The 56,252-nt window shown below is 66.7% G+C and carries 56 protein-coding genes, 2 tRNA genes and 1 pseudogene (2 of these 59 only partly in view); 43 read left to right on the top strand and 16 right to left on the bottom strand.

What is annotated here, in order from left to right; all coding sequences use genetic code 11:
* The 4 genes from PBT88_RS08705 to PBT88_RS08720 form a co-directional block, all read left to right on the top strand.
* Positions 1–675: the 3' end of a hybrid sensor histidine kinase/response regulator gene (locus PBT88_RS08705; RefSeq protein WP_270078796.1), read on the top strand. The gene continues 1,818 nt to the left of window position 1, outside the view; only the last 675 of its 2,493 coding nucleotides appear in the window; its start codon lies beyond the left edge, outside the window; its stop codon occupies positions 673–675.
* A 39-nt stretch (positions 676–714) separates the two neighbouring features.
* The gene (locus PBT88_RS08710; protein ID WP_270078797.1) at positions 715–1,062 is read left to right on the top strand and encodes a response regulator; all 348 of its coding nucleotides are present in this window, start codon (positions 715–717) and stop codon (positions 1,060–1,062) included.
* Between the two features lie 122 nt (positions 1,063–1,184).
* Positions 1,185–2,270, top strand: a complete 1,086-nt coding sequence (gene recA / locus PBT88_RS08715; protein WP_270078798.1) for a recombinase RecA — start codon at positions 1,185–1,187, stop codon at positions 2,268–2,270.
* Positions 2,271–2,452: 182 nt separating this feature from the next.
* On the top strand, positions 2,453–3,073 hold the full coding sequence (locus tag PBT88_RS08720) for a glutathione S-transferase family protein (protein ID WP_270078799.1): 621 nt from the start codon (positions 2,453–2,455) through the stop codon (positions 3,071–3,073).
* Positions 3,074–3,236: 163 nt separating this feature from the next.
* On the opposite strand, the gene PBT88_RS08725 is transcribed toward PBT88_RS08720, so the two are convergent.
* Both PBT88_RS08725 and bla read right to left on the bottom strand, forming a co-directional pair.
* Complete coding sequence (locus PBT88_RS08725) at positions 3,237–3,554, bottom strand: hypothetical protein (protein ID WP_270078800.1); 318 nt, start codon at positions 3,552–3,554, stop codon at positions 3,237–3,239.
* 184 nt (positions 3,555–3,738) lie between these two features.
* A complete protein-coding gene (gene bla, locus PBT88_RS08730; RefSeq protein WP_270078801.1) occupies positions 3,739–4,635 on the bottom strand; it encodes a class A beta-lactamase in 897 nt (298 codons plus the stop codon).
* Positions 4,636–4,801: 166 nt separating this feature from the next.
* Here bla and PBT88_RS08735 point away from each other — a divergent pair.
* From PBT88_RS08735 to PBT88_RS08750, 4 genes and pseudogenes are all read left to right on the top strand, one after another.
* Positions 4,802–4,954 (top strand): annotated as a pseudogene (locus tag PBT88_RS08735) (IS5/IS1182 family transposase); the annotation flags it as partial.
* A 292-nt stretch (positions 4,955–5,246) separates the two neighbouring features.
* Positions 5,247–7,889, top strand: a complete 2,643-nt coding sequence (alaS, locus tag PBT88_RS08740; protein ID WP_270078802.1) for an alanine--tRNA ligase — start codon at positions 5,247–5,249, stop codon at positions 7,887–7,889.
* A gap of 16 nt (positions 7,890–7,905) precedes the next feature.
* Positions 7,906–8,379: a Cys-tRNA(Pro) deacylase gene (gene ybaK, locus PBT88_RS08745; RefSeq protein ID WP_270078803.1), complete on the top strand. Its 474-nt coding sequence runs from the start codon at positions 7,906–7,908 to the stop codon at positions 8,377–8,379.
* 129 nt (positions 8,380–8,508) lie between these two features.
* Positions 8,509–9,042 carry a hypothetical protein gene (locus tag PBT88_RS08750; protein WP_270078804.1) on the top strand — a complete coding sequence of 178 codons (534 nt, stop codon included), beginning with the start codon at positions 8,509–8,511 and terminating at the stop codon, positions 9,040–9,042.
* 103 nt (positions 9,043–9,145) lie between these two features.
* On the opposite strand, the gene PBT88_RS08755 is transcribed toward PBT88_RS08750, so the two are convergent.
* Positions 9,146–10,918, bottom strand: coding sequence for a cation:proton antiporter domain-containing protein (locus PBT88_RS08755; protein WP_270078805.1), 1,773 nt, complete (start codon positions 10,916–10,918; stop codon positions 9,146–9,148).
* Between the two features lie 248 nt (positions 10,919–11,166).
* Between PBT88_RS08755 and PBT88_RS08760 the strand changes: the two genes are divergently transcribed.
* A complete protein-coding gene (locus PBT88_RS08760) occupies positions 11,167–11,544 on the top strand; it encodes a hypothetical protein (protein WP_270078806.1) in 378 nt (125 codons plus the stop codon).
* Between the two features lie 407 nt (positions 11,545–11,951).
* Here PBT88_RS08760 and PBT88_RS08765 read toward each other — a convergent pair whose 3' ends face one another.
* Positions 11,952–13,172, bottom strand: a complete 1,221-nt coding sequence (locus PBT88_RS08765) for an NADP-dependent isocitrate dehydrogenase (RefSeq protein WP_270078807.1) — start codon at positions 13,170–13,172, stop codon at positions 11,952–11,954.
* A gap of 118 nt (positions 13,173–13,290) precedes the next feature.
* Here PBT88_RS08765 and PBT88_RS08770 point away from each other — a divergent pair, with 118 nt between their 5' ends.
* From PBT88_RS08770 to fabZ, 14 genes are all read left to right on the top strand, one after another.
* Entirely contained in the window at positions 13,291–14,025 is a 735-nt protein-coding gene (locus PBT88_RS08770) for a phosphatidylserine decarboxylase (RefSeq protein ID WP_270078808.1), read from the top strand.
* A 132-nt stretch (positions 14,026–14,157) separates the two neighbouring features.
* The gene (locus tag PBT88_RS08775; RefSeq protein WP_270078809.1) at positions 14,158–15,018 is read left to right on the top strand and encodes a CDP-alcohol phosphatidyltransferase family protein; all 861 of its coding nucleotides are present in this window, start codon (positions 14,158–14,160) and stop codon (positions 15,016–15,018) included.
* Between the two features lie 10 nt (positions 15,019–15,028).
* Positions 15,029–15,190 carry a hypothetical protein gene (locus PBT88_RS08780; protein ID WP_270078810.1) on the top strand — a complete coding sequence of 54 codons (162 nt, stop codon included), beginning with the start codon at positions 15,029–15,031 and terminating at the stop codon, positions 15,188–15,190.
* Positions 15,191–15,476: 286 nt separating this feature from the next.
* Positions 15,477–16,229 carry a 30S ribosomal protein S2 gene (gene rpsB, locus PBT88_RS08785; protein ID WP_270078811.1) on the top strand — a complete coding sequence of 251 codons (753 nt, stop codon included), beginning with the start codon at positions 15,477–15,479 and terminating at the stop codon, positions 16,227–16,229.
* A 110-nt stretch (positions 16,230–16,339) separates the two neighbouring features.
* Entirely contained in the window at positions 16,340–17,272 is a 933-nt protein-coding gene (tsf, locus tag PBT88_RS08790) for a translation elongation factor Ts (protein WP_270078812.1), read from the top strand.
* A gap of 174 nt (positions 17,273–17,446) precedes the next feature.
* Positions 17,447–18,169, top strand: coding sequence for a UMP kinase (gene pyrH, locus PBT88_RS08795; RefSeq protein ID WP_270078813.1), 723 nt, complete (start codon positions 17,447–17,449; stop codon positions 18,167–18,169).
* Between the two features lie 4 nt (positions 18,170–18,173).
* Positions 18,174–18,737, top strand: coding sequence for a ribosome recycling factor (gene frr, locus PBT88_RS08800; protein ID WP_270078814.1), 564 nt, complete (start codon positions 18,174–18,176; stop codon positions 18,735–18,737).
* A 23-nt stretch (positions 18,738–18,760) separates the two neighbouring features.
* Positions 18,761–19,477, top strand: a complete 717-nt coding sequence (locus PBT88_RS08805) for an isoprenyl transferase (RefSeq protein WP_270079214.1) — start codon at positions 18,761–18,763, stop codon at positions 19,475–19,477.
* Between the two features lie 53 nt (positions 19,478–19,530).
* Positions 19,531–20,268, top strand: coding sequence for a phosphatidate cytidylyltransferase (locus PBT88_RS08810; protein ID WP_270078815.1), 738 nt, complete (start codon positions 19,531–19,533; stop codon positions 20,266–20,268).
* Positions 20,269–20,273: 5 nt separating this feature from the next.
* Positions 20,274–21,428, top strand: coding sequence for a 1-deoxy-D-xylulose-5-phosphate reductoisomerase (locus PBT88_RS08815; RefSeq protein WP_270078816.1), 1,155 nt, complete (start codon positions 20,274–20,276; stop codon positions 21,426–21,428).
* Positions 21,425–22,558 carry a M50 family metallopeptidase gene (locus PBT88_RS08820; RefSeq protein WP_270078817.1) on the top strand — a complete coding sequence of 378 codons (1,134 nt, stop codon included), beginning with the start codon at positions 21,425–21,427 and terminating at the stop codon, positions 22,556–22,558. Before PBT88_RS08815 ends, PBT88_RS08820 begins: the two co-directional genes overlap by 4 nt.
* A 124-nt stretch (positions 22,559–22,682) precedes the next feature.
* Positions 22,683–25,406 carry an outer membrane protein assembly factor BamA gene (bamA, locus tag PBT88_RS08825; RefSeq protein ID WP_270079215.1) on the top strand — a complete coding sequence of 908 codons (2,724 nt, stop codon included), beginning with the start codon at positions 22,683–22,685 and terminating at the stop codon, positions 25,404–25,406.
* Entirely contained in the window at positions 25,406–26,023 is a 618-nt protein-coding gene (locus tag PBT88_RS08830; RefSeq protein ID WP_270078818.1) for an OmpH family outer membrane protein, read from the top strand. The genes bamA and PBT88_RS08830 overlap by 1 nt, the downstream gene beginning before the upstream one ends.
* Positions 26,024–26,076: 53 nt before the next feature.
* Positions 26,077–26,499, top strand: coding sequence for a 3-hydroxyacyl-ACP dehydratase FabZ (fabZ, locus tag PBT88_RS08835; protein WP_407696558.1), 423 nt, complete (start codon positions 26,077–26,079; stop codon positions 26,497–26,499).
* Between the two features lie 89 nt (positions 26,500–26,588).
* Here fabZ and mobA read toward each other — a convergent pair whose 3' ends face one another.
* On the bottom strand, positions 26,589–27,113 hold the full coding sequence (gene mobA, locus PBT88_RS08840; protein ID WP_270078820.1) for a molybdenum cofactor guanylyltransferase: 525 nt from the start codon (positions 27,111–27,113) through the stop codon (positions 26,589–26,591).
* 83 nt (positions 27,114–27,196) lie between these two features.
* On the opposite strand from mobA, the gene rpmE reads away from it, so the two are divergent.
* Positions 27,197–27,430 (top strand): 50S ribosomal protein L31, encoded by a 234-nt coding sequence (gene rpmE / locus PBT88_RS08845; protein WP_270078821.1) that lies wholly within the window; start codon positions 27,197–27,199, stop codon positions 27,428–27,430.
* A gap of 14 nt (positions 27,431–27,444) precedes the next feature.
* On the opposite strand, the gene PBT88_RS08850 is transcribed toward rpmE, so the two are convergent.
* From PBT88_RS08850 to PBT88_RS08870, 5 genes are all read right to left on the bottom strand, one after another.
* Positions 27,445–28,629, bottom strand: a complete 1,185-nt coding sequence (locus PBT88_RS08850; RefSeq protein ID WP_270078822.1) for a CaiB/BaiF CoA transferase family protein — start codon at positions 28,627–28,629, stop codon at positions 27,445–27,447.
* A 4-nt stretch (positions 28,630–28,633) separates the two neighbouring features.
* A complete protein-coding gene (locus tag PBT88_RS08855; RefSeq protein WP_270078823.1) occupies positions 28,634–29,824 on the bottom strand; it encodes an acyl-CoA dehydrogenase in 1,191 nt (396 codons plus the stop codon).
* Positions 29,825–29,895: 71 nt separating this feature from the next.
* Entirely contained in the window at positions 29,896–30,207 is a 312-nt protein-coding gene (locus tag PBT88_RS08860; protein WP_270078824.1) for a PilZ domain-containing protein, read from the bottom strand.
* Between the two features lie 207 nt (positions 30,208–30,414).
* A complete protein-coding gene (locus tag PBT88_RS08865; RefSeq protein WP_270078825.1) occupies positions 30,415–30,621 on the bottom strand; it encodes a hypothetical protein in 207 nt (68 codons plus the stop codon).
* Between the two features lie 260 nt (positions 30,622–30,881).
* Positions 30,882–30,969: transfer RNA gene (locus tag PBT88_RS08870), tRNA-Ser, on the bottom strand.
* A gap of 198 nt (positions 30,970–31,167) precedes the next feature.
* Between PBT88_RS08870 and PBT88_RS08875 the strand changes: the two genes are divergently transcribed.
* The 8 genes from PBT88_RS08875 to PBT88_RS08910 all read left to right on the top strand — a co-directional run bounded on the left by PBT88_RS08875 (position 31,168) and on the right by PBT88_RS08910 (position 39,197).
* A complete protein-coding gene (locus PBT88_RS08875) occupies positions 31,168–32,184 on the top strand; it encodes a lytic murein transglycosylase (RefSeq protein ID WP_270079216.1) in 1,017 nt (338 codons plus the stop codon).
* Positions 32,168–33,079: a septal ring lytic transglycosylase RlpA family protein gene (locus PBT88_RS08880; RefSeq protein ID WP_270078826.1), complete on the top strand. Its 912-nt coding sequence runs from the start codon at positions 32,168–32,170 to the stop codon at positions 33,077–33,079. Before PBT88_RS08875 ends, PBT88_RS08880 begins: the two co-directional genes overlap by 17 nt.
* Positions 33,076–34,275 (top strand): D-alanyl-D-alanine carboxypeptidase family protein, encoded by a 1,200-nt coding sequence (locus tag PBT88_RS08885; RefSeq protein WP_270078827.1) that lies wholly within the window; start codon positions 33,076–33,078, stop codon positions 34,273–34,275. The genes PBT88_RS08880 and PBT88_RS08885 overlap by 4 nt, the downstream gene beginning before the upstream one ends.
* A gap of 2 nt (positions 34,276–34,277) precedes the next feature.
* Entirely contained in the window at positions 34,278–34,901 is a 624-nt protein-coding gene (tmk, locus tag PBT88_RS08890; RefSeq protein WP_270078828.1) for a dTMP kinase, read from the top strand.
* A gap of 76 nt (positions 34,902–34,977) precedes the next feature.
* Positions 34,978–35,964, top strand: a complete 987-nt coding sequence (locus PBT88_RS08895) for a DNA polymerase III subunit delta' (protein WP_270078829.1) — start codon at positions 34,978–34,980, stop codon at positions 35,962–35,964.
* Complete coding sequence (metG, locus tag PBT88_RS08900) at positions 35,961–37,472, top strand: methionine--tRNA ligase (RefSeq protein ID WP_270078830.1); 1,512 nt, start codon at positions 35,961–35,963, stop codon at positions 37,470–37,472. Before PBT88_RS08895 ends, metG begins: the two co-directional genes overlap by 4 nt.
* A gap of 184 nt (positions 37,473–37,656) precedes the next feature.
* Positions 37,657–38,433, top strand: coding sequence for a TatD family hydrolase (locus PBT88_RS08905; protein WP_270078831.1), 777 nt, complete (start codon positions 37,657–37,659; stop codon positions 38,431–38,433).
* Entirely contained in the window at positions 38,430–39,197 is a 768-nt protein-coding gene (locus PBT88_RS08910; RefSeq protein WP_270078832.1) for an MBL fold metallo-hydrolase, read from the top strand. Before PBT88_RS08905 ends, PBT88_RS08910 begins: the two co-directional genes overlap by 4 nt.
* A 738-nt stretch (positions 39,198–39,935) precedes the next feature.
* On the opposite strand, the gene PBT88_RS08915 is transcribed toward PBT88_RS08910, so the two are convergent.
* Positions 39,936–40,009, bottom strand: a tRNA-Cys gene (locus PBT88_RS08915).
* A 464-nt stretch (positions 40,010–40,473) separates the two neighbouring features.
* Between PBT88_RS08915 and PBT88_RS08920 the strand changes: the two genes are divergently transcribed.
* From PBT88_RS08920 to PBT88_RS08945, 6 genes are all read left to right on the top strand, one after another.
* A complete protein-coding gene (locus PBT88_RS08920; RefSeq protein ID WP_270078833.1) occupies positions 40,474–41,067 on the top strand; it encodes a protein-L-isoaspartate O-methyltransferase family protein in 594 nt (197 codons plus the stop codon).
* A 51-nt stretch (positions 41,068–41,118) separates the two neighbouring features.
* The gene (locus PBT88_RS08925; RefSeq protein ID WP_270078834.1) at positions 41,119–42,552 is read left to right on the top strand and encodes a TolC family outer membrane protein; all 1,434 of its coding nucleotides are present in this window, start codon (positions 41,119–41,121) and stop codon (positions 42,550–42,552) included.
* Between the two features lie 43 nt (positions 42,553–42,595).
* Positions 42,596–43,198 carry a DUF2497 domain-containing protein gene (locus tag PBT88_RS08930; protein ID WP_270078835.1) on the top strand — a complete coding sequence of 201 codons (603 nt, stop codon included), beginning with the start codon at positions 42,596–42,598 and terminating at the stop codon, positions 43,196–43,198.
* A gap of 82 nt (positions 43,199–43,280) precedes the next feature.
* Positions 43,281–45,941, top strand: coding sequence for a valine--tRNA ligase (locus PBT88_RS08935; RefSeq protein ID WP_270078836.1), 2,661 nt, complete (start codon positions 43,281–43,283; stop codon positions 45,939–45,941).
* Complete coding sequence (locus PBT88_RS08940) at positions 45,938–46,348, top strand: GNAT family acetyltransferase (protein WP_270078837.1); 411 nt, start codon at positions 45,938–45,940, stop codon at positions 46,346–46,348. The genes PBT88_RS08935 and PBT88_RS08940 overlap by 4 nt, the downstream gene beginning before the upstream one ends.
* Positions 46,349–46,454: 106 nt before the next feature.
* Positions 46,455–47,891: an MATE family efflux transporter gene (locus PBT88_RS08945; protein ID WP_270078838.1), complete on the top strand. Its 1,437-nt coding sequence runs from the start codon at positions 46,455–46,457 to the stop codon at positions 47,889–47,891.
* Here the strand turns inward: PBT88_RS08945 and PBT88_RS08950 are convergent.
* Complete coding sequence (locus tag PBT88_RS08950) at positions 47,863–48,798, bottom strand: diacylglycerol/lipid kinase family protein (RefSeq protein ID WP_270078839.1); 936 nt, start codon at positions 48,796–48,798, stop codon at positions 47,863–47,865. The two genes, PBT88_RS08945 and PBT88_RS08950, sit on opposite strands and share 29 nt — an antisense overlap.
* A gap of 186 nt (positions 48,799–48,984) precedes the next feature.
* Between PBT88_RS08950 and fdhD the strand changes: the two genes are divergently transcribed.
* The 3 genes from fdhD to PBT88_RS08965 are packed head-to-tail and all read left to right on the top strand — an operon-like array spanning position 48,985 to position 51,325.
* Positions 48,985–49,776, top strand: coding sequence for a formate dehydrogenase accessory sulfurtransferase FdhD (fdhD, locus tag PBT88_RS08955; protein ID WP_270078840.1), 792 nt, complete (start codon positions 48,985–48,987; stop codon positions 49,774–49,776).
* A 9-nt stretch (positions 49,777–49,785) separates the two neighbouring features.
* The gene (gene hemB / locus PBT88_RS08960) at positions 49,786–50,778 is read left to right on the top strand and encodes a porphobilinogen synthase (protein ID WP_270078841.1); all 993 of its coding nucleotides are present in this window, start codon (positions 49,786–49,788) and stop codon (positions 50,776–50,778) included.
* Between the two features lie 13 nt (positions 50,779–50,791).
* A complete protein-coding gene (locus PBT88_RS08965) occupies positions 50,792–51,325 on the top strand; it encodes a GNAT family N-acetyltransferase (RefSeq protein ID WP_270078842.1) in 534 nt (177 codons plus the stop codon).
* Positions 51,326–51,333: 8 nt separating this feature from the next.
* On the opposite strand, the gene PBT88_RS08970 is transcribed toward PBT88_RS08965, so the two are convergent.
* The 3 genes from PBT88_RS08970 to PBT88_RS08980 form a co-directional block, all read right to left on the bottom strand.
* A complete protein-coding gene (locus PBT88_RS08970; RefSeq protein ID WP_270078843.1) occupies positions 51,334–51,753 on the bottom strand; it encodes a secondary thiamine-phosphate synthase enzyme YjbQ in 420 nt (139 codons plus the stop codon).
* On the bottom strand, positions 51,750–53,594 hold the full coding sequence (locus tag PBT88_RS08975) for a DUF885 domain-containing protein (RefSeq protein ID WP_270078844.1): 1,845 nt from the start codon (positions 53,592–53,594) through the stop codon (positions 51,750–51,752). Before PBT88_RS08975 ends, PBT88_RS08970 begins: the two co-directional genes overlap by 4 nt.
* 134 nt (positions 53,595–53,728) lie before the next feature.
* Positions 53,729–54,202: a phage regulatory CII family protein gene (locus PBT88_RS08980; RefSeq protein ID WP_270078845.1), complete on the bottom strand. Its 474-nt coding sequence runs from the start codon at positions 54,200–54,202 to the stop codon at positions 53,729–53,731.
* A gap of 190 nt (positions 54,203–54,392) precedes the next feature.
* On the opposite strand from PBT88_RS08980, the gene PBT88_RS08985 reads away from it, so the two are divergent.
* Both PBT88_RS08985 and PBT88_RS08990 read left to right on the top strand, forming a co-directional pair.
* Positions 54,393–55,481, top strand: coding sequence for a mechanosensitive ion channel family protein (locus tag PBT88_RS08985; protein WP_270078846.1), 1,089 nt, complete (start codon positions 54,393–54,395; stop codon positions 55,479–55,481).
* A 44-nt stretch (positions 55,482–55,525) separates the two neighbouring features.
* Positions 55,526–55,876, top strand: a complete 351-nt coding sequence (locus PBT88_RS08990; protein ID WP_270078847.1) for a hypothetical protein — start codon at positions 55,526–55,528, stop codon at positions 55,874–55,876.
* 24 nt (positions 55,877–55,900) lie between these two features.
* Here PBT88_RS08990 and otsA read toward each other — a convergent pair whose 3' ends face one another.
* Positions 55,901–56,252: the 3' end of an alpha,alpha-trehalose-phosphate synthase (UDP-forming) gene (gene otsA / locus PBT88_RS08995; RefSeq protein WP_270078848.1), read on the bottom strand. Its footprint extends 1,073 nt past the window's final position; the window shows 352 of its 1,425 coding nt (coding positions 1,074–1,425); its start codon lies off the right edge, out of view; it ends in the stop codon at positions 55,901–55,903.

The following is a 56,252-nucleotide window of genomic DNA, read 5'->3' on the forward strand; positions in this document are numbered from 1 at the left end:
GCGTTCAGCGTCACCGATACCGGCACCGGCATACCGCCGGAGGTGCTGCCCAAGATCTTCGAGCCCTTCTTCACCACCAAGGAGGTCGGCAAGGGCACCGGCCTCGGCCTCTCGACCGTCTACGGCATCGTCAAGCAGTCGGGCGGCTTCATCTTCGCCGATTCGGAACTGGGGCGCGGCACCAGCTTCGTCGTCTACCTGCCGGTCTTCCACGGCGAGACGGCGGCGCCCGAGAAGGAGGTGCCCAAGCCACCCGCCCAGGAATTGTGGGGCACCGGATCGATCCTGGTGGTGGAGGACGAGGATATGGTCCGCTCGGTCGCCGAGCGCGCGCTCACCCGGCAGGGCTATCAGGTGCGGACGGCCGCCAATGGCGAGGAGGCGCTCGAGATCCTGATGCAGATGCCGGTGGGCGAGGGCCATGGCGGCTTCGACCTGCTGATTTCGGACGTGATGATGCCGACGATGGATGGCCCCACCATGGTCCGCCATGCCCGCGAGCGCTTCCCGAACCTGCCGATCCTGTTCATGTCGGGCTATGCCGAGGAGCAGTTGCGCAAGTCGATCCACCTCGACAATGTCTCCTTCCTCGCCAAACCCTTTTCGGTGCAGCAGCTGGCCGAGGCGGCGCGCGATACGCTGGCGCGCCACGCCAAGCCCGATAAGGCAAGATAAATCTTGTCGCGCAACGGCTTCGGCGGGTAGTCGGGCGCTATGAACGCACGCTCCATCCTCATCGTCGAAGACGAATCGCTGATCGCGATGATGCTCGAGGATTTCATCGACAGCCTCGGCCATGTCGTGGCCGGCACCGAAGACACCGTGGCCGGCGCGCTGGTGCAGGCGCAGAACGGGACGTTCGATCTCGCCATCCTCGATGTCCATCTGCATGGCCAGTCCTGCTGGCCGGTGGCGGATGCGCTGGCCGATCGCGACATTCCCTTCATTCTCGCCACCGGCGGCCATACCGAGCCGCCGCCCGCGCGCCATGCCGCGGCCCCCGTGCTCTCCAAGCCGTTCACACTGAGCGGCATCGAACAGGCGATCGATTCCACCGTCTGATTTTTTGCGGCGAGTCTTTGTTCTCTTCTTGTTCTGTTGGAACGAAGCTGGTACATGCCGCTTCGTCGATGGCGCGCATTGAAGCCCGCGCTGCCACGTTCTAACATCGGAGGAGACCGGCAATGGCCGCATCACTCAAGGTTATCGGGGCAAACGCGGATATGATCGACAAGCTGGCGGTTTCGGACAGGCAGAAGGCGCTCGACGCCGCGCTTGCGCAGATCGACCGCGCCTTCGGCAAGGGCTCGGCGATGCGGCTCGGCTCCAAGGAGACGATGCAGGTCGAGGCGATCTCAACCGGATCGCTCGGGCTCGACATCGCGCTCGGCGTCGGCGGCCTGCCGCGCGGCCGCGTGATCGAGGTCTATGGCCCGGAAAGCTCGGGCAAGACCACCCTCGCCCTCCATGTCATCGCCGAGGCCCAGAAGGGCGGCGGCACCGCGGCCTTCGTGGACGCCGAACATGCGCTCGATCCGGTCTATGCCAAGAAGCTCGGCGTCAACATCGATGAGCTGATCGTCTCGCAGCCCGATACCGGCGAGCAGGCGCTGGAGATCGTGGACACGCTGGTGCGCTCCAACGCGATCGACGTGCTGGTGGTCGATTCGGTGGCGGCGCTGGTGCCGCGTGCGGAGATCGAGGGCGAGATGGGCGACAGCCATGTCGGTCTCCAGGCCCGGCTGATGTCGCAGTCGCTGCGCAAGCTGACCGGCTCGATCAGCCGCTCGCGCTGCATGGTGATCTTCATCAACCAGCTGCGCATGAAGATCGGCGTGATGTACGGCAATCCCGAGACCACGACCGGCGGCAACGCGCTCAAATTCTACGCCTCGGTTCGCCTCGACATCCGCCGCACCGGCCAGATCAAGGATCGCGACGATATCGTCGGCAACGCGACCCGCGTGAAGGTGGTCAAGAACAAGGTCGCGCCGCCGTTCAAGCAGGTCGAGTTCGACATCATGTATGGCGAGGGCATCTCCAAGATCGGCGAGATCCTCGATCTCGGCGTCAAGGCCGGCATCGTCGAAAAGTCGGGCGCCTGGTTCAGCTATGATTCGGTGCGCATCGGCCAGGGCCGCGAGAATTCGAAGAATTTCCTGCGCGAGCATCCCGAGCTGGCCGACAAGCTGGAGAAAGCGATCCGCACCAAGACCGAGGCGGTCGCCGAAGCGATGATGACCGGCCCGGAAGAAAGCGACGACCTGTAAGACCGGGCGCGGCGCCTCTCGCCCCTGCGCGGGCGCGGCGCCGCCTGCGGGGCTTCGGCTGACCGTCCCCGATATCGCGCGGCGGCCAGGGCGGAAGGCCGGGGCGCTCGGGGCGGGGCGGGGTAGCAAGGCTCGTTCCTGTCTGCGGGGCGTTGATCGGGTGTCACCGGCAGGAGGGGCTCATGATCGTCGTCCATCATCTCGAGAATAGTCGCTCGCAGCGCATCCTCTGGCTGCTCGAGGAACTCGGGCTGCCCTACGAGATCCGCCACTATCGGCGCGATCCCAAGACCATGCTGGCGCCGCCGGAACTCCGGAAGGTGCATCCGCTCGGCAAGTCGCCGGTGATCGAGGACGAGGGCATCGTGCTGGCCGAGACCGGCGCGATCGTCGAGCATCTGGTGTTGAAGGGCGGCGGGTTCGGGCCGCCTTCCGATCTGCCGGGCGCGCTGCTCTGGCGCCAGTTCCTCCATTATGCGGAAGGCTCGATGATGCCGCCGCTGCTGGCGTTGCTCGTCGTCGGGCGGCTCGGCCTGCTCGGCCGACCCGCACGCAAGCCGTTGCTGAAGATGTTCGCGGTGCATCTGCGCTGGCTCGAGGCCGAATTGGCCACGCGCGACTGGTTCGCGGGGCCGCAGATCACCGCCGCCGACGTGATGATGAGCTTCCCGCTCGAAGCCGCGCAGGCCCGCGCCGGGCTGGACGATCGCTATCCCCGGCTTCAGGCATGGATCGCGCGCATCCACGCCCGCCCCGCCTATCAGGCGGCGCTCGCGAAGGGTGGGCCTTATGCCTATGCGTGAGGCTGGCGCGCTCGCTGAGATGGTGGCGAGATTGCTGATGACGGCGCCCGCTATGGAGGCAGGCGCCGAGAAGGAGCCCCTTTCCATATCTCGTCGCCCCGGACTTGATCGGGGGCCCGGCTTCCTGAATTTTGGCGGAATGGGGAAGAAGCGGGATCCTGGATCAAGTCCCGGATGACGGAGAAAATGGAATGGCTGCTCCCTGCCCCAGTTCGCGTCGTAGACCCGCATCGATTGCATGCCTAGAAGCGGACATCCCAGAGAATGGAACGGAAGCCTCATGCAATGGGTTGTCGATGGTGCAGTAGGCCTTCTTATATTGCTCGGCCTGCCGTTCGTAATTGCTAAACTGAAAACCAACGGCCGACGCAAGAGGCGCGCTCGTGGTGTCGTGGCAGGTATAGACGCCGGGATGGGTGTTTTCGATCCTGCTCGGGCGCGGGCCCGCCAAATCATCGAGATACGGCAAGAAATTGGTCATGAGGATGAGGGCGACGGCGACGACCTACTCAATAAACTGCCTCGGCGCTGAGGGCTGCTTCCGCCCAGAGTCGGTCATTAAGGGCGGGTGGCGCGGCGTTAGAAAGCATTCATTCGTTCATTCCTGCTGATTGCGCCCCTCAGTGCGCGAGCACGCCGAAATGACGTTAGTGGGAACTCGCTCGTCAGCTTCCCCAAGCTGCCGCAACCTCGCCAAGCGTCTTTAGGACGGCTTCGTCCTGCGGCCGCGTATCTTCCGAGAACGAGGGGTTTTCGAAGTAGCCGACTACGACGAGCGGTGGCCGGCCCCCGGGAGGAACCAGAACGGCGAGATCATTGGTTTTGTTACCGATCCCGGGACGCATGCCGGTGCCCGTTTTGTCCAAGCCCTGCCAATTCGCAGGAATACCGGCCCGTATGCGATCTAGGCCGCTTTCGGTTGCGGCCATCCAGCCACGTAGCCGGTTGCGGCTGACTTCGCTGAGCACATCGCTGAGGACGATCCGCCGCACCGTCTCGGCCATTGCCCTTGGCGTCGTGCTGTTTTTTTCGGTGCCGGGCGGGATCACGTTGACGGCCGGTTCGTAGTCATCGAGCCTGCTCTTATCGTCGCCGATCTCCCGCCAGAACTGTGTCACTGCGTCGGGTCCGCCGAGCCGGCGCGTGAGCAAGTTGGCCGCTGCATTGTCGCTGATGATCTGTACCGCCTCGGCAAGCGCCAGAATCCGCAAGCGGCCCTTGGCAAAATTCTCTTCTACGACAGGCGAGTGATCGACGAGATCGGCCCTGCTGAAAGCCAGTGTCTCGGCTAGGTCGAGGCGCCCGGCATCGGTTTCGCGAAGCACCATGGCGACAAGCGATAATTTGAACGTCGAGCAGTGACAGAAGCGTTCGTCAACGCGCCAACCGAAGTTTCGGCCACTGGCGGTATCAAGAATGAACGCTCCCAACCTGCCGCCTGCGTTGCGTTCAATGTCACGAAGACGTGCAATGGGATCGGAGTTCGGTACTCGCGCACCGGTGCAGCCGGACAGGAGCACGCTTGTGCCAATCCCGAAGATGAAATCGCGACGGCCAACCATAGGGTGTCACTACGGCTCGTCTGTTCAACGCGCCATCGTTTTTGGGACGCCAGCTACAACTGCTCGCCGCGCAGCAAGCGGACGATCCGGAGTCCACCGAGACTGTGAGGAAACGTCGTGATGTGTTAGTGTTTTCGACGTCATCGGGAGGCGTCGGATGGGTCGCACCCTCAAGGACTGGATGGGACGAAGTTATTTCAAGATGCGAAGGCTCAAGAACGTTGGAACCGAGATCGGCCTCCACATCCTCGCATATAATATCAAACGCGCCATCGCTCTCCGCGGTGTGCCGAGACTCATGGCAGCAATGCACGCCTGAACGGTCGCGCCTCCCCGCTGCGATGCCCAATCACCAAGACGCCGTTTTCGCACGGCCTCCACCACTTCCCGTCATCCTGACGAAAGTCAGGATCCCGGGCCTCGGGCGCCGGCGATGATAGCTCTGGATCCCGGATCAAGTCCGGGATGACGGCCAGAGGGGGACGGGTTTCTCCACCCGAGGCCTTTCCCATGCCGCCGAAGGATAGCGTCAGCGAGCCCCGCCCGTGCCTTCACCCGCAATCGCAACCGCTCGCTTGCCCGCCGCGCCGCGCTCGCCTAAATCCCCGCGCATGACATCGACCAACGACATCCGCCGCTCCTTCCTCGATTATTTCGGGCGCCAGGGGCATCAGATCGTACCGTCCGCGCCGCTGGTGCCGCACAACGATCCGACGCTGATGTTCGTCAATGCGGGCATGGTGCCGTTCAAGAACGTGTTCACCGGGCTGGAAACGCGGCCCTACAGCACCGCCACCTCGTCGCAGAAGTGCGTGCGCGCCGGCGGCAAGCATAATGATCTCGACAATGTCGGCTATACCGCGCGCCACCACACCTTTTTCGAGATGCTCGGCAATTTCTCGTTCGGCGATTATTTCAAGGAACAGGCGATCCACCACGCCTGGACGCTGATCACCAAGGAATGGGGGATCAACCCCGACCGGCTGACCGCGACCGTCTATCACACCGACGACGAGGCCTTCGCTCTCTGGAAGACGATCGCCGGCCTGCCCGATCACCGCATCATCCGCATCCCGACCAAGGATAATTTCTGGGCGATGGGCGACAATGGCCCGTGCGGCCCGTGCTCGGAGATTTTCTACGATCATGGCGACCACATCTTCGGCGGCCCGCCCGGCAGCCCGGACGAGGATGGCGACCGCTTCGTCGAGATCTGGAACCTGGTGTTCATGCAATATGAGCAGCAGGCCAACGAGATCGTCGGCGAACTGCCCAAGAAGTCGATCGACACCGGCATGGGGCTGGAGCGCATCGCCGCGGTGATGCAGGGCGTCACCGACAATTACGACACCGACACCTTCAAGGCGCTGATCGCCGCGTCGACGGCGCTGACTCGGACGGACGCCGAGGGCGATCGCCGCGCCAGCCATCGCGTGATCGCCGATCATCTCCGCTCGTCCTGCTTCCTGGTCGCGGACGGCGTGCTGCCCGCCAATGAGGGCCGCGGCTATGTGCTGCGCCGGATCATGCGCCGCGCGATGCGCCACGCCCATCTGCTGGGCGCCGCCGAGCCGCTGATGTACCGGCTGGTGCCGAGCCTCGTCGCCGAGATGGGCGCCGCCTTCCCCGAGCTGGCGCGCGCGCAGCCGCTGATCGAGGAGACGCTGAAGCTGGAGGAGACCCGCTTCCGCCAGACGCTGGCCAACGGGCTGCGCCTGCTCGACGAGGCGACCGCGACGATGGGCGAGGGCGATACGCTGGCCGGCGCCACCGCGTTCAAGCTCTACGACACCTTCGGCTTCCCCTATGATCTCACCGAGGATGCGCTGCGCACCCACGGCATGGCGGTCGATCGCGCCGGCTTCGATGCCGCGATGGCCGAGCAGAAGGCCGCCGCGCGCGCCGCCTGGAAGGGCTCGGGCGAAAAGGCCTCGGAAGAGCTGTGGTATGATCTCGCCGAGGAGCTCGGCAGCACGGAGTTCATCGGCTACGCCGCCACCGAGGGCGAGGCCACCGTCGTCGCGTTGATCCGCGACGGCGTGCGTGTCGATGCCGCGATCACCGGTGACGAGGTGGTGATCCTCACCAACCAGACGCCCTTTTATGCCGAGAGCGGTGGTCAGGTCGGCGACGTCGGCATCATCACCAGCGAGGACGGGTTCGAGGCCGAGGTGACCGATACGTCCAAGCCGCTCGGCCGCCTCCACGCGCACAAGGCGGTGATCGAGGGCGGCGAGGTCAAGGTCGGCGACGCGGTGTCGCTCAAGGTCGATGTCGAGCATCGCAACGAGGTGCGTGCCAACCATTCGGCGACCCACTTGCTGCACGCAGCGCTGCGCAACCATCTCGGCAAGCATGTCAGCCAGAAGGGCAGCATGGTCGCGGCCGAGCGGCTGCGCTTCGATTTCTCGCACCAGAAGGCGATGAGCGCGCAGGAGATCGCGGCGGTGGAGGCCGAGGTCAACCGCCATGTCCGCGAGAATGGCGCGGTCGGCACCCGGCTGATGACCCCGGAGGATGCCATCGAAGCCGGCGCGATGGCGCTGTTCGGCGAGAAATATGGCGACGAGGTGCGGGTGCTGTCGATGGGCAAGGTGGCCGACAACAGCTATTCGGTCGAGCTGTGCGGCGGCACCCATGTCAATGCGACCGGCGACATCGCGCTGTTCAAGATCGTCGCCGAGAGCGCGGTGTCGAGCGGCGTGCGCCGCATCGAGGCGCTGACCGGCGAGGCCGCGCGCGTCTGGCTGACCGGGCGCGACGACAGCCTCAAGGAGGTCGCCGCGACGCTCAAGGCCTCGCCCGAGGAGGTGCCGGCGCGCGTGGCCAGCCTGGTCGAGGAGCGCAAGCGGCTCGAGCGTGAACTGGCCGAGGCGAAGAAGGCGCTGGCGCTCGGCGGCGGCGGGGCCGGCAAGGCGGAGGCCGCGATCGAGCAGGTCGGCGGTCATGGCTTCATCGGGCAGGTGATCGAGGGTCTCGATCCCAAGAGCCTGCGCGGGCTGGTCGACGAGGCCAAGCAGAAGTTGGGCTCCGGCGTCGCGGTGCTGGTCGCGGTCAACGAAGGGCGCGGCTCGGTCGCGGTCGGCGTGACGGCCGATGTCGGCGCGAGCGCGGTCGATCTGGTCAAGGCGGCGGTGGCGGCGCTCGGCGGGCAGGGCGGCGGCGGCCGGCCCGATATGGCGCAGGGCGGCGGCCCGGATGGCGACAAGGCGGCCGACGCTGTTGCGGCGGTGAAGGCGGCGCTGGCGGGATAAGCTGGCGGCCTGAACCATGGCGAACGCGACGCGCGCGACGCTGGCGTTGCAGAAAGCCGGCGTCGCCTTCACCCTGCACCCCCATGCCTATGATCCGGATGCCGAGCGCAAGGGGTTGCAGGCGGCAGAGGCGCTGGGCGAACCGCCGGAATGCGTGCTGAAGACGCTGATGGTGATCGCCGACGGCGAGAAGGTCTGCGCGGTCGTGCCATCGAACCGTAGCGTCTCGATGAAGAAGCTGGCGGCGGCCTTCGGTGCCAAGCACGCCCAGATGATGGCGCCGGCCGATGCGGAGCGGGCGACCGGGTACAAGGTGGGCGGCATCAGTCCGTTCGGGCAGATGCGCCGCGTGCGCACCGCGATCGACGCCGATGCGCTGGCCCAGCCCCATGTCTATGTGAACGGCGGGCAGCGCGGCCTGCAGGTGCGGCTGGAACCGGCGCACCTCGTCGATGCGCTGGGCGCAGTGGTGGCGCCGATCACGACCTGAGCGCTTGGTGCGGCCCGATCCGAGGAGCAGGGATCGCCGCTCTGATTATGCCCGGCCCTTCGCGCGGGACGAATGGATGAATGGGACGACGCTTGAATCTCGATCCGTCCTCGTGTCACCTGTGTCGCGATGCTGTCGGGAGAGGGCGCGATGCTGTCGATCTTGTTGTCGTTGACGACCGTGGCCGTCGCTCCGGCTCCGCCACCACCGCCGCCGATGGTCCTGCCGTCGCCGGTCTCGCCACGATTTTCGGCGATGTCGCGCGATCCGGGGCCGAGCATTCTGTTCGATGTCGAGGTGCGGGCCGGCGGCGACCTACTGTGGAACGGCCCGATGCGGGTCAACGGCATCACCGGCTCCAGCGTCAACCGCAGCAAGAGCGATGCGCCCAGCGTCACCTGCCCTACGGTCGCGGGTTACGATCAGGGCGTGCGATCCAGCCTGTCGGTCAATCTCAGCGAGGTGCGGTTCGGCGATCCCGATGCCGATCGCTTCCAGTTGCGCGTGGCGCTCGACCGGCCCGGCGGAACAGCGGACGGTTGCGTGGACGGCGAGCGCAGTTCACGCTCGGTCGGCATGACCGAAAATCTGCACATGACGGCCGGCGAAACCCGCACGCTGGAGGGCGACGGCGGCCTTCAGATCAAACTGCATCGCCACTGAGCGGGTGTCTAGGCAACTTGCGCCCCACGCGCGACCGGCCGCGATCATCGATGGCGACCATCAATAGCGACGGGGCTGGGAGGCCGCAGAGCGCGAGACGCTCTCACCCCTCGCGCAGCCTGCGTCCGCGTTCCTTGGGGGCCTCGCTCATGCCGCCCATCTCCATGATCTCGGCGCGCTGTTCCGAGCGCTTCTCGTGGATCGAGGCGATCACCGGGCCGACCGCGACGCCGATCTCGGTCAGCACCGCCTCGGACAGCTGGAACGAGGATTCGAGCTGCTCGGGCACCGCATCGGTCGCGCCGGCGCGGTAGAGTTGCGCCGCGTGCGCGGCATCGCGGGCGCGCACGATGATCGGCAGCGCGGGATGCTCGGCACGGATGCGGCGGGTCAGCCGCAGCTGCGCCACCGGATCGTCCATCGTCAGCACCACTGCGGAGGCGGTATCGACGCTGAGCTTTTCCAGCATCTCCGGCCGCCCGGCGTCTCCATAGAGGACGGCATAGCCCTCGGCACGGGCATGGGCCACGCTATCGACGTCGGCGTCGATCGCCAGATAGAGGCGATCGTGGCGCGCCAGCATGTCGGCGACCAGCCGGCCGACCCGGCCGAAGCCGATCACCAGCACGCGGCCCTGGCCGTCCGGCACGGCCTCCGGCTCGATCTCGCGCGCCTGCCGCCGCTCGACGCGGTGGGCGACATCGCTGCCCAGCCGCGCCAGCAGGGGGGTGATGGTCAGGCCGATCGCGGTCACCGTCTGCCAGAAGGCGGCGGTGCCGGGCAGCACCAGCCCGGCGCCCTGCGCGGTGCCGAGCACGATCAGCGTGGTTTCGGACGGGCTCGCCATCAGCAGCCCGGTTTCGGCCGCGACACCGCGCGTCGCACCGGACAGACGGAGCAGCAGCGCGGTGACGATCGACTTGGCGGCGACGACGCCGACCACCGCCAGCACCAGCGACCCCCAATTGTGGCTGATCGCAGCGAGATCGATGCTCATGCCCACGGTGATCAGGAACACGCCGAGCGCCAGGCCGCGGAACGGCGCGGTGATGACCTCGACCTCGGTATGATAGTCGGTCTCGGCGATCAGCAGCCCGGCGAGCAGCGCGCCGACGATCGGCGACAGGCCGACCGCGCTGGTCGCGATCGAGGCGAGGATGACGACGAGCAGACTGACCGCGAGGAACAGCTCCGGGCTCTTGGTGCGGGCCGCCTGGGCGAACAGGGGTGGCAGCGCGAAGCGGCCGGCGACCAGCAGCACCACGACGGTGACCACGCCGGACAGCAGGGTCGTGCCGAATTCGGTCCAGCCGCCGCTGGCATTGGGGCCGATAGCGGCGAGCGCGAACAGGATCGGCACCAGCGCCAGATCCTCGAACAGCAGCATCGCGAAGGCGCCGCTGCCCACCGCGCCGGTCGTCCCCACCATCGGCAGCACCAGCGCCGTGGAGGAGAGGGCGAGGGCGAGGCCAAGACCGACCGCACCGGCCCATCCTTCGCCGAACAGGGCCAGCGCGCCGCCGATCACCGCCGCGCTCAGCAGCAGTTCGGCGGCACCGATGCCGAACACCCTGGCCCGCATCGCCCACAGCCGCTTGAACGACAGCTCCAGCCCGATCGCGAACAGCAGCAGGATGATGCCGAACTCGGCAAAGGGTTCGATCGAATGCGGATCGGTGATCGTGACGTGGTAGAGCCAGGGCCAGGACGGCACCCACAGGCCGAGGCCATGCGGCCCGAGTGCCACGCCGACGAGGATGAAGCCGATCACCGGGTTCACCTTGAAGCGGGCGAAGGCGGGGATGACGATCCCGGCCGCGCCGAGGATCACGAGCGCATCGGAAAAAGCGGTGGTCTGTGTGGGAAGGCCTGCCATGATGCCATCATGGCGGGGGCGGGGGGCTTAGACCAGCCCGGAAAGGGCCGGTGCGCCGCTGATCGTCAGCCGGCTTGTCACGGCTATTGGCCCCGTCGAAAAGACGGGGTGTCGACAGGGCGGAACGTCGAAAAGGCCAGGTGAGGGTCGCCTCGTGGCAGCCATTCTTTCCCCGCCCACTCAGGGAAGGGTTTTCTGGCGGCTATCGCCCAGTTTCAGCCATTCACAGGATCGGCTACACGCTCGTTATGCGACTGCTTTGGCCCCTCGAACGAGAAGTCCTTGAAATCACAGCAGCGGACTATCCGGCCTCTGCCGAGGCCTTTCGTCGCCAGATCGACACGGCGCGGGTCGTTAGCTTCGAGAACAGCGGAGCGGGCTTCTTTTCTAATCTTTCGGTAGCCGATGACGCCCCTGTGTTGTCCGAAACGTCACCTTTAACAGGAGCTTATGGAAGCGTGCTGGGTATCGAACATGGTATGGGCTTCATCGTGTTCCTGAAAGACGGCCGCCTCTCCATGATCGAAGGCTACTGCAACGACAGCGAGCCAACGACGGACATGGATTTCTCCCGAGCGGTATATGGGTTGATGCCGTGGGGCGCGAAACCGGACGTAGAGCCGTAGGACCGCTTTCCACCCATTCCGTCATCCTGACGAAAGTCAGGATCCAGAGCCTCGGGCGTCGGCGATGGCGGCTCTGGATCCCGGATCAGGTCCGGGATGACGATGGAAGAGCGGCGGCGTCCCACCACTTCCCGTCATCCTGACGAAAGTCAGGATCCAGAGCCTCGGGTGTCCGCGATGGCGGCTCGGAATCCCGGATCAAGTCCGGGATGACGACCAGAGGGCGTGACAGCTTCCCACCCAAAGAAGAGCCCCACCCGCCCTGTCACGCAAGCGGAAGAAGGCGGAAAGGCCTCGACGGGGCGGGGTGCGTGGCAGCGGCGCGTGCGATCCCATCCCCTCAAACGCATCGCGCCCGCGCAGACCGGAGCCTGCGCGGGCGCGACCGCCATTCTATCCGAAGAGGATCAGGCCCAGTTGGCCATTTCCTTCTCGAGGTTCAGGCGGATCGCGTCGAAGAACTGCTCGGTGGTCATCCAGTTCTGATCCGGCCCGACGAGGATCGCGAGATCCTTGGTCATCGCGCCGCCCTCGACGGTGTCGATGCAGACCTTTTCCAGCGTCTCGGCGAAGCGGGTGACGTCCGGCGTGCCGTCGAACTTGCCGCGGAAGGCGAGGCCCTGGGTCCAGGCGAAGATCGAGGCGATCGGGTTGGTCGAGGTCGCCTTGCCCTGCTGGTGCATGCGATAGTGGCGCGTGACGGTGCCGTGCGCCGCTTCGGCCTCGATCGTCTTGCCGTCCGGCGACATCAGCACCGAGGTCATCAGGCCGAGCGAGCCGAAGCCCTGCGCCACCTGGTCCGACTGCACGTCGCCGTCGTAATTCTTGCAGGCCCAGACGAACTTGCCGCTCCACTTGAGCGCGGAGGCGACCATGTCGTCGATCAGGCGATGCTCGTAGACGATGCCGGCGGCGGCGAACTGGTCCTTGAACTCGGCCTCGAACACCTCGGCGAACAGATCCTTGAAGCGGCCGTCATAGGCCTTGAGGATGGTGTTCTTGGTGCTGAGGTACAGCGGCCAGTTGCGGCCGAGCGCATAGTTCATCGAGGCGCGGCCGAAATCGCGGATCGAATCGTCGAGATTGTACATGCCCATGGCAACGCCGGCCGACGGGAAGTCGAACACGTCATATTCCTGGACATCGCCATTCTCGCCTTCCCACTTCATCGTGAGCTTGCCCTTGCCGGGCACGCGGAAGTCGGTGGCGCGATACTGGTCGCCATAGGCATGGCGGCCGACGACGATGGGATCGGTCCAGCCCGGGATCAGGCGGGGGACGTTCTTCATCACGATCGGCTCGCGGAAGATGGTGCCGCCGAGAATGTTGCGGATCGTGCCGTTGGGCGAGCGCCACATCTTCTTGAGGCCGAATTCCTCGACGCGGGCTTCGTCCGGCGTGATCGTGGCGCATTTCACGCCGACGCCATATTTCTGGATCGCGTGGGCGGAATCGATCGTCACCTGGTCGTCGGTGGCATCGCGGTGCTCGACGCCGAGATCATAATAATCGAGATCGATGTCGAGATAGGGCTTGATCAGCCGCTCGCGGATCCACTCCCAGATGATCCGCGTCATTTCGTCGCCGTCGATTTCGACGACGGGCGTCTTCACCTTGATCTTGGCCATGGGGTGCTCCGTAGCTGGGCCGGCAGAAGGCCGGCGGAAGGGGTGGTTTGCCGCTTAGGACGTGCGCGGCGCAGGATCAACCGTGACAGCGGATCGCAGACGCCTTAGACCGTGCGCCATGGCATCTCTCGAAAAACCCGATATCGGCACCACCACCGTGCGCTGGCGCTGGCCCTCCGTTCACCCGGAAGGGTATAAGTTCGCCGCGATCGCGGCGGTGATCACGCTCGTCTTCTTCCTCTTCGTGGCGGAATGGCTGGGCTGGATCGGCGTGATCATCACCATCTGGATCCTGGCCTTCTTCCGCGATCCGATCCGCACCACCCCCAGGGATGCGCGGATGATCGTCGCGCCCGCCGACGGGCTGGTGACGATGATCGCCACCGTGGCGCCGCCGCGCGAACTGATCGGGGAGGGCGCGCTCACCGCCGATCCGGTGATGCGCGTGTCGATCTTCATGTCGGTGTTCGATGTCCACATCAACCGCTCGCCGATCGCCGGCTCGATCAGCCGGGTCGTCTATATCTCGGGCAAGTTCCTCAGCGCCGATCTCGACAAGGCGAGCGAGGAGAATGAGCGCCAGCACATCCTCGTCGAGGGCAAGGATGGCCTGAAGATCGGCTTCACCCAGATCGCCGGCATGGTCGCGCGCCGAATCGTGCCGTTCGTGAAGCCCGGCGACATCATCGCCGCCGGCCAGCGTGTCGGCCTGATCCGATTCGGCAGTCGGGTGGACGTCTATCTGCCGGCCGGCACCTCGCCGTCGGTGCTGCTCGGCCAGCGCACCATCGCCGGCGAGACGGTGCTGGGCGTCGTCGGTCGCGACGAGCGGATCGAAGGCATCGCGCAATGATCGCCGGATCGACGTCGCGCGCGTTTCTCCGCCTGTGATCTCCGGCCGTGATCCTCGAGCGATGATCGTCATTTTTGTCGAAGTGCCGCTATTCGCATCGATGTCCCCGGCGAACCGGCAGGCAGGCGCGCCATGGCGGGCCTGAACCGTCGGGTCCGCGAAAATCGCCGGCTGCGCGATCGTCCGCGCCGGGGGATTCCGCTGCGCACCGTCGCGCCCAATGCGGTGACCGCGCTGGCGCTGTGCTTCGGCCTCTCCGCGGTGCGCTTCGCGATCGGCGAGAAATGGGAGTTGGCCGTCGCGGCGACGATCCTCGCCGGCGTGCTCGACGGGCTCGACGGTCGGATCGCCCGTCTGCTCAAGGGTGAGAGCCGCTTCGGGGCCGAACTCGATTCGCTGTCCGACGTGATCGCCTTCGGCGTCTCGCCGGCGGTGGTGATCTATCTCTGGTCGCTGCAATATATGCCGCAATTCGGCTGGACGATCGCGCTCAGCCTCGCGGTCTGCTGTGCGCTCCGCCTGGCGCGCTTCAACGCCCAGATCGATGCTGCCGAGGAGCCGCGCAAGGCGGCGGGCTTCCTCACCGGCATTCCCGCACCCGCCGGCGCCTATGCTGCCTTCGTGCCGATCTATCTGTGGCTGGCCGCCCAGGAGGCCGGGCTGACCCAGGTCGCGACGATCCTGCGATCGACCTATCTGATGGTGCCGTGGACGATCCTGATCGCGATCCTGATGGTCTCGAGCGTATCGACCTATAGCTGGTATTCGCTGCGCCTTCGCAGCCACATCCGCTTCGAGGCGATCGCGGTGATCGCCCTGGTCGGCGCGGCGCTGATCAGTGCGCCCTGGCCGACCCTGTCGATCGTGATCATCGGCTATCTGCTGACGATCCCGTTCAGCGCCAACGCTTACGCCCGGATCAGGCGGCAGCGCGCCGCGGCTGCGCCTGACCAGCCTGTGCCGGCGCCGCCTGCCAGCGACCCGCGGTCCTGACCCGAACCGGGTGACGGGCGATGCGATCGATCTTGCCGTGGCGGAGGCCGAGGGCCGTCATGATCTTGTCTTGCTCGGCGAGCAGCATGAAGGCGGTCAACGCGACAGCGGCGAACGCAACAAGGGTGAAAGCGATCGAAGCAAGAACATGGACCATGACGTGATCTCCTGAGCCGGTTCCACCCGTTTTCCTGTGGGGTGAACGGTTTGCCGCATGACCAGTTCCCTATGTTCCCTCTTTGTTCCTTTGTCAACTGTCCCATAGCGGGGCAGGCACCAAGTCTGTCGCCCCGCGCGAGCGTTCAAGCAGGTGCGAATCGCGCTTTGCTTCGCGGCACGGTTGCAATCGTCGCCGCTGCCCGCTAAGGGGCCGGCATCCCACACGCAGGGCGCCATAAACCGGTGCTGACAGGTGTCAGTCACTGCCCTGCGGAGGTTCAACCGGAAGGAGATATCCTATGGCGGCACCGTCCGTCTCGATGCATCAGCTGCTCGACGTTGGCGCGCATTTCGGCCACCAGACCCACCGCTGGAACCCGAAGATGAAGCCCTACATCTTTGGCGACCGCAACGGCGTCCACATCATCGATCTCTCGCAGACCGTGCCGCTGTTCGCGCGCGCGCTCGATTTCGTGAACGACACCGTCGCGCGCGGCGGCAAGGTTCTGTTCGTCGGCACCAAGCGCCAGGCGCAGGAGCCGATCGCGGAAGCTGCTCGCCAGTCGGGCCAGCATTTCGTCAACCATCGCTGGCTGGGCGGCATGCTCACCAACTGGAAGACCATCTCGGGCTCGATCAAGCGCTTCAAGGCGCTCGAGGAGCAGCTCTCGGGCGACACCCAGGGCCTCACCAAGAAGGAAGTCCTCCAGCTCACCCGCGAGCGCGACAAGTTCGAGCTGTCGCTCGGCGGCATCCGCGACATGGGTGGCATCCCGGACGTGATGTTCGTGATCGACGCCAACAAGGAAGAGCTGGCGATCAAGGAAGCCAACACGCTGGGCATCCCGGTCGTCGCGATCCTCGATTCGAACGTCTCGCCCGATGGCATCGCCTTCCCGATCCCGGCGAACGACGACGCCTCGCGCGCGATCCGCCTGTACTGCGATCTCATCGCCGAAGCCGCGACCCGCGGCAACCAGGGCGCCCGCGCCAGCAGCGGCCTCGACCTGGGGGCGATGGACGAGCCGCCGGCGGAAGCCGCGCTCGCCTGACAGGCTGTCACGCGATCGTAAGATCGCGGCCCTAGCGGCGGGGCAACCCGCTTTTCCGTCACCCCGGTGCTGAGCCGGGGTGACGTTGCACATTGAAAGGATTTTTGGACATGGCGGAAATCACCGCTGCGACCGTCAAGGAACTGCGTGAGCGCTCGGGCGCCGGCATGATGGATTGCAAGAAGGCGCTGTCCGAGAATGGCGGCGACATGGAAGCCGCCGTCGATTGGCTGCGCTCCAAGGGTCTTGCGGCCGCTGCCAAGAAGTCCAGCCGGACCGCCGCTGAAGGCCTGGTCGGCGTGGCCGTCGCCGGCACCAAGGGCGCTGCCGTCGAAGTCAATTCCGAGACCGACTTCGTCGCCAAGAACGACCAGTTCCAGGCGTTCGTCCGCACCGTCACCGGCATCGTGCTGGAGAGCGGCAACGACGATATCGAGGCGCTGAAGAATGCGCCCTATCCGGGCGGCGCCACGGTGGGTGATGCGCTCACCGCCAATGTCGCGACGATCGGCGAGAACCAGACGCTGCGTCGCGCCAAGGTGCTGACCGTGTCGCAGGGCGCGGTCGTGCCCTACGTCCACAACCAGACCGTGCCGGGCATGGGCAAGATCGGCGTGCTCGTCGCGCTCGAATCGGATGCCGGCATCGACGTGCTGGAGCCGCTCGGCAAGCAGCTGGCGATGCACATCGCCGCCGCCTTCCCGCAGGCGCTCCATGCCGATCACCTCGACCAGGACATGATCGAGCGCGAGCGCGGCGTGGCCCGTGAAAAGGCCGCCGAGAGCGGCAAGCCCGAGAACATCATCGAGAAGATGGTCGAAGGCGCGGTCCAGAAGTTCAAGAAGGAGGCCGCGCTGCTGTCGCAGCTCTTCGTCATGGACAACAAGACCTCGATCGAGGACGTCGTTGCCAAGGCGGGCAAGGAAGCCGGCACCAAGATCGTGCTGAAGGACTATGTCCGCTTCCAGCTCGGCGAAGGCATCGAGAAGGAAACGAGCGACTTTGCAGCGGAGGTGGCTGCGGCCGCCGGCGTCAAGGCCTAACACTTCCTTTCGCAAAGAGTGGCGCCCGTCGGCCTGTTGGTCGGCGGGCGCTTCTTTTTTGGCGCAATTGCACGGCGTCTGGACGAATTCTCCTCGTTCCCGATGCTTGGCAGGGGCGGGGGCCTTCCCTAAGGTGCGCGCCACTTCCCAGCCCGGCAGGATTCTATTCCCGACATGACGCGCCCGACCTTCCGACGAATCCTCCTCAAACTTTCGGGCGAGGTGCTGATGGGCCCGAGCCCGTTCGGCATCGATCCGGATACGGTGATGCGCGTCGCCAAGGAGATCGTGCAGGTCAAGCAGGCGGGCTACGAGCTGTGCATCGTGGTCGGCGGGGGCAATATCTTCCGCGGCATCGCCGGCGCCGCCAAGGGCTTCGAGCGGGCGAGCGCCGACTATATGGGAATGCTCGCCACCGTGATGAACGCGATCGCGGTGCAGAATGTGCTGGAGCAGCTCGGCGTCGAGACCCGCGTGCAGTCGGCGATCCCGATGGCATCGGTGTGCGAGCCGTTCATCCGCCGCCGTGCGGAACGGCATCTCGAAAAGGGCCGGGTGGTGATCTTCGCCGCCGGCGTCGGCTCGCCCTTCTTCACCACCGACAGCGGCGCCGCGCTGCGCGCCGCCGAGATGAAGTGCGAGGCACTGTTCAAGGGCACGTCGGTGGACGGCGTCTACGATGCCGATCCCAAGGTGGTGCCGGATGCGCACCGCTATGACGAGATCGGCTTCTCGACGGTGCTCGCACAGGATCTCAAGATCATGGACGCCAGCGCGATCGCGCTGTGCCGAGACAACAACATCCCGATCGTCGTCTTCAATATCCGCGAGCAGGGCAATCTCGTCCGTGTGCTCGCCGGCGAGGGCGTCGCGACGATCGTTCGCAACGGAGTATAAGATTATGGCTGGACCAGCCTATGACAAAGCCGATCTCGAACGCCGCATGGCCGGTGCCGTCGAGAGCCTGAAGCATGATCTCCAGGGCCTGCGAACCGGGCGCGCCTCCACCGCGCTGCTCGATCCGGTCAACGTCACCGTCTATGGCGCGCAGATGCCGCTGAACCAGGTGGCGACCGTCTCGGTGCCCGAGCCGCGCCTGATCTCGGTGCAGGTGTGGGACAAGTCGAACGTCGGCCCGGTCGACAAGGCGATCCGCTCCGCCGGCCTCGGCCTCAACCCGATCGTCGACGGCACCACGCTGCGCCTGCCGATCCCCGACCTCACCGAGGAGCGCCGCAAGGAGCTCGCCAAGCTGTGCGGCGGCTATGCCGAGAAGGCCAAGATCGCGGTGCGCAACGTCCGCCGCGACGGCATGGAGAATCTCAAGACCGACGAGAAGAAGAACGGTCTCTCGGAAGACGAGCGCAAGCGCCACGAGACCGAGGTGCAGAAATTGACGGACGCCACGATCACCGACATCGATGCGGCGGCGGCGGCGAAGGAGAAGGAAATCCTGGGCAAGTGATACCTGCATCCGCCAGTCCTGCCATGGGGGGCAGCGCCGGTCTGGCCGTTCCACGCCATGTCGCCATCATCATGGATGGCAATGGGCGTTGGGCGAAGGCGCGGCGTCTGCCGCGCGTCGCGGGGCACAAACAGGGGGTCGAGGCGGTCAAGCGCACGGTGCGCGCCGCCGGCGATCTCGGGCTCGAAGCGTTGACGCTTTACGCCTTTTCGTCGGAAAACTGGCGGCGGCCGGCGACGGAGATCGCCGATCTGATGGGGCTGCTGCGGCGTTTCGTGAAATCCGAACTGGCCGAGATCGTCCGCGAGGGCGTGAAGCTGCGGATCATCGGCGATTATCGCAAGCTCGAGCCCGATCTGGTCGATCTGCTCGAGGACGCCGTCACCAAGACCGCCTCCAATACGCGGCTCACCCTGTCGATCGCGCTCAACTATGGCGCGCAGGACGAATTGCTGCGGGCCGCCCGTCGGCTGATGCGCGAAGCGCGCGCCGGCGAGATCGACCCCGACATGCTGGACGATGCGGCGTTCGAGAAGCGGCTCGATACCTATGGGCTGCCGCGGCTCGATCTGCTGATCCGGACCTCCGGCGAGCAGCGCCTCTCCAATTTTCTGCTGTGGCAGGCGGCCTATGCGGAGCTGGTCTTCACCGATACGCTGTGGCCGGATTTCGATCGTGCCCATCTCGCCGCCGCGATCGAGGTTTTCGGCCAGCGCGAGCGGCGCTACGGCGGGCTATGAGCGCGGATATTCCCGTTTCGCCGAAGAAACGCTCCGATCTCCTGTTGCGGAGCGTGACCGGGATCGTCCTGATCGTCGTCGCGGTCGGCTGTCTGGTCTATGGGGGCGAGCCGTTCTGGATGCTCCTCTCGCTCGCCGCGCTGATCATGATGGCGGAGTGGGCCGGCCTGATCCGCGCGCCGCGCTGGCAGGCGTGGCTGGCGATCGGCGGCCTGCTGCTGCCGGTCGTCCTGGCCGAGCCGCATGTCGATCTGCCGGCCAAGGCGGCCTGGTACGCGCTGCTGGCCGTCACCCTCGTCGTCGGGATCGCCTCGCGCAATCTGCGGCTGGCGGCAGGGATGCTCTATGCCGGGCTGCCGGTGCTATCGCTGTTCTACATCCACGACCAGTATGACGGGATCGACCTCAGTTTCTGGTCGCTGGCGATCGTGTGGGCGACCGATATCGGCGCCTATTTCTCGGGCCGCACCTTCGGCGGCCCGAAGCTGGCGCCGATATGGAGCCCGAACAAGACATGGTCGGGCCTGATCGGCGGCATGGCCTGCGCCACCATCGTCGGCTTCGCGCTGACGACGGTGCTGCACGTCCAGCTGCGGCTGGCGGCGCTGTCGGCGCTGCTGGCGGTGGCGGCGCAGATGGGGGATCTGTTCGAGAGCCAGATGAAACGGCGCGCAGGCGTCAAGGATTCGGGCAAGTTGCTGCCAGGGCATGGCGGCGTGATGGATCGCCTCGACGGCGCGGTTCCGGTGCTGTGCATCGTGGCGCTGATCGTGGCATCCGGTCTATTGTGAGCGACATGCGTAGCATCACCATCCTCGGCGCGACCGGTTCGGTCGGCACTTCCACCCTTGATCTGGTCGAACGCGAGCCGGATCGCTTCGCGGTCGAGGCACTGACCGCCTACAGCAATGTCGAAGGCCTCGCCGCCGCCGCCAGGCGGACCCGCGCGAAGATCGCCGTGATCGGCGATGCTGCCCGCTATCAGGCGCTGAAGGAGGCGCTGGCCGGCAGCGACGTCGAGGTCGCGGCGGGTGCGCCCGCGATCATCGAGGCGGCGGCGCGGGGAGCGGACTGGACGATGGCCGCGATCGTCGGCCTCGCCGGGCTGGAGCCGGTGATGGCCGCGCTCGGGCAGGGCAAGGCGCTGGCGCTCGCCAACAAGGAATCGCTGGTCTCGGCCGGATCGATCATGATTCGCGCGGCGGAAAGCTCGGGCGCGCGGCTGCTGCCGGTCGATTCGGAGCATAATGCGGTGTTCCAATGCTATGAGCCGGAGCCGGGCCGGGTCAGCCGGATCATCCTCACCGCCTCGGGCGGCCCGTTCCGCACCTGGACGAGCGAGCAGATGCGGGCGGTGACGCCGGCGCAGGCGGTGAAGCATCCCAACTGGTCGATGGGCGCCAAGATCTCGGTCGATTCGGCGACGATGATGAACAAGGGCCTCGAACTGATCGAGGCGCATCATCTGTTCCCGGTCGGCGCCGACAGGCTCGAAGTGCTGGTCCACCCGCAGTCGGTGGTGCATTCGATGGTCGAATATATCGATGGCTCGGTGCTGGCGCAGCTCGGCTCGCCCGACATGCGCGTGCCGATCGCCCACGCGCTGGCCTGGCCCGATCGGATGGCGACTCCGTGCCAGCGGCTCGATCTCGCCGCCGTCGGCAAGCTCGAATTCGAGGCGCCGGACTTCGATCGCTTCCCGGCACTGGCGCTGGCCAAGGCGGCGCTGGCCGCAGGCGGGGCACGGCCCGCCGTGCTCAACGCGGCGAACGAGACCGCGGTGGCGGCATTTCTCGCCGGCGAGATCGGCTTCCTCGATATTGCCGCAATCGTCGCCGAAGTTCTGGCACAATATGAACCACTCGCTCCCCAAACCCTGTCCGACGTCGTGGCGATCGATGTCGAAGCACGCCACAAGGCCGCATCGGTGATGCGGAGGATGGCGGCGTGAATGCAGTCGGTGGACTGATCTGGGCGATAGCCTGTTTCCTGGTCGTGATCGGGCCGCTGATCTTCATCCATGAGATGGGGCATTATCTCGTCGGCCGCTGGTTCGGGGTGAAGGCGGAGGCGTTCTCGATCGGCTTCGGCAACGAAGTGGTCGGCTGGACCGACAAGCGCGGCACCCGCTGGAAGATCGCGACGCTGCCGCTCGGCGGCTATGTCCGCTTCGCCGGGGACATGAACCCGGCCAGCCAGCCCAGCCCCGAATGGCTTTCGCTGCCGGCCGAGGAGCGCCGCCAGACCTTCCAGGCCAAGCCGGTATGGCAGCGCTTCCTGATCGTGTTCGCCGGACCCGCGGTGAATTTCCTGTTCGCCTTCGTCGTGATCGCCGGCGTGCTGGTCGCCTATGGCGAGCCGGTGACGCCGCCGGTGATTTCCGCGGTGCTGCCGCATTCGGCGGCGGCCAGCGCCGGCCTCCAGGTCGGAGACCGGATCGTCAGCCTGGATGGCGGCGCGGTGCGGCGGTTCGAGGATGTCGGTTTCTACACCGCGCTCCATCCCGACATGACGGTGCAGATCGGCCTGATCCGGGCCGGTCGCGCCCTGACCGTCCCGGCCCATATGCAGGCCGAAACCCTGGCCGACAAATTCGGCAACAAGGCGCGCATCGGGCGGCTCGGCATCTATCCGATCCGCGGTGCGATGCGCCCGGTGCCGCTGATCGAGGTGCCGCGCCGCTCCGCCGATCTGGTCGTCCAGTCGGTCGGCACCACGCTGACCGCGATCGGCCAGATCATCGGTGGTGAGCGTTCGGCCAAGGAATTGTCCGGCCCGGTCGGCATGGCGAGGGTGGCCGGCGAGCAGGCGACGCTGGGCTGGTTCGCGATGGTTCTGTTGATGGTCGGTATCTCGATCAATCTCGGGTTCATCAATCTCCTGCCAATTCCGATGCTGGATGGCGGACATCTTCTCTTCTACATCGTCGAGGCGGTGCGCCGGAGGCCGGTGCAGCCGCAGGTTCAGGAATGGGCATTCCGATCGGGGCTTGCGCTTCTGCTCGGTCTCATGCTGTTCGTGACATTCAACGATCTCGGGTCGACCGGGTTGTGGCAGAAGCTGGCTGGGCTGATGGGCTGAGGGGTTCTGACGCTTGGCGGGTTGATCGACCGCCCCCGATCGGGCAGGGGGCGTAATTCTGGGAGCAGCGGGCGTCTCATATGAGGCGTCGCGCAAGCGCGAGGGCGGGTACACAAGCGTGAAAATGGAAGTCAAGCACAGGCGGATCGCTTCCGTGCTGCTGATCGGGACGATCCTCGGCGCAGGCTATGCCGTTCCGGCGGATGCCGCCAAGAAGGCGCCCAAGCCGCATGGCGTGCCGGTGCCGATGGAAGCTGTCACGCCCACCACCCCGGCGCCCGACGCCGCGTCGCCGTCCGAGACGATCCGTTCGATCAAGGTGACGGGCAATCAGCGCCTCGAATCCGAGACGGTGCTGTCCTACGTGAAGCTCGCCGTCGGTGGCACCTACACCCGTGAGGCAGGCGATACGGCCCTGAAGGCGCTCTACGCGACCGAGCTGTTCGCCGACGTCACCATCAAGGACAATAATGGCGGCGATCTGGTGATCGCCGTGCGTGAGAACCCGGTCGTCAACCGTATCGTGCTCGAGGGCAACAAGCGGCTGAAGAACGACAAGATCATGCCGGAGATCAAGCTCTCCGCCCGGGAGATCTTCACCCGTTCGAAGGTGCGCGCCGACGTCGGCCGGATCATCGAGCTGTATCGCCGCCAGGGCCGCTATGCCGCCACCGTCGATCCGCAGATGGTGCTGCTCGATCAGAACCGCGTCGACGTCGTGTTCGAGATCCACGAGGGCGACAAGTCCAAGGTCCAGCGGATCAACATCATCGGCAACGACCATTTCTCGGACAGCCAGCTGAAAGGCCAGATGGCGACCAAGGAAGCGACGCTGCTCCACTTCCTGTCGTCGGGCACCAGCTACGATCCCGATCGTATGGCCTATGACCAGCAGAAGATGCGTCAGTTCTACCTGACCAACGGCTATGCCGACTTCCGCGTCACCTCGGCCGTCGCGGAGCTGACCCCCGACAAGAAGGACTTCACCATCACCTATGTGGTGGAGGAGGGTAAGCGCTACAAGTTCGGCGACGTGAAGGTCGAGAGCGACATTCGCGATCTCAAGCCGGAAGCGCTGCAGCCGCTGGTCAAGATGAAGCCGGGCGATTGGTACAACGCCAAGGCGGTGGAAGACACGGTCGATTCGATGACCGAGACGGCCGGTCTGCTCGGCTATGCCTTCGCCAACATCGATCCCAATTTCGACCGCAACGCCGACAAGCTGACGATGGGCGTCACCTACAAGGTGAACCAGAGCCCGCGCGTCTATATCGAGCGTGTGGACATCAACGGCAACACGCTGACCCAGGACAAGGTCGTGCGCCGCGAGTTCCGCGTCGCCGAGGGCGATGCCTTCAACGGCTATCAGGTCAAGCGCTCGCGCGATCGCATCCGCTCGCTCGGCTATTTCCAGGACAAGCTGGAGATCGACCAGAAGCCCGGATCGGCACCGGACAAGGTGATCCTGGAGGCCAACGTCCAGGAGAAGTCGACCGGCCAGCTCCAGATATCGGCGGGTTATTCGAGCCTCGAGAAGTTCATCATCAACCTCTCGATCGAGCAGTCGAACTTCCGCGGCAAGGGCCAGACGGTCCGGGCATCGGCCGATTGGTCGGCCTATTCGAAGTCGGTCAGCCTCGGCTTCACCGAGCCCTATCTGTTCGACAAGAACGTAGCGCTCGGCTTCGATATCTTCCGCCGCGATTATCGCTCGTTCGACTACACGACCGACAACAACCGGAACACCACCTACAACCAGACGACGACGGGCTTCCAGGTCCGCCTCGGCATCCCGCTGACCGAATATTGGTCGCTGGCGACCCGCTACGGGCTCAGCCAGGACAAGGTGTCGCTGGACAAGGACACCTATTACAGCACGGACAATGCCGCCAACATCCTGGCCTGCGATCCGATCATCGCGGGTCGTTACCTCTGCGATGCCGTCGGCAATCGCACCACGTCGTCGGTCGGCTACAGCATCGTCTATGATAATCTGAACAACCGCATCCTGCCGACGGCGGGCAACCGCTTCGTCTTCGGCCAGGATTTCGCGGGCCTCGGCGGCAGCGTGAAATATGTCCGCGTCACCGCGCAGGACGACAAATATGTCAATGTCGGCAGCGGCTTCGTGCTGAACGTCCATGGCGAGGGCGGCTATATCATGCCCTATGGATCGAAGCGCTACGACGATATCGGGGACGAGGTCGATCGTATCCGCCTCACCGATCGTTTCTATCTCGGCGAGCCGCAGCTGCGTGGTTTCGACATTCGCGGCATCGGCCCGCGGGTGGTCCGCTATTCGATCGCGTCGGGCACTACGACCCCGGAATACACCAAGGACGGCAGGTTGCAGGATGATGCGCTGGGTGGCCGCGCCTATTATCTCGGCCATCTGGAAATGCAGGTTCCGCTTGGTGCGGGTGCCAAGGAAGCTGGCTTCAAGCCGTCGATCTTCATGGACGCCGGCTCCGTATTTGGAACCAAGGCGCCGGCGCTGACCAATGGCGACGGCACCGTGCTGCCGACCGATCCGACGCTGACCCGCCCGGTCAAGAGTTCGAGCGGCGGGCTGCAGTGCATCAGCACCGACGGCAATTCCACGGTCACGGCCAAAACGGGCAAAACCTGTGCGGCGAACAGCATCGACTATGTGTCGCAGATCTATGGCGGTAATGGCTTCCAGGAAGTCTATTATGGTGGCAGCTGGAAGCCGCGCCTGTCGGTCGGTTTCGGTGTGTCCTGGAATTCGCCTTTTGGTCCGTTGCGGATTGACATCGCCAAGGCGCTGGTCAAGCAAAAGGGCGACGAAACCAAACTCTTCTCCTTCAACGTGGGAACCCAGTTCTGATGACCAAGATGTTCAAGTCGGCCATGCTGGCCGCCACCGCCGCCGTTTCGTTCACGGCTGTGCCTGCGTTCGCGGCCGACACCGCCGGCGGCACGCTGGTGGTGGATTTCGATCAGGTTTTCCAGAATTCGGCCGCCGGCAAGAGCGCCAGCTCGCAGATCAGCGCGAAGTATCAGCCGATCGGCACGCAGCGTAAGGCCGCGTTCGACAGCGCCGTCGCCGCCTATAACGCGCAGGTCGAAGCGGTGAAGAAGGCCACCAAGCCGGGCACCCAGCCGCAGGGCACCCCCGCGCTCCAGGCCGCCGGCCAGCGCGTGCAGCAGGCGCAGGATTCGGCCGAGCAGCTCAACCAGGAAGTCAACCAGGTCGTCAGCTACGTCCGCTCGCAGATCGTCGATCATGCCCGTCCGGTGGCTGAGCAGATCCGCGGCGAGAAGAAGGCTGCCGTCGTGATCAGCAAGGATTCGGCGCTCGCATCCGATCCGGCGAACGACATCACCGCGACGCTGATCCAGCGCCTCGACACGTCCTTCCCGACCGCGAGCATCGTGCTGCCGCAGCAGTCCGCCGGCCAGGCGCCGGCCGCGTCGAACCCGCAGGCCCCGCAGGGCCGGTGAGCGACGCAGTGACGGATGGCGCCACCATCGGCCCGCTGGATATTCGGCGGGTGATGGCGGCGCTGCCGCACCGTTATCCGATGCTGCTGGTCGATCGGGTCGAGGAAATCGTCCCGAACAGGTCGATCCGCGCCATCAAGGCGGTGTCGTTCAACGAAGGCTTCTTCCAGGGGCATTTCCCGGGCCGTCCGATCATGCCGGGCGTGCTGATCGTCGAGGCGCTGGCGCAGGCCGCCGGTGTCCTCGCGGTCGAAAGCTTCGGGCTCTCGGGGACGGGCAAGCTCGTCTATTTCATGGCGATCGAGGGCGCGAAGTTCCGCACCCCGGTCGAGCCCGGCGTGCTGCTGACGCTGGAGGTCGAGGTCGTCCAATTGCGCGGCAAGATCTGCAAGTTCGCCGGCAAGGCCTCGATCGCGGGCAAGCTGGCGGCCGAAGCGCAATTCACCGCGATGATCGCCGACCCGCCAAGCGAATAGGCCGTCTTCGCAAACAACCCGCCCCCGAGATTGTCCGGGGCCAGAGCGCCCGCTTCGATCCGTCGGAGCGGGCGTTTGCGTAGGCCGCTTTATCTGGGGCGGAAGGCGGTCAGATCGCCCGGCGTGTTGATATTGGCGATGTCGTTCTCATAGGCGATGCTGCGGGCGCCGATCCTGTCGGCCCATGCCCGCATCGATCGCGATGCACCGCTCTCCAGATAGCGAGCCAGCGCGTCGGCATGGTGGGGCTTCCACAGGCCGATCGTCGGTTGTGCCATCAGCAGCGCATCCGGCGGCCCGAGAATCGCGAGCAGATCGGGCGGCAATGCCGGCAGGTCGCAGCTGCTCGTCAGCACCGCATCATATCCGTGAGCCGAGGCATGGCCCAACGCACCGGCGAGCCCGCCGAGCGGGCCGAGGCCCGGCTCCGGTCGATCGTCGATCCGTGGGATGCCGGGCCAATCCCGCCCGATCACGACCAGCGCCTCGCATTGGAGGCGCATCCGATCGGCGACATGATCGAGCATCGGCCTGCCGTCGATCAATGCCAGCGCCTTGTCGCTGCCGAAACGCCGCGACTGTCCGCCGGCGAGGAGCGCGCCCAATATCCTCATGACTTGCGTTCGGGCAGGGCTTCCACTATCGGGGCGACCTTCCGGAGCCGGTCGGAAACCGGCACCTTCTGGAGTTTGCGCACGTGAAGCAGAACACCCATCCCGAATATCACATGATCACCGTCCAGATGACCGACGGCACCACCTACCAGACCCACTCGACCTGGGGCAAGGAAGGCGACACGCTGCTGCTCGACATCGATCCGCTGTCGCACCCGGCCTGGACCGGCGGTCGTGGCTCGCTGCTGGATGCCGGCGGCCAGGTCGCGCGCTTCAACAAGCGTTTCGGCAGCTTCGGCAGCCTCGCCAAGAAGTAATCGGGCGGGGGAGCCTAAGGCTCTCCTCCCAATTCGCGCCTGATCGTCGCGCCGTCCGCGTCCAGACGCGGTGCGGCGCGATGTGCGTTCTGGCGCTCGCCGTCGATCACGATCGGGGTGGCGAGGCCGGGCAGCAGCCCGTCCGGCCCCGGCGACGCGATCGCCATGCCGCGGGCGACGACCTGCGGGTCCGCGAAAACGGCATCGATCGGATTGATCGGCCCGCCGGGCACGCCATGGCTATCGAGCCGCTTCGCCAGCGTATCGCGTGGCCACTGCGCGATGGCGTCGGCGAGGATCGGGATCAGGGTGTCGCGGTGCGCCACGCGGGCCGGGTTGGTGCGATAGCGCTGTTCGTCGGCAAGCCCGTCCAGCCCGAGGATGGTGCAGAGCTTCGCGAACTGTCGGTCGTTTCCCACCGCGACGATGATGTCGCCATCGGCGGTGCGGAAGTTCTGATAGGGAACGAGATTGGGGTGGGCGTTGCCCATGCGGCTGGGCGCCTTGCCCGATGCCATGAAATTCAACGCCTGGTTGGCCAGCACGCCGACCTGCGTGTCGAGCAGCGCCATGTCGATATGCGCGCCCGCGCCGGTCTGGTCGCGGCGGCGCAGCGCGGCGAGGATCGCCACCGTGGCGTAGAGGCCGGTGAACAGATCGGCGTAGGCGACCCCGGATTTTTGCGGGGCACCATCCGGCTCGCCGGTCAGCGACATCGCGCCGCCCATCGCCTGGATGATGAAATCATAGCCGGCGCGGGGCGCATAGGGTCCGGTCTGGCCGAAGCCGGTGATCGAGCAGGTGATGAGGCGCGGGTTCACGGCCGAGAGGCCGGCATGGTCGAGGCCATATTTCGCCAGCGCGCCGACCTTGAAATTTTCCAGCACGATATCGGAGCGGGCGGCGAGCGCGCGCACCTCGGCCTGTCCCTCGGGCGAGGCGATGTCGATGGCGATTGAGCGCTTGCCGCGGTTGGTCGCGTGGAAATAGGCGGCGTCGAGCGATCCGCCGTCCGCGTCCGTCAGGAAGGGCGGCCCCCAATGGCGGGTGTCGTCGCCCTCCACCGGCCGCTCGACCTTGATCACCTCGGCCCCGAGATCGGCGAGCAACTGCCCCGCCCACGGCCCCGCGAGGATGCGCGCCAGCTCGAGGACGCGCACCCCCTCCAGCGGCCTGGGGGCGGGGGGCTCGCCGGTCATGCGGTCAGAATGCGCTGAGGCCGGTGATCGCGCGGCCGAGGATCAGGCCGTGGATGTCGTGCGTGCCCTCATAGGTGTTGACCGTCTCGAGGTTGGCGGCGTGGCGGATGACGTGGAACTCGGCCGAGATGCCGTTGCCGCCGTGCATGTCGCGCGCGACGCGGGCGATGGCGAGCGCCTTGCCGCAATTGTTGCGCTTGGCGAGCGAGATGAGATCGGGCTGGAGCACGCCATCCTCCATCCGCCGGCCGATCCTGAGCGACGCCTGGAGGCCGAGGCCGATCTCGGTCATCATGTCGGCCAGCTTGAGCTGGACGAGCTGCTTCGAGGCGAGCGGCACGCCGAACTGCTTGCGATCGAGCGTATAGGTGCGCGCGGCCTGGAAGCAGGCCTCGGCGGCGCCCATCGCGCCCCAGCCGATGCCGTAGCGGGCGCGGTTGAGGCAGCCGAACGGCCCCTTGAGGCCTTGCACGTTGGGCAGCAGCGCATCCTCGCCGACCTCGACGCCGTCGAGCACGATCTCGCCGGTGATCGAGGCCCGCAGCGACAGCTTGCCCTCGATCTTGGGCGTCGAGAAACCCTTCGCGCCGCGCTCGACGACAAAGCCGCGGATCGCGCCGTCATGCGCGTCCGACTTGGCCCACACCACCGCGAGATCGGCGATCGGCGAGTTGGTGATCCACATCTTCGCGCCGTCGAGCCGATAGCCGCCGTCGATCTTCGTCGCCTTGGTCCGCATCCCGGCCGGATCGGAACCGGCGTCCGGCTCGGTCAGGCCGAAGCAGCCGACCCATTCGCCCGACGCCAGCCTGGGCAGATATTTGCGGCGCTGTTCCTCGGAGCCATAAGCGAAGATCGGGTGCATCACGAGGCTCGACTGCACCGACATCGCCGAGCGATAGCCGCTGTCGACCCGCTCCACTTCGCGCGCGATCAGCCCATAGGCGACATAGCCGAGGCCAGCGCCGCCATATTCGTGCGGGATGGTCGCGCCGAGCAGGCCGAGTTCGCCCATCTCCGACATGATCTCGCGATCGAAACGCTCGTCGAGATAGGCCGAGGTCACGCGCGGCAGCAGTCTCTCCTGCGCATAAGCGTGCGCCGTGTCGCGGACGAGGCGCTCCTCATCGGTCAGCTGGTCGGCGAGGTCGAAGGGGTCCGCCCAATCGAGCGGGGTGATGGTGGGTTCGGCCATGGCGGCATCCTCGGGCTATGTCTTTCCCCGCGGTCAAAGCCTGTCCGGCGGCGCTTGGCAAGCCCCGAGGATCAGGCGCGGCCGACGCGCTTCAGCCAGGACATCTCGTAGGAATCGAGCCGGCGATGGAAAGCGAGCCCGAAGAAGCTGGCGTTCGACCAGGCGATGGTCGCCACGATCTGCTTGCCGGCGGCATCGAGGATGATCTCGTCGCCCTTGTGCAGATCCTGGATATCGCCCTGCAGCATCGCCCCGCCGGTCGAGAGATCGAGCAACGCCGCCGCCACCGGTTCCGCCCGATAGGCGCGCACCGTGGCATCGAGCAGCACGTCCTGACGATCATCGCCCCGCTTTTCCGATACCTGGATGGGAAGGCTGGCCATATCGATGAATGCTCCGAAGTCGTTTCGGGGCCATTCTAGACATGTCATGCCTAACGGTCTGTTAAACATGGAAACCGGCGCCATCGACGGGCAGGAGGATTGGCAAATCGGAAAAAGCGGGCGGTTCTGCTGGTCGGGATGACGGCATGGCCGATCGGAGAGAGGCAACGCCCGGCAGCCGGTCTGATCGGCCGGATGGCGACGCTTCTACTCCGCGTCGTCGCGCCGATAGGTCAGCCGCTTTCGATTGCTCTTGCCGAGCCATCGCGCCAGCCAGTCCCGTTTTTTGGACCGCAGATAAAGTTGGTGGAGCTTCTCCTCGCGCGTTTTGGCCCGACGCCGGGCCAGTGAAAGCATGACGAGAACGAGCAAGACGACAGCGATCACGAGCGTTGCCGCCCCAAGCTTCAACATAGCGAATCCCCCACCTGATATCGCCGCATTATGCGCGGGCCAGTAGGCGCCACAAGCTGCCGAACGCTGCGGGCGCGGCAAAAGCGCTTCATTCCGAGACGGTTATCCGCTCATCCTGCACAGGGTTGGCCGATCGCCATTCCAAGAAGCGACGCCGAGCCCTGTCGCCGTCGGCATGGCGGTGGCCCGCTGTCGGGACCATGGCATGCTGTCGGGACCATGGCGTCCGGTCATGATCATGGCCAGCGCTGCGGGGAGGATGGCGGAAGAGGTGGGATTCGAACCCACGGACGCTTGCACGTCGCCGGTTTTCAAGACCGGTTCCTTAAACCACTCGGACACTCTTCCCTATCGCACGCGGCCACCCGCCGCATGGTGCGTGGCCTGCGCTTATCCTGCTCGCGGCCCGATGTGCAAGGGGAGCGACAAGATGGGATGACCTGCCGGCCCGACCATGCCAGAAGCGGGCGACGGAGGCGGGATTTGCAGAAATCGTTGCGTATATTGGGATTGCTGGCGGCGCTCGGGCTGGGTGCGTTTGCGCCGATGCGCGGCGTGGTCGGGGGCTGGGCCGCCCAGGCGCAGACGCCGACGGACGGCAATCAGGTCGCTTTCCTAGCCTATCTGCAGGATTTTCGTCGCCGCGCGCTGGCCCAGGGGGTCACTGCGCGGACGCTCGACAGCGTGCTGCCGACGCTGCTCTACAACCAGCGGGTCGTCGACCTCGATCAATCCCAGCCGGGCGGCAACGCCAACAGCGTGCCGTCGGCAGCGCCGTCCTTTGCGCCCTACCGCGCCAAGCATGTCGGCGCGGAGCTGATCGCGCGCGGGCGCAACGCCTATATGGCGCAGCGCTACAGCCTCCAGCGGGTCGAGGCCGAGACCGGCGTGCCCGAATCGATCATGGTCGCGATTTGGGGGCAGGAGACCAATTACGGCGGCTACACCGGCAATTTCGATCTCGCCAATTCGCTGGCGACGCTCGCCTATGAGGGCCGCCGCCGCCCGCTGTTCGAGGGCGAGCTGATCGCCACGCTCAAGCTGATCGATCGCGGCATCCCGCGCAGCCAGCTCAAGGGCAGCTGGGCGGGGGCGACCGGCTATCCCCAGTTCATGCCGTCCATGTATCTCCGCCTCGCGCGCGACGGCGACGGCGACGGCAAGGCCGACATCTGGAACAGCCCGGCCGACGCGCTGGCGTCGATCGGCAATTATCTCGTCAACGCCGGCTGGAAGCGCGGCGAGCCCTGGGCGGTGCCGGCCTCGGTGCCTGCCTCGCTCGATCGCACCGCCCTGGCGACCCGCATGGTCGGCCCGCGCTGCACCCGCGTCCACGCCCGCCACAGCCGCTGGCTGACGCTGCGCGAATGGCGGGCGCTCGGCGTCGTCCAGCTCGCCGGGCCGACCGTCTCCGACGACGAACTGGCAACCTTGCTGGAGCCGGACGGCCCCGGCGCCACCGCCTACCTCACCTTTGGCAATTATCGGGCGATTCTCGATTATAACTGTTCCAACTTCTATGCGCTCTCGGTCGGTCTGCTGTCGGATGCGGTTTCGCGCTGAACGCTGGCTGGCGCTGTCGATCGGCCTGCTGCTCGCCGGCTGCGGCGGCGGCATCCACGGGCTGGTGCAGGATAGCCCGGTCAAGCTCGGGCGGCCCTATACCGTGCGCGGGCAGACCTATGTGCCGACCGACGACCGCGCCTACGACCAGATCGGCGAGGCGAGCTGGTACGGCACGGCCGAGCAGGGGCACCATACCGCGAGCGGCGAGATCTTCTATCGCCAGCGCCCGAGCGCCGCGAACAAGACCTTGCCGCTGCCGAGCTATGTCGAGGTGACGCGGCTCGATACCGGCCAGCGCATCCTGGTGCGGGTCAATGATCGCGGCCCGTTCGCGCGCGACCGGATCCTCGATCTCAGCCAGGAGGCCGCCAAGGAACTGGGCATGGATCGCGCCGGCCGGGCGATGGTCCGCGTGCGCCGGGTGACGCCGAGCAACCATGAGCGGGACCGGCTGCGGCGCGGCTATCCGGTGGTGCTCCCGTCGGTCACGCCGACCGCGACGCCGCCGCGCACCGGCCGCGTCGCGCCCTATCTGGAATCGACGGTGCAGCAGCCGGTCGCGGTGACGCCGCCGCGGCGCTGGGCCGCGCCGGTGCCGGTTCCCCCGGCGCCGCTGCCTGCGCCTGCGCCGGCGATCGCGTCGCCATCCCCGTCGATTCTCGTGGCTGCGCCCACCGATCCCGATGCCGCCGACGCGCTTGCGTCCTCGCTGGCGTCGGAGGGCGCGCGCGTCGTCGCGGCGGGCGGAGGCTATCGCGTGGTGACCGGCCCCTATGCCGATGATTCCGGCCTGTCGGCGGCGCTGGCGCGACTGCGCGCGCGCGGCTATCAGGGGGCTACCGTCATCGACGCCACACCACCACAAGAGCCGAACGGAACATCCCTGCCATGAAGCCCGTACCCACCGCCGTCGCCCTGCTCGCCACCGTATCGCTGGCGGCGACGTCGTCCCTTGCCGCCGTCCCGCCGCTGGAAACCACAGCCCAGGTCGGCTTCATGCAGGACATGAATTCCGGCGCGATCCTGTTCAGCAAGGATCCCGATCGGCGGATGCCGCCGGCGTCGCTGGCCAAGATGATGACGGTCTATGTCGCGTTCAGCCTGATCAAGAGCGGCGACCTGAAGCTCGACACCAAGTTCACGATGAGCCCGGAGACCTGGAAGAAATGGCATGGCCAGGGTTCGACCATGTTCATCGCCGCCGGCGAGCAGGTGTCGGTCGCGGACCTGCTGTCCGGCATCATCACGCTGTCGGGCAATGACGCCTGCATCGTGCTGGCCGAGGGCATCGCCGGCACCGAGCCGGCCTTCGTCAACCTGATGAACCAGCAGCGCCAGCGGCTGGGCATGACCAATTCTAATTTCGGCACCGCCAATGGCTGGCCGGACAATGGCGTCACCTACGTCACCGCGCGCGATCTCGCGACTTTGGCCGAGGCGACGATCCGCGACTATCCCGATCTCTACAAGCAATTCTATTCCAAGCCGAATTTCGCCTGGGGCAAGACCATGGGCGGAACCAACATCAGCCAGGACAATCGCGATCCGATCCTCGGCAAGGTGCCCGGCGCCGATGGCCTGAAGACCGGCCATACCGACGAGGCCGGCTATGGCTTCACCGGCTCCGCCGAGCAGAATGGCCGCCGGATCGTGATGGTCGTCGCCGGCTTCCCGAGCTGGGGCGCGCGCGCCAGCGAATCCATCTCGATGATGAACTGGGGCTTCTCGTCGTGGCGCCTCAAGCCGCTGTTCGCCAAGGGCAAGCGCGTCGACACCGCGGCGGTGCAGGGCGGTTCCTCCTCCACGGTCGGGCTCGTCGCGCCGAGCGATCTGGCGGTAACGGTGCCGCTCGGCATGGGCGGCATCCTCGGCCAGAAGGCCGGCGGCGACGCCCCGCCGATGAAGGTGGTGTATGACGGCCCGATCAAGGCGCCGATCAAGGCTGGCCAGCACATCGCCGATCTCGTCGTCTCGCCGCCGGGCCAGGCGCCGCAGACGCTGGCGCTGGTCGCCGAGAGCGATGTCGGCGAGGCCGGCTTCTTCGGTCGCATCTGGGCGTCGATCAAGGCGCTGTTCAGCTGGATCTGAGCGTGACGCGGGGGCGCTTCATCTCGCTCGAAGGCGGCGAGGGCGTCGGCAAGTCGACCCAGGCCAAGGCGCTGGCCGCGGCGCTCCGGGCGCGGGGCCACGCCGTCGTCGAAACCCGCGAGCCCGGCGGCAGCGAGGGGGCGGAGGCGATTCGCCGCCTGCTGCTGGAGGGCAGCGCCGACCGCTGGACGGCGGGCGCCGAGGCGCTGCTGTTCGCGGCGGCGCGCGCGGACCATGTCGCCAAGACGATCCGGCCGGCGCTCGACGCGGGCAGTTGGGTCGTCACCGATCGCTTCCTCGATAGCTCGCTCGCCTATCAGGGCGGCGCGGGCGGCATCTCGATCGCGCAATTGCGGGCGCTGCACGAGGTCGGCTCGGCCGGCCTACTACCCGATCGGACCTTGCTGCTGGCCTTGCCGGCGGCAGAGGCGGCCCGGCGCGCCGAAGCCCGCGATCGCGGCGGATCGGATCGGATCGGCGGTCGCGATGCCGCCTATCATGCGCGGGTGGCGGACGGCTTCGCCACGCTGGCCGCCGCCGAGCCGGAGCGCTTCCGCGTGATCGACGCGCTGGGCGAGGCCGATGCCGTGACGGCGCGTTTGATCGCCACGCTGGACGACCTGTGACCCTGCTCCCTCCCGTTCGGGCTGAGGATAGTCCTTCGACGGGCTCACGAACGGCCCATTGCGTGGGACGCGTCGCATGACCCTGCACGGCCATGGCGAGCAGGTCGCCGCCTTTCAGGAGGCGCGCGCATCCGGCCGGATGCACCATGCGTGGCTGCTCACCGGTGCGCAGGGCATCGGCAAGGCGGGCTTCGCGCGCGCTGCCGCGCTCCGCCTGCTCGCCGACGAGGCGGGGCCGCCAATCGACGCGCCGGGTCTCGCCACGCCCTCCGACCATCGCATCGCCCGCTTGTGGGAGGCGGGCAGCCATCCCGACGTAATGATTCTCGAGCGGCTCTATCGCGACAAGACCAAGGATTATGCGCGCTCGATCACGGTCGATCAGGTGCGCGGCCTGTCGCGGCTGTTCGCGACCTCGCCGAGCTTCTCGCCCTGGCGGGTCGTGATCGTCGATGCGGCCGACGACATGGAGCGGCCGGGCGCCAATGCGCTTCTCAAATTACTCGAAGAACCGCCGTCCAACTCCTTGTTCCTGCTGATCAGTCATGCCCCGGCGCGACTGCTGCCGACGATCCGCTCGCGCTGCCGGGTGCTGCGCTTCGGCCCGCTCGGCGATGCCGACATGGCGGCCGCGCTCCACGATGCGCTGCCCGATATGGCCGAGCGCGAGATCGCCGAACTGGTCGCCACCGGCGAAGGCTCGCCCGGCCGCGCGGTGCGCTTCGCCGGACTCGATGTCGGCGGGCTCGATCGCGCGATGGAGGCCATCATCCGCTCGGGCGATCCGGACAATGGCGAGCGCATCGCCCTGGCCCGGGCGCTGGCGCTGAAGGCCGCGCAGCCGCGCTACGAGGCGCTGCTCGAACGCCTGCCCACCCGGATCGCGGCGGAAGCGCGCGGCCGGCAGGGCCAGGCGCTTGCCGAGGCGGTGGCGCTGTGGGAGAAGGCGCGCGCCCTGGCCGGGAGCGCGGTGCGCCTCTCGCTCGATCCCCAGGCGACGGTGTTCGAGCTTGCCGGGATGCTCGCGTCGCTCAACAGAAATGCGGCGCAAGCTCCTCGATGACAAAGCCTTTCTATATCACCACCGCGATCAGCTACCCCAATGGTCGCCCGCATGTCGGCCATGCCTATGAGGCGATCGCGACCGACGCCATCGCGCGCTGGAAGCGGGGGCAGGGCCATGACGTCCGCTTCCTCACCGGCACCGACGAGCATGGCCTCAAGATGGCGCAGAAGGCCCGCGACCTCGGCATCACGCCGCGCGCGCTGGCTGACGAAATGTCGAGCGCGTTCAAGGCGATGGATGATGCTCTCAACATCTCCTATGATCGTTTCATCCGCACCACCGACGCCGATCATTATGCCGCCAGCGCCGCGATCTGGGCGGCGATGAAGGCCAATGGGGATATCTATCTCGGCCGCTACGAAGGCTGGTATTCGGTGCGCGACGAGGCCTTCTACGACGAGAAGGAACTCACCGAGACCGACGGCGTCAAGCTGTCGCCGCAGGGCACGCCGGTCGAATGGACGGTCGAGGAAAGCTGGTTCTTCAGGCTCTCCGCCTATCAGGACCGGCTGGTCGCGCTCTATGAGGGCCAGCCCGATTTCATCCGCCCGGAAAGCCGCCGCAACGAGGTGATGAGCTTCGTCAAGGGCGGCCTGTCGGATCTGTCGATCTCGCGCACCAGCTTCGATTGGGGCGTGCCGGTGCCCGATGCGCCGGGCCATGTCATGTATGTGTGGGTCGACGCGCTGACCAACTATCTCACCGGCGCCGGCTATCCGGGCGATTCGTCGGGATGCTGGCCGGCGGACATCCATATCATCGGCAAGGACATCGTGCGCTTCCACGCCGTCTATTGGCCGGCCTTCCTGATGTCGGCGCAATTGCCGCTGCCGAAACAGGTGTTCGGCCATGGCTTCCTGCTCAACCGCGGCGAGAAGATGTCGAAGTCGACCGGCAACATCGTCGATCCGCTGGAGATGGCGGAGGCTTATGGCGTCGATGGCCTGCGCTATTTCCTGCTGCGTGAGGTCAGCTTCGGGCAGGATGGCAGCTATTCCGCCGAAGCCATTGTCACCCGGGTGAATGCCGATCTCGCCAACGGCCTCGGCAATCTCGCCCAGCGCTCGCTGTCGATGATCGCCAAGCAGTGCGGCGGCCTGCTGCCGGGGCCGGGCGACGAGCCCGAGCCGGTGCTGCCCGCCAGTCTGCTGCCGCGCGTGACCGAGGCGATGGACGAACTCGCGCTCCATCGTGCGCTGGAGATCATCTGGGAGGGCGTCGGCGAGGCCAATCGCTATTTCGCCGACATGGCGCCCTGGGCGCTGCGCAAGACCGACCCGGCCAAGGCCGACGCAGTGCTCTACTGGACGGCCGAGGCGGTGCGCCAGCTCGCCATCCTGGTCCGCTGGATCATTCCGGCGAGCGCGGACAGGTTGCTCGATCAGCTCGGCGTCGCTGCCGATGCGCGTGATCTCGATGCGCTCGTCACGCCGCTCGCAGCGGGATCGGCGCTGCCGGCGCCGCAGGGCGTCTTCCCGCGGCTGGAGATGCCGGTCGAGGGGTGAACCGTTCGTCCTGAGCCTGTCGAAGGACGTGCTTCAGCGGCCAAGGCTCGGGGCACGCACTTCGACAGGCTCAGTGCGAACGGTGGAGACGAAGGGAGCGGTGGAGACGAAGGGGAGCGGCCCGTGCCTTCCCCGCTCCACGGCAACGGTTCCCTTTCGGCGCGCGCGGCCCTATCTGCGGGCCATGCTCGTCGATAGCCATTGCCACCTCAACTACGCCAAGCTCGTCGAGCGGCAAAATGAGGTTCTCGCCTCCGCCCGCGCCGCCGGCGTGACCACGATGCTCAACATTGCGACTCGCGAGCGGGAATGGGCCGATATCGTCGCCACCGCCGAGCGCGAGCCGGATGTGTGGGCGTCGATCGGCATCCATCCGCACGAGGCGGACGAGCATGCCCATGTCGATACCGCCAAGCTGCTGGACGCGGCGCGGCATCCGCGCGTCGTCGCCATCGGCGAGACCGGGCTCGATTATTATTATGATCATAGCGATCGCGCCCAGCAGCAGCGCAGCTTCCGCTCGCATATCGCGGCGTCGCGCGAGACCGGGCTGCCGCTCATTATCCACACCCGCGAGGCGGAAGACGACACCCACGCCATATTGGTGGACGAGATGGGGCAGGGCGCCTTCCCGGCGCTGATCCACTGCTTCACCGCATCGGCCGATTTCGCCGACAAGGTGCTGGCATTGGGCCTGAGCATCTCGATCTCGGGGATCGTCACCTTCAAGAGCGCGAAGGATCTCCAGGAGACCGCGAAGACGATCCCGGCCGACCGGCTGCTGATCGAGACCGACTCGCCCTTCCTCGCGCCGGTGCCGCACCGGGGGAAGCCCTGCGAACCGGCGTTCGTGGCCGACACCGCTCGCTTCCTCGCCGATCTGCGCGGCGAGCCGGTCGAGCAATTGATGGCCACGACCGCGGCCAACTTCTTCCGTCTGTTCACGAAGGCCAAGGCATGAGGATTCGCCTGCTCGGCTCCGGCACCTCGTCGGGCGTGCCCCGCATCGGCAATGACTGGGGGCAGTGCGATCCGAACGAACCGAAGAATCGGCGGCGCCGGGCCTCGATCATCGTCGAGACCGACGAGGTCCGCATCCTCGTCGATACCTCTCCCGATCTGCGCGAGCAGCTGCTCGATGCGCAGGCGAGCCGCTTCGACGCGGTGATCTGGACCCATGATCATGCCGACCACACCCACGGCATCGACGATCTGCGCCAGATCGTGATCCTCAACCGTGCCGCGGTCGAAGGCTATGCCCGCCCGGCGACGCTGAAATCGATGCAGGAGCGTTTCTATTATGCGTTCGAAGGCAAGGACGGCTATCCGCCGACCGTCCGGGCCAACGCTCTGCCGGACGACTTCCGCATCGGCGATCTGCGCATCCGGGTGGTCGATCAGCCGCATGGCGCGATCACGTCCGCCGGTCTGCGCTTCGACTGGGATGGCTATTCGGCCGCCTATGCCACCGATTTCAACGCGCTGACTGAAGGCATGGAGTCGCTCTACAAAGGCGTCGACGTCTGGATTCTCGATGCGCTGCGCCGCAAGCCGCATCCGACCCACCCCAGCCTCGACAAGGCACTTGGCTGGATCCAGCGGCTCAAACCCGAGCTGGCGGTGCTGATGCACATGGACAACAGCATGGACTATCGCACGCTCGAGGCGGAGCTGCCGGACGGGGTGGTGCCGGGCTATGACGGGATGGAACTCGATTTCGCCTGAACGGCGCAGATGCGCGGGCCGCCGGGGCGTTCTCCGCCATGGACGCACCGCGCGCCGGGCATGACAGGCAGCCGGCATGGCTGGGGCCATGCCGGCTGCGGAATTATCCGACCTCAGGGGCTGCAGGGCGTGCGGGGGGCATCGTGCCAGCTCGGCGGCACCCAGCGATGGGGCGCGCCCGGCGGGCCTGGATCCTGGCCCCAACCGCCGGCATGGCCATGGCCATTCGATCCATGATCCGTGTTGTAGCCGGTTCGGATCAATTGAGCGTCCGTCGTTCGTGACGCACCCGATGGTGCCGGCTGTCCATTGGTGGACGGCCTTTCGGCCGCGATCGCAGTCGTGGAAAATGCTGCCATACTCAAGGCGAGCAGCATCGACGTGGCAGGCCTCATCATTGCCTCCTGCGGTTAGTTGACGGATTGTCGTTTTTCGCGGTGACTTCACGGTGCGCCGCAGCATCGATACTATCATCGATGAAATAATTGCGTGAATCCGCTCATCGACTTGGCGGGTCGATCCGCCTTAATAGGTTAACGGCAATTTTCTTGCGCATTTTATTAAGGATGATGGTTAATGGATGCAGCCGCGTCACGCCGTCATCGCATGATGGGCGCCATCTCCAAAGCGGATATATGGGGGCAACGCCGGATCGCCGGACGCGCCGGGATCACCGACGCCAGTCCGTCGACTCGTGGGAGCGCTAAGGGCCGCCACGGCGCGTGCATGTCATGAGAGTGGAGGCCCGAGCCGGAATCGAACCGGCGTGCAAGGATTTGCAGTCCTCTGCGTAACCACTCCGCCATCGGGCCGAGGCGGGGGCATCTGTGCGGTTTTTCGCGGTTGGTCAAGCGGGACTTCGCGGTGGGGCGCGATAATGTCGTTCGAAGCCCTCCGTCACGGCGGACGGGCGCTCGGGTGGATGCCGGCGCGAAAGCGCGTAGCCGGTGCAGCGATGGTGGATATCGGGAAAGATGCGGGGCCGGACACGTGAGGGGTAATGATCACGGTAGGGTCGTCCGGCCCCACCCGTCACGGCCCAGGGGGGAGCCGGGACGGTTGAAGGATAGAATGCGCACATTCCGTTGCCGGAAAATGTCGGTTTGTTGCAGTGCAACTCAATCATGCGCCTGTTCATCGCCAGAGCCGTCGGGTGCATATGTCCTGCCTCGCCATCATCCCATCCTCGTTGCGATGCGGCGGAGGAGGTCCTAGAGATTGCGACAGACCATTTGCTGTATTGCCAATCTAATACAGTTGTGCGAGGGCTAGAGACATGAGCGAACCGGATTTCGATCAGCTGCGGCGTGCGATGGTGTCGAACCAGCTGCGCCCCAACCAGGTGACTGACGCGGTGGTTCTCGCCGCGATGGGAGACGTGCCGCGCGAGCGCTTCGTCGGCGCCGATCAGGCCAGCGTCGCCTATCGGGACACGATCGTGCCGCTGGGCGATGGCCATGCCCTGAATCCGCCGATCGCGACGGGCCTGCTGCTGAACGCGGCGCGTCCGCTGGCGGGCGAGCATGTCCTGCTGATCGGCACGGCGACGGGCTATGTCGCGGCCTTGCTGGCGGAGATGGGCTGCAAGGTCACGGCGCTCGATGCGGACAAGGGGCCGCTGGCGGCCGGCTGGCCGGAAGGCGCCCCCTATTCGCTGATCTATATCGACGGCGCCGTGGAGCAGATTCCCTCGGTGATCGCCGATCAGTTGGCCGAGGGCGGCCGGCTCGTCGGTGCGATCATCGAGCGTGGCGTGACGCGCTTGGCGCTGGGCCGCCGGGTGTCGGGCGGCTTCGGGCTCGAAAGCTTCGCCGATATCGAGGCGGTGCCGCTGCCCGGTTTCGCGCCGGCGCCGGTCTTCAGTTTCTAGGACATAACAAAGGGGGTGATCGTGGGGGGCAAGGGTAAGGCGGGTGTAGCGTTGATCGCACTCGCCATGGGGCTGGCGATGCCGCACGCGGCAGGCGCCACGACTCTCCAGCAGGCACTGGTCGCCGCTTATGGCGACAACCCCACGCTCACCGGCGCCCGTGCCCAGCTGCGGGCGACCGACGAGCAATCGGCGATCGCGCGGGCGGCGGGGCGGCCGACGCTCGGCGCCAGCGTCGGCTACACCCAGGGCATCGACAACCTCCGCAAATTCCAGAGCTTCAACAAGCAATTCTCGGCCGGCGCCCAGCTCAGCGTGCCCATCTATCAGGGCGGCCGGGTGCGCAATGCGGTCAAGGCGGCCGATGCGCGGGTCGATTCGGGCCGCCAGTCGCTGCGGTCGAGCGAGGGCGGCGTGCTGGTCGATACCGTCACCGCCTATATGGACGTGCTGCGCGATCGCGCGATCGTCGGCCTCAACGAGAATAATGTGAAAGTCCTCCAGACCAATCTGGAAGCGAGCAGCGATCAGTTCCAGGCGGGCACGCTGACCCGCACCGATGTCGCCCAATCACGGGCGCGGCTGGAGGATGGCCGTGCCCAGCTGACCACGGCGCGCTCCAACCTCGTCAACAGCGAGGAGAATTATCGCCGCGTCGTTGGGCTGGCGCCCGATGCGCTCGACCAGCCGCCGCCGCTGCCGGTGCTGCCGGATTCGCCGGACAAGGCCGAGGATATCGCGGTCGCCAATAACCCGGATATCGCCGCCGCCATCGCCTCGGTAAAGGCCGCGCATCTCGATGTCGCGACGGCGCGGGCGAGCCGGATGCCCTCGCTGTCGGCCTCGGCGAACAACAGCTATATCCGCGATACCGCCGGCGCCGACAGCATCTACACCGGCGGCGCGACCGGCATCCAGGGCGACTCCACCTATGCCGGCCTGTCGCTCAGCGTGCCGCTCTACCAAGGCGGGCTGCCCTCCGCGCAGATCCGGCAGGCGCAGGATTTCGAGCAGGCGGCGATCGAGACCGAGACGGCGACCGAGCGACAGGTCGTCGCCAATGCCCGGGCCGCCTTCTCCAGCTACGAAGCCTCGCAGGAGGTGATCGTCTCCAGCCAGGAAGCGCTCAAGGCCAATGATCTCGCCCTGGAAGGTGTCCATGCCGAACAGACCGCCGGTCTCCGCCAGGTGCTCGACGTGCTGAACGCGGAGCAGGAGAAGCTCGGCAGCCAGGTGACGCTCGTTACCGCCCAGCATGATGCCTATGTCGCCGCCTTCAACTTGCTCAACACGATGGGCTATGTCGATTACAAGCATCTCGGGCTCGAGGGCGGCGCGCTCTATGATCCGACGATGAACTATCGCCATGCCAAGAACGCGCTCAGCGACTGGCACGAAAATCCCAAGCCGCAGCCTATCGCCAAACCGACTTACGGGCCGCAGGTGGTGACTGAAAATCCCCCCGTGACACCGGGCGCGAACTGAGATTAGACTGGCCGTCATGGCCCAGCCCCACCAGGAACCGTCGATGGAGGATATCCTCGCCTCCATCAAGCGCATCATCGCCGAGGACAGCGAGGCTGTCGGGGCCCGCGCGCCCCGGTTGCGGCGCGAGGCGATGGCCGCCGTCGCGGCCAGTCCGGTGGTGGGCAATCCGGTGGTAGGCAGCCCGGTGGTGATGCCGTTGCGCGAGGTGGAACCCGACATTCCCTCGCCGGTTGAGGACGAAGCACCCGAAGCGGTGCATGAGCCGGAAACCGACGCCGAGACGATCGCCGAGGAAGAGGGCGATACCCCCGATGTTCTGGAGCTGACCAGTCCCATGCCGCAAGCCGTTCCCGCCCCTGTCGCTGCTGCGGAGGCTCCCGCCGCATCGCCCGCTGCCGCTGCACCCACGGCGCCGGCGCCCGACGGGCTGCTCTCCTCGACCTCGGCCGCCGCCAGCCGGAGCGCGTTCGCGGCGCTCAACCAGTTGCAGGTGCGCAGCGACGAGGGCCAGTCCAACACGCTGGAGGGGCTGGTCTCCGAGATGCTCAGGCCGATGCTGCGCGAATGGCTCGATCGCGAGCTGCCAACGCTGGTCGAGCGCCTGGTGGCCGCGGAGGTGTCGCGGCTCAGCGGTCGCGGCTGATCCGCTGGTCCGGCGCGAAGTGCGTGCCGGGCGGGCAGCCTGCTTGGCTTTTGCCCCTTCTGCCTGCTAGGCGCATGTCGCCATGACAGAGCTTCCCAAGACCTTCGATCCCGCCGCCATCGAATCCCGCTGGTATTCGCATTGGGAGGCGGGCGGCCTGTTCCGCCCCGATCGCCCCGGCGCCGAACCCTTCACCATCGTCATCCCGCCACCCAACGTGACGGGATCGCTGCATATCGGCCATGCGCTCGACAACACGCTGCAGGACATCCTCGTCCGCCACGCGCGGCTGAAGGGCAAGGATGCTTTGTGGGTGGTCGGCACCGACCATGCCGGCATCGCCACCCAGATGGTGGTCGAGCGGCAGATGAATGCCCGCGGCGAAAAGCGCACCGATCTGACCCGCGAAGGCTTCATCGAGAAGGTGTGGGACTGGAAGGCCGAGAGCGGCGGCACGATCACCGGCCAGCTGCGCCGGCTGGGCGCCTCGTGCGACTGGTCGAACGAGCGCTTCACCATGGACGAAGGTTTCTCCAAGGCCGTCGTCCATGTCTTCGTGAAGCTCTACGAACAGGGCCTGCTGTATCGCGACAAGCGGCTCGTGAACTGGGATCCGGGCCTCAAGACCGCGATCTCCGATCTCGAGGTCGAGACGCGCGAGATCGCCGGCAAATTCTGGCACCTGCGCTATCCGCTGGCGGATGGCTCCGGCCACATCATGGTCGCCACCACCCGGCCCGAGACGATGCTCGCCGACATGGCGGTGGCGGTGAACGCCAGCGACGAGCGCTACACCGCGCTGATCGGCAAGCAGGTGCGTCTGCCGATCACCGGCAGGCTGATCCCGATCGTCGCCGACGATCATGCCGATCCCGAACTGGGCTCGGGCGCGGTGAAGATCACGCCGGGCCACGACTTCAATGATTTCGAGGTCGGCCGTCGCGCCGGCATCCTCGCCTCCGAGATGCTCAACATGCTCGATGCCGAGGCGAAGGTGGTGCAGACCGCCGACGGGCTGATCCCGGCCGACTATCTCGGCCTCGATCGCTTCGACGTGCGCCAGCTGATCGTCGCGCGGCTGAAGGCCGAGGGCGTGCTGGTGCCGCACATCGACAAGGACGGCGCCGAGCACGACGCCGAGCCACGCACCATCCAGACCCCGTTCGGCGATCGCTCGGGCGCGGTGATCGAGCCGTGGCTGACCGACCAATGGTATGTCGACGCCAAGACGCTGGCCCAGCCGGCGATCGACGCTGTGCGCGACGGCCGCATCAAGGTGGTGCCCGAGACCTGGGCCAAGACCTGGTTCAACTGGCTCGAGAATATCCAGCCCTGGTGCGTCTCGCGCCAGCTCTGGTGGGGCCATCGTATCCCGGCCTGGTATGACGAGGACGGCAATGTCTTCGTCGCCGAGGACGAGGCGAAGGCCAAGGATCTCGCCGGCCCGCGCCGCGCGCTGACCCGCGACGAGGATGTCCTCGACACCTGGTTCTCGTCCGCGCTGTGGCCGTTCGGCACGCTGGGCTGGCCGGACGTCGATCCGCGCGAGCTCGGCCGCTATCCCAACGACGTGCTGATCTCCGGCTTCGACATCCTGTTCTTCTGGGATGCGCGGATGGCGATGCAGGGGATGCACTTCCTCCAGGATGTGCCGTTCAAGACGCTGTATCTGCACGGCCTCGTCCGCGATGCGACCGGCGCCAAGATGTCCAAGTCCAAGGGCAACACGGTCGATCCGCTCGGGCTGATCGACCAATATGGCGCCGACGCGCTGCGCTTCACGCTGGCGGCGATGGAGAGCCAGGGCCGCGACATCAAGCTGAACGAGAGCCGGGTCGAGGGCTATCGCAACTTCGCCACCAAGCTGTGGAACGCGGCGCGTTTCCTCCAGTCCAACGGCGTTGGGCCCTCGACGGCGCTGGAAGCCCCCGCCGCCCAGGCTCCGGTCAACCGCTGGATCATCGCCGAGACCGTCGCGACGGTGCAGGCGCTCGATCTGGCACTCGCCGATCTGCGTTTCGATGAGGCCGCCAACACCATCTACCAGTTCGTCTGGACGCGCTTCTGCGACTGGTACATCGAGCTGACCAAAGGATCGATGGACGAGGAGACCAAGCTGGTCGCCGGCTGGGCGTTCGACCAGATCCTCGTCATGCTCCACCCGTTCATGCCGTTCATCACCGAGGAGCTGTGGCATTCGGGCGGGCGCGACAGCGACATCATTACCGCGCGCTGGCCGATGGCGGACGCGCGGGCGCTCGATCCCGAGGCCGCGAAGGAGATTGCTTGGGTGATCGACGTCGTGAGTGAAATTCGCTCGAATCGTAACGAGCTTGGTATTCCACCAGGCACCCGCATGGAATGCTACGTTGCTGGCGCTGACGCGCCAACACAGTTGATGGTCAAGCGCCTCTGGCCGCTAGTTTCGAAGCTTGCCCGAGTTGAACTCGTCGATCTTCCCGGAGGCGAACTCGGCAAAAACAATACGCTTCAAGTAATTGCTGGTGGACTTACGTTTGCACTTCAGCTCGAAGGCGTGATCGACATCGAGGCCGAGCGCGCGCGTCTCGCCAAGGGCAAGGCGGCGGCCGAGAAGGAGCGCGACGGGCTCGCCGGTCGCCTCTCCAACCCGAGCTTCGTCGAACGCGCCAAGCCCGAGGCGGTCGAGAAGGCACGGGCCGACCATGCCGACAAGGCTGCCGAGGCCGAACGCCTCGGCGCCGCGCTGGCCCGCCTTGGATGATCGCCCGGCTGCGCGACGATGAAATCCCCGCCGCCATCGCGCTCTGGCAGGCGGCGGGGCTCGCGCGTCCCTGGAATGATCCGGTGCGCGACATCGCGCTCGCGCTCGGCAGCCCGACCTCCACCATCCTCGCCGCGCATGATGCGGACGGCGTGCTTGTCGGCACGGTGATGGCGGGGTTCGACGGGCATCGCGGCTGGCTCTACTCGCTCGCCGTCGCCGAAAGCGCGCGGGGCGAGGGCATCGGCGCCGCGCTGGTCGCCGCCGCGGAGGCGTATCTCCGCGCGCAGGGCGCCCCGGCGATCCGGCTGATGGTGCGGGCCGACAATGCCAGCGTCGCGGGTTTCTACGAATCGGTCGGCTATGAACGGACCGAGGTGCTGCTGTTCGGCAAACGCTTCGACTGAGCGCTTCAAGTGTAGGATTTCCCGTGCCATGACGGCGGCACGGAAGAGGCGGTCGCGCGGGGGCGTGGCGTCTTTTTCGTGGATTTCGCCGCGTGGGGGATGACCGATGGATGCCGAATCACCCGTAGCGCCGCCGACCGCGGCACCGGGCAGGGGCCATGGCGGGCGCGACCTGACCAGCGGGCCGATCGCCCGCACCTTGCTGCTGTTCGCGCTGCCGACGCTCGCCGCCAATATCCTCCAGTCGCTAAACGGCTCGATCAACGCGATCTGGGTCGGGCGATCGTTGGGCGAAGTCGCGCTGGCGGCGACCTCCAATTCCAATCTCGTGATGTTCCTGATGCTGGCGGCGGTGTTCGGCTTCGGCCTCTCCGCGACGATCCTGGTCGGTCAGAATATGGGGCGCCGCGATATCGAGGGCGCGCGTCGCGCGATGGGCACGGCGGTCGGCCTGTTCGTGATCGCATCGGTGGCGATCGCGATCGTCGGCTGGCTCGCCGCGCCGGCGATCCTGGCGCTGCTGGCGACGCCGCCGGACGCGACGCCGCTCGCCGCCGCCTATCTGCGCGTGATCTTCATCGCCCTGCCGCCCTTGTTCCTCGTCACCATCCTGACGATGGGGATGCGCGGCACCGGTGACGCGATGACGCCGTTCGTGATCATGATCCTCAACGTCGCGCTCGACAGCGGGCTGAACCCGGTCTTCATCCGCGGCCTGTTCGGCGCACCGCGGATGGGCATCGCCGGCTCCGCCACGGCGACCTGCATCGCCGCCTGGATCAGCCTGGTCGTGCTGGTCGTGCTGATCTACGCGCGCGACCTGACCATCCGCCTGCGTGGCGCCGAATTGCGCTGGCTGCTCCCCGATCCGGCGCTGCTCGGGGTGATCGTCGCCAAGGGCATTCCGATCGGCCTCCAGATGTTCGTCATCTCCTTCGCCGGGCTGGCGATGATGGGGCTGATCAACCATGCCGGGGTGGACGTGGTGGCCGCCTATGGCGTCACCCTCCAGCTATGGACCTACATCCAGATGCCGGCGCTCGCGATCGGCGCGGCGGTCTCCGCCATGGCGGCGCAGAATGTCGGCGCCGGCCTGTGGAATCGGGTCGACGGCATCACCCGCTGGGGGATCATCGTCAATCTCGCCGTCACCGCCGCGCTGATCCTGCTGGTGACGTTGGTCGATCGGCCGGTGCTGTCGCTGTTCCTCGGCGGATCGAGCCCGGCGCTGCCGATCGCGCGGCATATCCAGCTCGTCGCGAGCTGGTCCTTCCTGATGTTCGGCGTCACCCTGGTGATCTTCGGCACCGTCCGCGCCAACGGATCGGTGATCGCGCCGCTGGTGATCCTGTTCGTCGCGATGTTCCCGGTGCGGCTGGGCGCGGTGTTCGCGCTGCGGCCGCTGATCGGCAACGAGGCCTTCTGGTGGACGATGCCGCTGTCCTCCTTCGCCTCGATGCTGATGGCGATCGGCTATTATCGCGCCGGCGGCTGGCGGACGCTCCACATGAAGATCACGAGCCCGCGCGAGGCGAGGGCGTAGGCGCGGCGACGAGGATGGCGCGGCGGGCGACCCGCGCCGTCACCGGGGTTTTCGCCAGCACCTCGCCGTCGATCGAGATCGGCATCGGCCGGGGCGTCGAGAGCCGGATCGCCTGGCCTTCAAATTCACGGGTGGTGCGCCGCCGTTCGCGGTGACGCAGGGCGGAGAGCAGCCAGCTCCATACCAGGCTCCAGCGGGTCTCGCCGATCACGACCTGGACCACGATCTGGCCCGAATCGACCGCGGCCTCGTCGACCAGCTCGACCCCGCCATGATAGGGGCCGTTGGCGATGCGGACTTCCACCGCATCCAGTGTCTCGATGGCGTCGCCGGTGTCCACGGTCAGCCGGAACGCCTTGAACCGCGCCAGCTTGTAGGCCGCCCATAGCAGATAGCCGGGCCGCCCCAGCCACGCCTTGAGGCCGTGCGGCACCGTCTTGGCGATCTGCGGCGCGATGCCGAGCGTGGCGCAATTGGCGAAATAATCCTGGTCGATCATGCCGAGATCGATCCGCCGCGCCTGGCCATGGGCGATCACGTCGACCGCGCCGGCGAGATCGAGCGGGATGCCCAGCGTCCGCGCGAAGCTGTTGGCGGTGCCGAGCGGCAGCACCGCGAAGACGGTGTCGCTGCCGACGACATGATCGACCGAGCAGGAGATGGAGCCATCGCCGCCGCCGATGATGACCATCGCCACGCCGTCCGCCACCGCCTGCCGCACGCAGGCCGGCATGGTCGACGGCTTGCGGATGGCACGGGCGATGCTGAGCTCGATCCCCGCCGCCTCGATCAGCCGGCGGGCCTCCTCGAAGGATTGCCGGCCCTTGCGCGACTTGGCATTGACGAAGAGCGCGGCGCTGCGGGGAAGGGGGCTGGTCACCGACGGACAGAGCCCGAAGCCGCGCACCGACGCAAGCCCCCTGGAACTTCGATCGCTTTGTCTTCGTTCTGCCCATCCAACGATTTTCTGATAAGCGAGAGGATGATAGCATGGGCAAGGGCATATTATTGTGGCTGCTGGGCGTGCCGATTCCGGTGATCCTCATTCTGTGGCTCATCTTCCGCTGATCCACCGCATCGGGCAGGTGGCGTCATGACACCTGCCCGTTCTTTCCCCTTTCTGCGGATCACGCCCGAGGGCAGCCGCATCGGCGTCGATCGGCCGCTGGCCGTCGAAACGCCGATCGCCATCGAGGTCGACGGCATCGGCTATGCCGTGATGATGGCGACACCCGATGCGCTCGATGATTTCGCGCTCGGTTTCTGCCTGTCCGAGCGACTGATCGATGATGTCGCCCAGCTGCTGGCCGTCGAGCCATTCGAGGCCGAGCGCGGCATATTGCTCCGCCTGTCCCTGGCGCCTGCGGTGCGCGGGCGGGTGATGGAGCGGGTGCGGCACCGCCTGTCCGAATCCTCCTGCGGCCTGTGCGGCATCGAGAATCTCGAACAGGCGCTCCGTCCCTTGCCCCGCATCGATCCGCCTGGTCGGGTCGTCCCGGAGGAGGCGATGTTCGCCGCGCTGGCGGTGCTGCGCGATCACCAGCCGCTCGGCCGCGCGACCGGCGCGGTCCACGCCGCCGCCTGCTGCGATGCGGCCGGGGCGATCGGGCTGATACGGGAGGATGTCGGCCGGCATAACGCCTTCGACAAGCTGGTCGGCGCGATGGCGCGGACGGGGCATTCATGGGGCGACGGGTTCGGCATCACCACCGCCCGCCTGTCCTACGAACTGGTCGAGAAGGCGGCGTTGGCCGGATGCCATACGCTCGTCGCCGTTTCGGCGCCGACCAGCCTCGCCGTCGAGCGCGCGGCCGAGGCGGGGATTCGCATCGTCGCGCTGGCGCGGGCGGACGCGATGCTGGAAGCGCGGCGCCCGACATACTAGATAGCCGCCATGACCGCTTCCTTCCCCGCGCTTCGCCTGCGTCGCACCCGCGTCGCTCCCTGGTCCCGCCGCATGGTCGCCGAGAATGTGCTGACCCCGGCCGATCTGATCTGGCCGCTGTTCGTCGCCGAGGGGCATGGCGTCGAGGAGCCGATCGCGACGCTGCCCGGCGTCTCGCGCTGGTCGATGGACGGCATTGCCGCCCGTGCCCGCGAGGCGCAGGCACTCGGCATCCCGTGCATCGCGCTGTTCCCCAACACGCCGCAGCATCTGCGCACGCCGGACGGCCGCGAGGCGCTCAACCCCGACAATCTGATCTGCCAGGCCGTCAAGGCGATCAAGGATGCCGCACCGGACGTCGGCGTGCTGACCGACGTGGCGCTCGACCCCTATACCGAGCATGGCCATGACGGGCTGGTCGACGAGAAGGGCTATGTCCTCAACGACGAGACGATGGACCTGCTCGTCCAGCAGGCCTTGGTGCAGGCCGAGGCCGGCGCCGACATCATCGCGCCGAGCGACATGATGGACGGCCGCGTCGCCGCGATCCGCGCGACGCTGGAGGAGGGCGGCCATCGCAACGTCCAGATCATGGCCTATGCCGCCAAATATGCCTCGGCCTTCTACGGCCCGTTCCGCGATGCGGTCGGTTCGCGTGGCCGGCTGAAGGGCGACAAGAGCGGCTACCAGATGGACCATGCCAATGCCGAGGAGGCGCTGCGCGAGGTCGCGATGGATCTGGCAGAAGGCGCCGACACCGTGATGGTGAAGCCGGGCCTGCCCTATCTCGACATCATCCGCCGCGTGAAGGAGCGCTTCGAGGTGCCGGTGTTCGCCTATCAGGTGTCTGGCGAATATGCGATGATCGAGGCCGCCGCCGCGGCCGGCATGGGCGATCGTGATGCGCTGGTGCTGGAGACGTTGCTCGCCTTCAAGCGGGCCGGCTGCTCGGGCGTGCTGACCTATCATGCCGCCCATGCGGCGCGGCTGATGGGGGCGTGATGCGGGAGACCGCATGATCGAGACCGCGCGCCTGATCCTGCGGGGATGGGGCGATGCGGATGGTGAAACCTTCGCTCGCGTGACCAACAGCCCGGCGGTGATGATGCATTTGGGTGGGGTTGCACCCGCCGAACGGCTCGCCCGGCTGGCGGCCGAACAACAGGCGTTGCAGGCGCGGGATGGCCATTGCTTCTGGATCGTCGAACGCAAGGCGGATCGCGCGCTGCTCGGGTTTTGCGGACTGGAAAAGGGAGACGTCGGACCGATCGCGGGCGAGATCGAGATCGGCTGGCGCCTGCGCGAGGACGCCTGGGGACAGGGCTATGCCAAGGAGGCGGCGTTCGCCAGCCTCGCCTGGGGCTGGGCGCATCTCGATGCGCCGCGCATCATGGCGATCACCACGCCGGCCAATCGGGCGAGCTGGGGCCTGATGGAGCGGCTCGGCATGACACGCCGCCACGATCTCGATTTCGGCCATCCCGCTTTCGCGCGGGACCATCCGCTGAGCGCGCATATCACCTATGTGGCGGATCGCCCGGTGCATTAGGCGCTGTGCTATTCGCCGATCAGATGCACCGCGACCTCGCGACGGTGCGGGCGGCGGCGATGCTCGAACAGATAGATGCCCTGCCAGGTGCCGAGCACCGGCCGTCCGTCGCGCACCGGGATCGACAGCTGCACCGCCGTCAGCGCGGTGCGCAGATGCGCCGGCATGTCGTCCGGCCCTTCATCGTCGTGGCGGTAGCGGCGCGGGTCTTCCGGCGCGATCGCGGCGAAATAATCCTGGATGTCCGCCTTCACCTCGCGCGCCGCATTCTCCTGGATCAGCAGCGAGGCAGAGGTGTGGCGGCAGAACAGGGTCAGCAAGCCCTCGGACATGCCGCTCTCCTCGACCCATGCCAGCACCGCCTCGGTGAACTCGAGAAGGCCCTGGCCATGGCTGTCGAGGCGCAGCGTGCCCGAGGCCTGCCTCATGCCTTGGCCTCGGCGATGTAGCGGTCGATCACGCCTTCGAGCAGTTCGAGCGGCACGCCGCCGGTCTTGATCACGGCATCGTCATAGCCCGGCAGGGTGAACCGGTCGCCGAGCGCGGCCTTCGTCTTGTCGCGCAGGCGGACGATCTCGTTATGGCCCATCATATATCCGCAGGCCTGGCCCGGCGAAGCGCAATAGCGATCGACCTCGCTGGTCGCCGCGCCCTTGCCCTTGCCGCTTTCTGTGGCGAGGAACGCGACCGCCTTGTCCCGGCTCCAGCCCATCGCATGGAGCCCGGTGTCGGCGACGAGGCGGCACGCACGGAATTGCTGGCCCTGAAGATAGCCGATCCGGCTCCACGGATCATGGTCGTACAGGCCGCTCTCGTCGATCAGCTGCTCGGCATAGAGCGCCCAGCCTTCGACGAAGGCGTTGAAGCCGGTCAGCGAACTGATCGACGGCACCTCCGCATGATGCTCGGCGAGGTAGCCGAGCTGCCAGGTGTGGCCGGGAATGCCCTCATGCGCGGTCAGGGTGGCGAGCTGGTAGCGCGGCCACAGCGAGGTCGACTTGAGGTTGACGTAATAGATCGCCGGGCGCGAGCCATCGAGCGCGGCGGGGTTCATGTAGCCGAGCCCGGCGCCATCCTGGATATCGGGCGGCACGCGCTTGACGATCACGTCGGCCTTGAGGCCAAGGCCGCTCAGCCTGGGCATGATCGGCCGCACCATCGCGATCCGCTCGTTGAGATAGGCGAGCAGATCGGCGCGGCCCTGATCGGTATCCGGGTAGAGGAATTTCGGATCGCTGTTGAGCGCCTGCAGACGCTCGCCGACGCTGCCCTGGGTCATTCCCTGCGCCTTCAGGATCGTGTCGATCCGCGCCTTGATCTCCTCATTCTGATCGAGCCCGATCTGGTGGATCTCCTGCGGGCTGTGCGTGGTCGTGGTGCCGAGCCGGAGCGCCCAGGCATAATAGGCCTCGCCGTCTGGCAGGCGCTGCACGCCCGCCGTCATCGGCGCATCGGCGGTGGATGCCGCGAAGGCGGCGATCTGGCGATCGAGCGCCGGATAGACCATCGTCTCGACGATCTTCTGCGCGCGCTCGCTATAGCCGGACAGGCCGAGCTTCCGGGTCTTCGTGGCGAGGTTGCCGACCAGCGTCTGCTCGCCGGCCGGGGTCGCGCGGAAACCCTTGAGGATGCCCAAAGTGGTGTCGGCGATGAACTTCGGCGGCATCACGCCGATCGCGGCCTGCGTCTTGATGCGCGCGGTTTCCTGATCGATCACGCGGGCGAAGGCGGCGACGCGGGCAACATAGGCCTCGGCATCGGCCTTGCTGGTCACGTCATGCGCGGAGACCAGGAAATCGGGCGTGCTGCCGACCGCGCCATTCTGCTGGCTGACCACATAGGGGCCGGTGCCGCCGGCAAAGCCCGCGCCCGCGCCGCCGCCATAACGAAAGGCGGTGCCGTCGATGCCGCGCTCGGCCGCATAGCGCACCGTGTCGTAGCGGATCTGGTCGCTGGGCGAGAGCGTGGCGCGATCGGTCTTGAGCAGGCGTGCATGGATCGATCGGATCGCGGCATCCCCTTGGGCGATCCCTGCCTCGCTATTGTCCGACAGCCGGGCGCGCAGCGGGGCCAGCTTGCCATGATCGAGGCCGAGCTGGGTGGCGCTTTCGGGCGAAAGCGTCAGCAGTTCATCGGTGAAACCGTCCAGTTGCGCGCGGAATGCGGCGTCGGCGGTGCCGGCCGCTGCCGACGCCATGGCGGGCAGCAGCGCGATCGCGCCTCCGGCCGCGGCGCCGGCCAGCAGGTCGCGACGGTGAAACTGGGTCATGCGGTCTCCCTTTTCTATGGAACGCGGGATGGATCGGCTCCGCCATGACGGCGGGCGCGATCGCCATGGAAATCCGCTGCGTCCTTGGCGGGAGGCTAGGAGGGAGACGGCCCCCGTGCAAGCGCGGCCAGCCGTCAGCCTCGCAGCGGCGGCTGTTTCTCGACCGCCATGCGGACGGTCGCCATCGCGCCCTCGGCCTCCTTCACTTCCTTCATGATCGCGGCGCGATCCCGATGATCGAGATAGGCGCCCGATTCGAGCGAGGCCACCACCACCTGCATGACGTCGATCGCCTCGCGAACCGAATGGGCGACGGCGAGGCGGATGCTGACGGTCTCGTCGAGCGTTCCGTCCGGCCGGCGGGCCAGCACGAAGCCGCTGTCGTCGGCGAAGAACTGGAGCAGGCGCGGATCGGGCACCAGCGCGATCAGCTGGCGGATCTCCCCGGCGCGAAACCGGGTGCGGCCGTTCAGCCGACCATGGAGCGTGGCATAGGTCAGGCCAAGGCTCTCCGCCGCGACCTCGATGGAGACGAGCTTTTCCACCACCAGCAATTGGTAGGCCAGCATCGCGAACTCGCAATGCTTGGGCTGTGCGTCCGCGATCATTCCTATCCCCTGTCATTCCCGTTCGGCATGGGACCGACGACGAGGGCGATTGTCAAACGGAAGCGACGGCGCGAGCGCGAGCCGGGCCGAGGCCCGCGCGCGGCGATGCGGCGTATGGAACCCTCGGCGCCATGCCCCGTTCGCAGCCGCAGCAAGACGTCCCCTCGCTCATATATTCAGGAGGAGCGCGATGCGCGATCCGATAGGCTGGCCGACGCTGGCCGGCTCCGAAGCGGGCATATGGACCCGCTACATGCTGGTGGCGGTCGTCGCCATTCTGGCGGCCGGGCTGATCCATGCCGCACTGACCTTCGTCCTGAAACGTGCCGCTGCGCGCACCAAGACGCAGGCCGACGACATCATCATTCGCCGCCTGCGCGGGCCGACGCGCTGGGTCTTCGCGGTGAGCGCGCTGATGATCGCCCAGCCGGCGATGCAACTCGGCCCGACCGGGCTGGAATGGTGGCATTTCCTGGCGGGCCTGCTGACGCCGGCGCTGATCGGCTGGCTGGCGATCGCGCTGCTCGCCGCCGGCAACGACATCGTACAGGATCGCACCGACATCACGGTGGCCGACAATCTGCGCGCGCGGCGCCGGCGGACGCGGTTCGGCATCCTCTATCGCATCGGTTTCTTCGTGATCCTGGTGATCACCATCTGCCTGATGCTGATGTCGATCCCGGCGGTGCGGACGGTCGGCGTGACGCTCGCCGCATCCGCCGGCATCGGCGCGCTGGCGGTGGGCGCGGCCGCGCAGCCCGCGCTCAAGAACATCATCGGCGGCATCCAGATGGCCTTTTCGGAGCCGATCCGGATCGACGATGTGGTGATCGTGGATGGCGAGTGGGGCAAGATCGAGGAGATCAACCTCACCTTCGTGGTGGTGCGGATCTGGGACGATCGCCGGCTGGTGGTGCCGGTCGCCAAGTTCATGGAGGAGAATTTCCAGAACTGGACACGGCGGACCTCCGATCTGCTCGGCACCACCTTCCTCCACGTTGATCGCACGGCCGACGTGCCGAGGCTGCGGCGCAAGCTCACCGAGATCGTTTCCAACGATCCGCTGTGGGACGGGCGCGTCTGCGGCCTCCAGGTGACGGACAGCTTCCCCTGGCATATCGAACTGCGCTGCCTGATGAGCGCCGCCGACGCGCCACGATCGTTCGATCTACGCTGCAACGTGCGGGAAGCGATGACCGCCTATATCGCTGCGGAAATGCCCGAGGCGATCCCGCGCCAGCAGGACAGGATCGAATTCGTCGGGGCGAGGGCGTCCTAAGCCGTTCATTGCGCCGTCATCCCTCGGCGGTGTAAAAGAGCGGCATGACGACGTTTGCGCCCTTTGGCCTCGCGAGAATGGCGGCCGTGCTCATGCTGGCGGGTTTGGCGACCGGCACGCTGGCGCAGTCGACGCCGCTGGCCGATCCCGACACGCTCAGCCTGACCGACGCACAGAAGAGCGAGCTATTGGCACACGACACCGAGAGCAGCGTCGATGCCGCCCGTACCGGCTTGGGCAGCGGCGGCCCGGATCGCCGGATCCATGGCGAGGTCGGGGTGATGGTCGGCTCGAATGGCGCGCGCGGCGCTTATGGCACGGCCGCCATCCCGCTGGGCGACAATGCCGGCGCCATGGTGTCCGTCGAGAGCAGCCATTACGGGCGGCCGCACTAGCCGCCCGGACCCATGCGTCGGGCGCTAGGCGCCCTTGTCCTGTTCCGCCACGGCGAGCGAATCATCGTCGCCCATCAGTTCCTGGGTGAAGCGACGGCGCCACCACAGCACGTCTTTCTCCTCGATGCCGTCCATCAAGGCACGCCAGCGGCGAATCCGCTCGTCCTTGGGCATGGCGAGCGCCTGGACGATCGCGTCGGACATCTCCTCGGCCGAATAGGGATTCACCAGCACCGCATCCTTCATCTGCTCGGCGGCACCGGCGAAGCGCGAGAGGATGAGCACGCCGGGATCCTCCGGATCCTGCGCGGCGACATATTCCTTGGCGACCAGGTTCATGCCGTCGCGCAATGGCGTCACCAGCCCGATCCGCGCG

Source organism: Sphingomonas abietis, assembly GCF_027625475.1.
GTDB lineage: Bacteria > Pseudomonadota > Alphaproteobacteria > Sphingomonadales > Sphingomonadaceae > Solisphingomonas > Solisphingomonas abietis.

Coding starts and splice junctions, on each gene's coding strand:
- recA (WP_270078798.1), top strand. CDS start 1,185: ATGGCCGCATCACTCAAGGTTATCGGGGCAAACGCGGATATGATCGAC.
- PBT88_RS08935 (WP_270078836.1), top strand. CDS start 43,281: ATGACAGAGCTTCCCAAGACCTTCGATCCCGCCGCCATCGAATCCCGC.
- PBT88_RS08930 (WP_270078835.1), top strand. CDS start 42,596: ATGGAGGATATCCTCGCCTCCATCAAGCGCATCATCGCCGAGGACAGC.
- PBT88_RS08980 (WP_270078845.1), bottom strand. CDS start 54,202: ATGATCGCGGACGCACAGCCCAAGCATTGCGAGTTCGCGATGCTGGCC.
- PBT88_RS08970 (WP_270078843.1), bottom strand. CDS start 51,753: ATGAGGCAGGCCTCGGGCACGCTGCGCCTCGACAGCCATGGCCAGGGC.
- PBT88_RS08765 (WP_270078807.1), bottom strand. CDS start 13,172: ATGGCCAAGATCAAGGTGAAGACGCCCGTCGTCGAAATCGACGGCGAC.
- fdhD (WP_270078840.1), top strand. CDS start 48,985: ATGACACCTGCCCGTTCTTTCCCCTTTCTGCGGATCACGCCCGAGGGC.
- PBT88_RS08850 (WP_270078822.1), bottom strand. CDS start 28,629: ATGACCGGCGAGCCCCCCGCCCCCAGGCCGCTGGAGGGGGTGCGCGTC.
- PBT88_RS08750 (WP_270078804.1), top strand. CDS start 8,509: ATGCTGTCGGGAGAGGGCGCGATGCTGTCGATCTTGTTGTCGTTGACG.
- PBT88_RS08940 (WP_270078837.1), top strand. CDS start 45,938: ATGATCGCCCGGCTGCGCGACGATGAAATCCCCGCCGCCATCGCGCTC.
- PBT88_RS08755 (WP_270078805.1), bottom strand. CDS start 10,918: ATGGCAGGCCTTCCCACACAGACCACCGCTTTTTCCGATGCGCTCGTG.
- PBT88_RS08975 (WP_270078844.1), bottom strand. CDS start 53,594: ATGACCCAGTTTCACCGTCGCGACCTGCTGGCCGGCGCCGCGGCCGGA.
- PBT88_RS08905 (WP_270078831.1), top strand. CDS start 37,657: ATGCTCGTCGATAGCCATTGCCACCTCAACTACGCCAAGCTCGTCGAG.
- PBT88_RS08910 (WP_270078832.1), top strand. CDS start 38,430: ATGAGGATTCGCCTGCTCGGCTCCGGCACCTCGTCGGGCGTGCCCCGC.
- metG (WP_270078830.1), top strand. CDS start 35,961: ATGACAAAGCCTTTCTATATCACCACCGCGATCAGCTACCCCAATGGT.
- ybaK (WP_270078803.1), top strand. CDS start 7,906: ATGGCGAACGCGACGCGCGCGACGCTGGCGTTGCAGAAAGCCGGCGTC.
- tsf (WP_270078812.1), top strand. CDS start 16,340: ATGGCGGAAATCACCGCTGCGACCGTCAAGGAACTGCGTGAGCGCTCG.
- PBT88_RS08860 (WP_270078824.1), bottom strand. CDS start 30,207: ATGGCCAGCCTTCCCATCCAGGTATCGGAAAAGCGGGGCGATGATCGT.
- PBT88_RS08775 (WP_270078809.1), top strand. CDS start 14,158: ATGGCGGGCCTGAACCGTCGGGTCCGCGAAAATCGCCGGCTGCGCGAT.
- PBT88_RS08720 (WP_270078799.1), top strand. CDS start 2,453: ATGATCGTCGTCCATCATCTCGAGAATAGTCGCTCGCAGCGCATCCTC.
- PBT88_RS08830 (WP_270078818.1), top strand. CDS start 25,406: ATGACCAAGATGTTCAAGTCGGCCATGCTGGCCGCCACCGCCGCCGTT.
- PBT88_RS08760 (WP_270078806.1), top strand. CDS start 11,167: ATGCGACTGCTTTGGCCCCTCGAACGAGAAGTCCTTGAAATCACAGCA.
- PBT88_RS08920 (WP_270078833.1), top strand. CDS start 40,474: ATGAGCGAACCGGATTTCGATCAGCTGCGGCGTGCGATGGTGTCGAAC.
- PBT88_RS08710 (WP_270078797.1), top strand. CDS start 715: ATGAACGCACGCTCCATCCTCATCGTCGAAGACGAATCGCTGATCGCG.
- frr (WP_270078814.1), top strand. CDS start 18,174: ATGGCTGGACCAGCCTATGACAAAGCCGATCTCGAACGCCGCATGGCC.
- PBT88_RS08880 (WP_270078826.1), top strand. CDS start 32,168: ATGCGGTTTCGCGCTGAACGCTGGCTGGCGCTGTCGATCGGCCTGCTG.
- PBT88_RS08945 (WP_270078838.1), top strand. CDS start 46,455: ATGGATGCCGAATCACCCGTAGCGCCGCCGACCGCGGCACCGGGCAGG.
- bamA (WP_270079215.1), top strand. CDS start 22,683: ATGGAAGTCAAGCACAGGCGGATCGCTTCCGTGCTGCTGATCGGGACG.
- mobA (WP_270078820.1), bottom strand. CDS start 27,113: ATGAGGATATTGGGCGCGCTCCTCGCCGGCGGACAGTCGCGGCGTTTC.
- PBT88_RS08990 (WP_270078847.1), top strand. CDS start 55,526: ATGACGACGTTTGCGCCCTTTGGCCTCGCGAGAATGGCGGCCGTGCTC.
- fabZ (WP_407696558.1), top strand. CDS start 26,077: ATGGCGGCGCTGCCGCACCGTTATCCGATGCTGCTGGTCGATCGGGTC.
- bla (WP_270078801.1), bottom strand. CDS start 4,635: ATGGTTGGCCGTCGCGATTTCATCTTCGGGATTGGCACAAGCGTGCTC.
- PBT88_RS08805 (WP_270079214.1), top strand. CDS start 18,761: ATGGGGGGCAGCGCCGGTCTGGCCGTTCCACGCCATGTCGCCATCATC.
- alaS (WP_270078802.1), top strand. CDS start 5,247: ATGACATCGACCAACGACATCCGCCGCTCCTTCCTCGATTATTTCGGG.
- PBT88_RS08875 (WP_270079216.1), top strand. CDS start 31,168: ATGCGCGGCGTGGTCGGGGGCTGGGCCGCCCAGGCGCAGACGCCGACG.
- pyrH (WP_270078813.1), top strand. CDS start 17,447: ATGACGCGCCCGACCTTCCGACGAATCCTCCTCAAACTTTCGGGCGAG.
- PBT88_RS08895 (WP_270078829.1), top strand. CDS start 34,978: ATGACCCTGCACGGCCATGGCGAGCAGGTCGCCGCCTTTCAGGAGGCG.
- PBT88_RS08965 (WP_270078842.1), top strand. CDS start 50,792: ATGATCGAGACCGCGCGCCTGATCCTGCGGGGATGGGGCGATGCGGAT.
- PBT88_RS08725 (WP_270078800.1), bottom strand. CDS start 3,554: ATGACCAATTTCTTGCCGTATCTCGATGATTTGGCGGGCCCGCGCCCG.
- rpsB (WP_270078811.1), top strand. CDS start 15,477: ATGGCGGCACCGTCCGTCTCGATGCATCAGCTGCTCGACGTTGGCGCG.
- PBT88_RS08865 (WP_270078825.1), bottom strand. CDS start 30,621: ATGTTGAAGCTTGGGGCGGCAACGCTCGTGATCGCTGTCGTCTTGCTC.
- PBT88_RS08770 (WP_270078808.1), top strand. CDS start 13,291: ATGGCATCTCTCGAAAAACCCGATATCGGCACCACCACCGTGCGCTGG.
- PBT88_RS08885 (WP_270078827.1), top strand. CDS start 33,076: ATGAAGCCCGTACCCACCGCCGTCGCCCTGCTCGCCACCGTATCGCTG.
- hemB (WP_270078841.1), top strand. CDS start 49,786: ATGACCGCTTCCTTCCCCGCGCTTCGCCTGCGTCGCACCCGCGTCGCT.
- PBT88_RS08985 (WP_270078846.1), top strand. CDS start 54,393: ATGCGCGATCCGATAGGCTGGCCGACGCTGGCCGGCTCCGAAGCGGGC.
- PBT88_RS08815 (WP_270078816.1), top strand. CDS start 20,274: ATGCGTAGCATCACCATCCTCGGCGCGACCGGTTCGGTCGGCACTTCC.
- PBT88_RS08855 (WP_270078823.1), bottom strand. CDS start 29,824: ATGGCCGAACCCACCATCACCCCGCTCGATTGGGCGGACCCCTTCGAC.